This is a genomic window from Streptomyces sp. NPDC093109 (genome assembly GCF_040701725.1).
GTDB lineage: Bacteria > Actinomycetota > Actinomycetes > Streptomycetales > Streptomycetaceae > Streptomyces.
The window spans coordinates 57,672-112,897 of the sequence record NZ_JBFBEZ010000019.1 but is presented as its reverse complement, the minus strand read 5'-3'; the positions used below and the strand labels follow the sequence as shown (position 1 = coordinate 112,897).

At 72.0% G+C, this 55,226-nt stretch carries 54 protein-coding genes and 4 pseudogenes (2 of these 58 cut by a window edge); 26 read left to right on the top strand and 32 right to left on the bottom strand.

The features are described 5' to 3' along the window. On the bottom strand, positions 1-330 hold the start of the coding sequence (locus AB0389_RS20000; RefSeq protein WP_366396754.1) for a sensor histidine kinase. Its footprint begins 870 nt before the window's first position; 330 of the gene's 1,200 nt are visible here — the first part of the coding sequence; it begins with the start codon at positions 328-330; the stop codon falls past the left edge of the window. Positions 331-523: 193 nt separating this feature from the next. Between AB0389_RS20000 and AB0389_RS19995 the strand changes: the two genes are divergently transcribed. Together AB0389_RS19995 and AB0389_RS19990 are read left to right on the top strand one after the other, a co-directional pair. Continuing rightward, positions 524-1,609: an SAM-dependent methyltransferase gene (locus AB0389_RS19995; RefSeq protein ID WP_366396753.1), complete on the top strand. Its 1,086-nt coding sequence runs from the start codon at positions 524-526 to the stop codon at positions 1,607-1,609. Beyond that, entirely contained in the window at positions 1,606-2,763 is a 1,158-nt protein-coding gene (locus AB0389_RS19990; protein ID WP_366396752.1) for an NADH-quinone oxidoreductase subunit D, read from the top strand. Before AB0389_RS19995 ends, AB0389_RS19990 begins: the two co-directional genes overlap by 4 nt. Before the next feature lie 24 nt (positions 2,764-2,787). Here AB0389_RS19990 and AB0389_RS19985 read toward each other — a convergent pair whose 3' ends face one another. From AB0389_RS19985 to AB0389_RS19970, 4 genes are all read right to left on the bottom strand, one after another. Then, the gene (locus AB0389_RS19985; protein WP_366396751.1) at positions 2,788-3,894 is read right to left on the bottom strand and encodes a hypothetical protein; all 1,107 of its coding nucleotides are present in this window, start codon (positions 3,892-3,894) and stop codon (positions 2,788-2,790) included. Positions 3,895-4,058: 164 nt separating this feature from the next. Then, on the bottom strand, positions 4,059-5,054 hold the full coding sequence (locus tag AB0389_RS19980) for an ABC transporter substrate-binding protein (RefSeq protein WP_366396750.1): 996 nt from the start codon (positions 5,052-5,054) through the stop codon (positions 4,059-4,061). A 37-nt stretch (positions 5,055-5,091) separates the two neighbouring features. Then, positions 5,092-5,820 (bottom strand): ABC transporter permease, encoded by a 729-nt coding sequence (locus AB0389_RS19975; RefSeq protein WP_366396749.1) that lies wholly within the window; start codon positions 5,818-5,820, stop codon positions 5,092-5,094. 2 nt (positions 5,821-5,822) lie between these two features. Next, positions 5,823-6,569: an ABC transporter permease gene (locus tag AB0389_RS19970; RefSeq protein WP_366396748.1), complete on the bottom strand. Its 747-nt coding sequence runs from the start codon at positions 6,567-6,569 to the stop codon at positions 5,823-5,825. A gap of 132 nt (positions 6,570-6,701) precedes the next feature. Between AB0389_RS19970 and AB0389_RS19965 the strand changes: the two genes are divergently transcribed. Continuing rightward, positions 6,702-7,868 (top strand): betaine/proline/choline family ABC transporter ATP-binding protein, encoded by a 1,167-nt coding sequence (locus AB0389_RS19965; protein WP_366396747.1) that lies wholly within the window; start codon positions 6,702-6,704, stop codon positions 7,866-7,868. Here the strand turns inward: AB0389_RS19965 and AB0389_RS19960 are convergent, their stop codons facing one another. Next, positions 7,869-8,984, bottom strand: a complete 1,116-nt coding sequence (locus AB0389_RS19960; protein ID WP_366396746.1) for an alpha/beta hydrolase-fold protein — start codon at positions 8,982-8,984, stop codon at positions 7,869-7,871. A gap of 146 nt (positions 8,985-9,130) precedes the next feature. Here AB0389_RS19960 and AB0389_RS19955 point away from each other — a divergent pair, with 146 nt between their 5' ends. The 6 genes from AB0389_RS19955 (at position 9,131) to AB0389_RS19930 (ending at position 14,266) form a co-directional block, all read left to right on the top strand. Next, positions 9,131-11,038 carry a phosphatidylglycerol lysyltransferase domain-containing protein gene (locus tag AB0389_RS19955; protein ID WP_366396745.1) on the top strand — a complete coding sequence of 636 codons (1,908 nt, stop codon included), beginning with the start codon at positions 9,131-9,133 and terminating at the stop codon, positions 11,036-11,038. 92 nt (positions 11,039-11,130) lie between these two features. Further along, complete coding sequence (gene folP / locus AB0389_RS19950; RefSeq protein ID WP_366396744.1) at positions 11,131-12,003, top strand: dihydropteroate synthase; 873 nt, start codon at positions 11,131-11,133, stop codon at positions 12,001-12,003. An 88-nt stretch (positions 12,004-12,091) separates the two neighbouring features. After that, a complete protein-coding gene (locus AB0389_RS19945) occupies positions 12,092-12,550 on the top strand; it encodes a nuclear transport factor 2 family protein (protein ID WP_366396743.1) in 459 nt (152 codons plus the stop codon). Between the two features lie 154 nt (positions 12,551-12,704). Beyond that, entirely contained in the window at positions 12,705-13,064 is a 360-nt protein-coding gene (gene folB, locus AB0389_RS19940) for a dihydroneopterin aldolase (protein WP_366396742.1), read from the top strand. Continuing rightward, positions 13,061-13,711 (top strand): 2-amino-4-hydroxy-6-hydroxymethyldihydropteridine diphosphokinase, encoded by a 651-nt coding sequence (folK, locus tag AB0389_RS19935; protein WP_366396741.1) that lies wholly within the window; start codon positions 13,061-13,063, stop codon positions 13,709-13,711. The genes folB and folK overlap by 4 nt, the downstream gene beginning before the upstream one ends. A gap of 51 nt (positions 13,712-13,762) precedes the next feature. Next, positions 13,763-14,266, top strand: coding sequence for a DUF3180 domain-containing protein (locus AB0389_RS19930; RefSeq protein WP_366396740.1), 504 nt, complete (start codon positions 13,763-13,765; stop codon positions 14,264-14,266). Between the two features lie 15 nt (positions 14,267-14,281). Here AB0389_RS19930 and folE read toward each other — a convergent pair whose 3' ends face one another. The 6 genes from folE to dacB form a co-directional block, all read right to left on the bottom strand. Next, positions 14,282-14,887 (bottom strand): GTP cyclohydrolase I FolE, encoded by a 606-nt coding sequence (gene folE / locus AB0389_RS19925; protein ID WP_329066959.1) that lies wholly within the window; start codon positions 14,885-14,887, stop codon positions 14,282-14,284. A gap of 113 nt (positions 14,888-15,000) precedes the next feature. Continuing rightward, positions 15,001-17,031, bottom strand: coding sequence for an ATP-dependent zinc metalloprotease FtsH (ftsH, locus tag AB0389_RS19920; protein ID WP_366396739.1), 2,031 nt, complete (start codon positions 17,029-17,031; stop codon positions 15,001-15,003). Positions 17,032-17,267: 236 nt separating this feature from the next. Next, complete coding sequence (gene hpt / locus AB0389_RS19915; protein ID WP_366396738.1) at positions 17,268-17,828, bottom strand: hypoxanthine phosphoribosyltransferase; 561 nt, start codon at positions 17,826-17,828, stop codon at positions 17,268-17,270. A gap of 68 nt (positions 17,829-17,896) precedes the next feature. After that, positions 17,897-18,991, bottom strand: coding sequence for a tRNA lysidine(34) synthetase TilS (gene tilS / locus AB0389_RS19910; protein WP_366396737.1), 1,095 nt, complete (start codon positions 18,989-18,991; stop codon positions 17,897-17,899). Between the two features lie 187 nt (positions 18,992-19,178). Further along, the gene (locus tag AB0389_RS19905) at positions 19,179-20,309 is read right to left on the bottom strand and encodes a zinc-dependent metalloprotease (protein WP_366396736.1); all 1,131 of its coding nucleotides are present in this window, start codon (positions 20,307-20,309) and stop codon (positions 19,179-19,181) included. A 281-nt stretch (positions 20,310-20,590) separates the two neighbouring features. Then, positions 20,591-22,081 carry a D-alanyl-D-alanine carboxypeptidase/D-alanyl-D-alanine-endopeptidase gene (dacB, locus tag AB0389_RS19900; RefSeq protein WP_366396735.1) on the bottom strand — a complete coding sequence of 497 codons (1,491 nt, stop codon included), beginning with the start codon at positions 22,079-22,081 and terminating at the stop codon, positions 20,591-20,593. Between the two features lie 108 nt (positions 22,082-22,189). Between dacB and AB0389_RS19895 the strand changes: the two genes are divergently transcribed. After that, positions 22,190-22,684: an inorganic diphosphatase gene (locus AB0389_RS19895; RefSeq protein WP_114659890.1), complete on the top strand. Its 495-nt coding sequence runs from the start codon at positions 22,190-22,192 to the stop codon at positions 22,682-22,684. A 199-nt stretch (positions 22,685-22,883) separates the two neighbouring features. Then, a complete protein-coding gene (locus AB0389_RS19890) occupies positions 22,884-24,608 on the top strand; it encodes a threonine/serine exporter family protein (protein ID WP_366396799.1) in 1,725 nt (574 codons plus the stop codon). A 431-nt stretch (positions 24,609-25,039) separates the two neighbouring features. Here the strand turns inward: AB0389_RS19890 and AB0389_RS19885 are convergent. Together AB0389_RS19885 and AB0389_RS19880 are read right to left on the bottom strand one after the other, a co-directional pair. Continuing rightward, a pseudogene (locus AB0389_RS19885) lies at positions 25,040-25,672 on the bottom strand (VTT domain-containing protein); the annotation flags it as partial. A 444-nt stretch (positions 25,673-26,116) separates the two neighbouring features. Beyond that, positions 26,117-26,503, bottom strand: coding sequence for a hypothetical protein (locus AB0389_RS19880; RefSeq protein WP_366396734.1), 387 nt, complete (start codon positions 26,501-26,503; stop codon positions 26,117-26,119). A 176-nt stretch (positions 26,504-26,679) separates the two neighbouring features. Here AB0389_RS19880 and AB0389_RS19875 point away from each other — a divergent pair, with 176 nt between their 5' ends. Both AB0389_RS19875 and AB0389_RS19870 read left to right on the top strand, forming a co-directional pair. Beyond that, a complete protein-coding gene (locus tag AB0389_RS19875; RefSeq protein ID WP_366396733.1) occupies positions 26,680-27,435 on the top strand; it encodes an XRE family transcriptional regulator in 756 nt (251 codons plus the stop codon). Next, positions 27,428-27,895: an NUDIX domain-containing protein gene (locus AB0389_RS19870; RefSeq protein WP_366396732.1), complete on the top strand. Its 468-nt coding sequence runs from the start codon at positions 27,428-27,430 to the stop codon at positions 27,893-27,895. The genes AB0389_RS19875 and AB0389_RS19870 overlap by 8 nt, the downstream gene beginning before the upstream one ends. 135 nt (positions 27,896-28,030) lie before the next feature. Here AB0389_RS19870 and AB0389_RS19865 read toward each other — a convergent pair. Continuing rightward, a pseudogene (locus AB0389_RS19865) lies at positions 28,031-28,156 on the bottom strand (MerR family DNA-binding transcriptional regulator); the annotation flags it as partial. A gap of 88 nt (positions 28,157-28,244) precedes the next feature. Here AB0389_RS19865 and AB0389_RS19860 point away from each other — a divergent pair. Beyond that, positions 28,245-28,871, top strand: a complete 627-nt coding sequence (locus AB0389_RS19860) for a Uma2 family endonuclease (RefSeq protein ID WP_366396731.1) — start codon at positions 28,245-28,247, stop codon at positions 28,869-28,871. Between the two features lie 90 nt (positions 28,872-28,961). Then, positions 28,962-30,398, top strand: a complete 1,437-nt coding sequence (locus tag AB0389_RS19855; protein WP_366396730.1) for a glutamate decarboxylase — start codon at positions 28,962-28,964, stop codon at positions 30,396-30,398. Between the two features lie 77 nt (positions 30,399-30,475). Here AB0389_RS19855 and AB0389_RS19850 read toward each other — a convergent pair whose 3' ends face one another. The 5 genes from AB0389_RS19850 to AB0389_RS19830 all read right to left on the bottom strand — a co-directional run bounded on the left by AB0389_RS19850 (position 30,476) and on the right by AB0389_RS19830 (position 35,512). Continuing rightward, positions 30,476-31,300: an ABC transporter permease gene (locus tag AB0389_RS19850; protein WP_366396729.1), complete on the bottom strand. Its 825-nt coding sequence runs from the start codon at positions 31,298-31,300 to the stop codon at positions 30,476-30,478. After that, positions 31,297-32,277 (bottom strand): ATP-binding cassette domain-containing protein, encoded by a 981-nt coding sequence (locus AB0389_RS19845; RefSeq protein WP_366396798.1) that lies wholly within the window; start codon positions 32,275-32,277, stop codon positions 31,297-31,299. Before AB0389_RS19845 ends, AB0389_RS19850 begins: the two co-directional genes overlap by 4 nt. A gap of 120 nt (positions 32,278-32,397) precedes the next feature. Continuing rightward, positions 32,398-33,039, bottom strand: coding sequence for a PadR family transcriptional regulator (locus AB0389_RS19840; RefSeq protein WP_366396728.1), 642 nt, complete (start codon positions 33,037-33,039; stop codon positions 32,398-32,400). Positions 33,040-33,100: 61 nt separating this feature from the next. Further along, positions 33,101-34,567: an aldehyde dehydrogenase family protein gene (locus AB0389_RS19835; protein ID WP_366396727.1), complete on the bottom strand. Its 1,467-nt coding sequence runs from the start codon at positions 34,565-34,567 to the stop codon at positions 33,101-33,103. A 63-nt stretch (positions 34,568-34,630) separates the two neighbouring features. Next, complete coding sequence (locus AB0389_RS19830; RefSeq protein WP_366396726.1) at positions 34,631-35,512, bottom strand: helix-turn-helix transcriptional regulator; 882 nt, start codon at positions 35,510-35,512, stop codon at positions 34,631-34,633. Positions 35,513-35,829: 317 nt separating this feature from the next. Here AB0389_RS19830 and AB0389_RS19825 point away from each other — a divergent pair, with 317 nt between their 5' ends. Beyond that, entirely contained in the window at positions 35,830-36,324 is a 495-nt protein-coding gene (locus AB0389_RS19825) for an ATP-binding protein (protein WP_366396725.1), read from the top strand. A gap of 240 nt (positions 36,325-36,564) precedes the next feature. Here AB0389_RS19825 and AB0389_RS19820 read toward each other — a convergent pair whose 3' ends face one another. The 4 genes and pseudogenes from AB0389_RS19820 to rpmG all read right to left on the bottom strand — a co-directional run bounded on the left by AB0389_RS19820 (position 36,565) and on the right by rpmG (position 38,764). After that, on the bottom strand, positions 36,565-36,807 hold the full coding sequence (locus AB0389_RS19820; protein WP_366396724.1) for a DUF397 domain-containing protein: 243 nt from the start codon (positions 36,805-36,807) through the stop codon (positions 36,565-36,567). Positions 36,808-37,047: 240 nt separating this feature from the next. Further along, positions 37,048-38,199, bottom strand: coding sequence for a GTP-binding protein (locus AB0389_RS19815; RefSeq protein WP_366396723.1), 1,152 nt, complete (start codon positions 38,197-38,199; stop codon positions 37,048-37,050). A gap of 77 nt (positions 38,200-38,276) precedes the next feature. Continuing rightward, positions 38,277-38,522: pseudogene (locus AB0389_RS19810) on the bottom strand (type B 50S ribosomal protein L31); the annotation flags it as partial. 77 nt (positions 38,523-38,599) lie between these two features. Beyond that, on the bottom strand, positions 38,600-38,764 hold the full coding sequence (rpmG, locus tag AB0389_RS19805; RefSeq protein ID WP_366396722.1) for a 50S ribosomal protein L33: 165 nt from the start codon (positions 38,762-38,764) through the stop codon (positions 38,600-38,602). A 52-nt stretch (positions 38,765-38,816) separates the two neighbouring features. Between rpmG and rpmB the strand changes: the two genes are divergently transcribed. From rpmB to AB0389_RS19790, 3 genes are read left to right on the top strand one after another with little or no spacing between them, the layout of a single operon-like run. Further along, complete coding sequence (gene rpmB / locus AB0389_RS19800; protein WP_366396797.1) at positions 38,817-39,053, top strand: 50S ribosomal protein L28; 237 nt, start codon at positions 38,817-38,819, stop codon at positions 39,051-39,053. Continuing rightward, entirely contained in the window at positions 39,053-39,358 is a 306-nt protein-coding gene (gene rpsN / locus AB0389_RS19795) for a 30S ribosomal protein S14 (RefSeq protein WP_366396721.1), read from the top strand. Before rpmB ends, rpsN begins: the two co-directional genes overlap by 1 nt. Before the next feature lie 38 nt (positions 39,359-39,396). Continuing rightward, positions 39,397-39,921: a hypothetical protein gene (locus AB0389_RS19790; protein ID WP_366396720.1), complete on the top strand. Its 525-nt coding sequence runs from the start codon at positions 39,397-39,399 to the stop codon at positions 39,919-39,921. A 28-nt stretch (positions 39,922-39,949) separates the two neighbouring features. Here AB0389_RS19790 and AB0389_RS19785 read toward each other — a convergent pair whose 3' ends face one another. Next, entirely contained in the window at positions 39,950-42,187 is a 2,238-nt protein-coding gene (locus AB0389_RS19785) for an FUSC family protein (protein ID WP_366396719.1), read from the bottom strand. An 829-nt stretch (positions 42,188-43,016) separates the two neighbouring features. Further along, a complete protein-coding gene (locus AB0389_RS19780) occupies positions 43,017-44,231 on the bottom strand; it encodes a DUF2786 domain-containing protein (RefSeq protein ID WP_366396718.1) in 1,215 nt (404 codons plus the stop codon). 144 nt (positions 44,232-44,375) lie between these two features. Here AB0389_RS19780 and AB0389_RS19775 point away from each other — a divergent pair, with 144 nt between their 5' ends. Continuing rightward, positions 44,376-44,936 carry a sugar O-acetyltransferase gene (locus AB0389_RS19775; RefSeq protein ID WP_366396717.1) on the top strand — a complete coding sequence of 187 codons (561 nt, stop codon included), beginning with the start codon at positions 44,376-44,378 and terminating at the stop codon, positions 44,934-44,936. A gap of 68 nt (positions 44,937-45,004) precedes the next feature. On the opposite strand, the gene AB0389_RS19770 is transcribed toward AB0389_RS19775, so the two are convergent. Then, the gene (locus AB0389_RS19770; RefSeq protein WP_366396716.1) at positions 45,005-45,496 is read right to left on the bottom strand and encodes an ATP-binding protein; all 492 of its coding nucleotides are present in this window, start codon (positions 45,494-45,496) and stop codon (positions 45,005-45,007) included. A gap of 162 nt (positions 45,497-45,658) precedes the next feature. After that, a complete protein-coding gene (locus AB0389_RS19765) occupies positions 45,659-46,573 on the bottom strand; it encodes an NADP-dependent oxidoreductase (RefSeq protein WP_366396715.1) in 915 nt (304 codons plus the stop codon). 193 nt (positions 46,574-46,766) lie between these two features. On the opposite strand from AB0389_RS19765, the gene AB0389_RS19760 reads away from it, so the two are divergent. Further along, complete coding sequence (locus AB0389_RS19760; protein WP_366396714.1) at positions 46,767-48,437, top strand: bifunctional 3'-5' exonuclease/DNA polymerase; 1,671 nt, start codon at positions 46,767-46,769, stop codon at positions 48,435-48,437. A 58-nt stretch (positions 48,438-48,495) separates the two neighbouring features. Here the strand turns inward: AB0389_RS19760 and AB0389_RS19755 are convergent, their stop codons facing one another. Together AB0389_RS19755 and AB0389_RS19750 are read right to left on the bottom strand one after the other, a co-directional pair. Next, on the bottom strand, positions 48,496-49,761 hold the full coding sequence (locus AB0389_RS19755) for a hypothetical protein (protein WP_366396713.1): 1,266 nt from the start codon (positions 49,759-49,761) through the stop codon (positions 48,496-48,498). A 112-nt stretch (positions 49,762-49,873) separates the two neighbouring features. Further along, on the bottom strand, positions 49,874-50,425 hold the full coding sequence (locus AB0389_RS19750; protein WP_366396712.1) for a SigE family RNA polymerase sigma factor: 552 nt from the start codon (positions 50,423-50,425) through the stop codon (positions 49,874-49,876). A gap of 195 nt (positions 50,426-50,620) precedes the next feature. Here AB0389_RS19750 and AB0389_RS19745 point away from each other — a divergent pair, with 195 nt between their 5' ends. From AB0389_RS19745 to AB0389_RS19730, 4 genes and pseudogenes are all read left to right on the top strand, one after another. Next, positions 50,621-50,881, top strand: a complete 261-nt coding sequence (locus AB0389_RS19745; protein ID WP_366396711.1) for a hypothetical protein — start codon at positions 50,621-50,623, stop codon at positions 50,879-50,881. Positions 50,882-50,913: 32 nt separating this feature from the next. Further along, positions 50,914-51,690: an NAD(P)H-dependent oxidoreductase gene (locus AB0389_RS19740; RefSeq protein ID WP_366396710.1), complete on the top strand. Its 777-nt coding sequence runs from the start codon at positions 50,914-50,916 to the stop codon at positions 51,688-51,690. Further along, positions 51,683-52,174 carry a VOC family protein gene (locus AB0389_RS19735; RefSeq protein WP_366396709.1) on the top strand — a complete coding sequence of 164 codons (492 nt, stop codon included), beginning with the start codon at positions 51,683-51,685 and terminating at the stop codon, positions 52,172-52,174. The genes AB0389_RS19740 and AB0389_RS19735 overlap by 8 nt, the downstream gene beginning before the upstream one ends. 214 nt (positions 52,175-52,388) lie before the next feature. Beyond that, positions 52,389-53,321 (top strand): annotated as a pseudogene (locus AB0389_RS19730) (isocitrate/isopropylmalate family dehydrogenase); the annotation flags it as partial. Here the strand turns inward: AB0389_RS19730 and AB0389_RS19725 are convergent. Continuing rightward, positions 53,318-54,190: a LysR family transcriptional regulator gene (locus AB0389_RS19725; protein WP_366396708.1), complete on the bottom strand. Its 873-nt coding sequence runs from the start codon at positions 54,188-54,190 to the stop codon at positions 53,318-53,320. The pseudogene AB0389_RS19730 and the gene AB0389_RS19725 overlap by 4 nt on opposite strands. Positions 54,191-54,258: 68 nt before the next feature. Here AB0389_RS19725 and AB0389_RS19720 point away from each other — a divergent pair, with 68 nt between their 5' ends. Beyond that, positions 54,259-55,179: an EamA family transporter gene (locus tag AB0389_RS19720; protein ID WP_366396707.1), complete on the top strand. Its 921-nt coding sequence runs from the start codon at positions 54,259-54,261 to the stop codon at positions 55,177-55,179. A 44-nt stretch (positions 55,180-55,223) separates the two neighbouring features. On the opposite strand, the gene pruA is transcribed toward AB0389_RS19720, so the two are convergent. Further along, positions 55,224-55,226, bottom strand: the end of a protein-coding gene (gene pruA / locus AB0389_RS19715) for an L-glutamate gamma-semialdehyde dehydrogenase (RefSeq protein ID WP_366396796.1). It continues 1,599 nt past the right edge of the window; only the last 3 of its 1,602 coding nucleotides appear in the window; its start codon lies beyond the right edge, outside the window; the stop codon is at positions 55,224-55,226.

Here is a 55,226-nt window from a genome sequence, read left to right as displayed (position 1 = left end):
CGCGAGCCGGGAGGCCCAGCGCGGTCCGCCCTGTCCTGCGACGGTGTAGATGATCACCAGCATCGCGAAGTCGGCCGGATTGGCCTCGATGTCGAGCACCAATTGACCGGCGCCGATCGCCACGACGCCCATCAACATCTTCTCGGGCGCGCGGCGGCGCAGTGCCATGGTCAGGCTGAGCAGCAGCACCGTCGCCATGGCGGCCAGCCGCGCCGTCGCGCCGTCGTTCTCCCTGACCACCCACAACAAGGAGAACCCGAAGAGCAGGACAGCCCAGAAGCTGTCGACGCCCGTCGGGTGTCTGCGGAGAAAGTCGTAGAAGCGCTGCACGTAACCCAGCGTAGGGAGGCGGGAACGGGGGACGGGTCAACCGGAGGGTCGATCCGGTCGGCGGAAGCGTACTCCCCAAGGTGGAGACTTGGTGCCGTTGGCGGATGAGGCGACGGACAGGACGGACCGGAACGTGAACCGGAACGCGGGCGGGAACGGGGACAGGAACGGGGACGGGACTGGGTACGGGGGCGTGTCCGCCGATTCGGGGCGCGCGCTTCCCTGGCGTACGGCGGCCGAGGCCGCGCTGTACGGCCCGGGCGGCTTCTATCTGCGCCCCGAGGGCCCCGCGGGTCACTTCCGTACCTCGGTGCACGTCTCCCCGCTCTTCGCCGCCGCCGTCGCCCGGCTGCTGGCCTGGACCGCACGGGAGCTGGACACCGACGAGGTCGCGGTCGTCGACCTCGGCGCGGGACGCGGCGAACTCCTGACCGGAATCCTGGCCGCGCTCCCCCCGGGCCTCACCGTGCGCCCGTACGCCGTCGAACGCGCCGCGCGCCCCCCGGGCCTCGATCCGCGTATCGAGTGGCTGGCCGAGCCGCCGGCCGGGGTCCGCGGGCTGCTGTTCGCGAACGAGTGGCTGGACAACGTCCCGCTGGACATCGCGGAGACGGGTCAGGACGGCGTCGTACGGTACGTCCTGGTCCGGCCGGACGGTTCCGAGGAGCCGGGCGGGCCGGTCCGGGGCGCCGACGCCGCCTGGCTGGACCGCTGGTGGCCGCCGGCAGGACCCGGCAGCCGCGCGGAGATCGGCCGGCCGCGCGACGCGGCGTGGGCGGCGGCCGTCGCGACGCTGGAGCGCGGGCTCGCGGTCGCCGTCGACTACGCGCACGCGCGGGACGCCCGGCCGCTCTTCGGCACCCTGACCGGGTTCCGGGCGGGGCGGGAGGTGCGTCCCGTACCGGACGGTTCGTGCGATCTGACCGCCCATGTGGCGCTGGACTCCTGCGCGGTCGCTCAGGTCACTCAGGTCGCTCAGGTCCCTCAGCCCGGTCCGCCCGGTCCGCCCGGTCCGCCCGGTCCGCCCGGTCCGCCGCTGCCGCCCGCCGAACTCCTCACCCAGCGCGAGGCGCTGCGCCGCCTCGGCGTCAGCGGCGCGCGCCCGCCGCTCTCGCTCGCCGGCACCGATCCCGCCGGGTACGTACGGGCGCTGGCGGCGGCCGGCGAGGCGGCCGAGCTGACGGCGCGCGGCGGCCTGGGGGACTTCGGCTGGCTGGTGCAGCCGGTCGGGACCGCTCCGGGTGGTCCTGGCGGCGCTCTGCGAGACTGTGGCGCATGACGGAGACGACCCCCACCCGGACGACGGTCGGCATCGGCGGCGCGGCGGAGAGCACCGACATGGTGCTCAACATCGGGCCGCAGCACCCTTCCACGCACGGGGTGCTCCGGCTGCGCCTCGTGCTGGACGGCGAGGTGATCCGGGAGGCCGAGCCGGTCATCGGCTATATGCACCGGGGCGCGGAGAAGCTCTTCGAGGCGCGTGACTACCGGCAGATCGTGATGCTCGCCAACCGCCACGACTGGCTGTCGGCGTTCTCCAACGAGCTGGGTGTGGTGATGGCCGTCGAGCGGATGCTCGGCATGGAGGTGCCCGAGCGCGCCGTCTGGACGCGGACGCTGCTCGCCGAGCTGAACCGGGTGCTCAACCATCTGATGTTCCTCGGCTCGTACCCCCTCGAACTGGGCGGTATCACCCCGGTGTTCCACGCCTTCCGGGAGCGCGAGGAGCTCCAGTCCGTGATGGAGGAGATCTCCGGCGGCCGGATGCACTACATGTTCAACCGGGTCGGCGGCCTCAAGGAGGATCTGCCGGCGGGCTGGACCTCCCGGGCCAGGCACGCGGTCGCCGAGGTGCGCTCGCGGATGGACGTGTACGACCGGCTGGTGCTCGGCAACGAGATCTTCCGGGGCCGTACGCGCGGGGTCGGGGTGCTGGCGCGGGAGGCGGTCCACGCGTACGGGGTGTCCGGGCCGATCGCCCGCGCCTCGGGCGTCGACTTCGACCTGCGCCGCGACGAGCCGTATCTCGCGTACGGGGAGCTGCTCGGCACCCTCGACGTGGTGACGCGCGAGGAGGGCGACTGCCTGGCGCGCTTCGAGTGCCTGCTGGGGCAGACGCACAACGCGCTGGCTCTGGCGGACGCCTGCCTGGACCGGATCGCGGAGCTGCCCCCGGGGCCGATCAACCAGCGGCTGCCGAAGGTGCTGAAGGCACCCGAGGGACACACGTACGCGTGGACGGAGAACCCGCTCGGGGTGAACGGCTACTACCTGGTGTCGAAGGGCGAGAAGACGCCGTACCGGCTGAAGCTGCGGTCCGCGTCGTTCAACAACATCCAGGCGCTGGCCGAACTGCTGCCGGGGACGCAGGTCTCGGACATGGTGGCGATTCTGGGGTCGCTGTTCTTCGTCGTGGGCGACATCGACAAGTAGCGCGGCGGGTACGGCGGGCTCCCGTCAGGAGCTGGCCACGCCGCGCAGCTCGCCGAGTTCGAACCGCTCGGTGTCGTCGTGCGCGGTCAGGTCGATGACCTGGCCGACGGCGCGCTCCTCGGTCCTGCGCCGCTCGGCGAGCGCCTCCTCGCCCACCACGTCGGCGAGGTCCTCGCGCTCCAGGGCGGCGGCCGGAACGGCCGGGGTCTCAGGGGCGGCCGGGCTCTCCGGGGCGGATTCGCCGTCGGTCCCCTCACCGGACTCCTCGCCCGCCTCCTCCTTGGGCCGGCCCTCCGCGCCGAAGAAGTCGAAGCCTCCCTCGGGCCGTACCGGACGGCGCAGCGGGGAGTACGGCACGATCGCGGACGCCGTCGCCACCCGGGACGCGGGCAGGGCGGGCGCCGGGCGGCTGTGCTGCTCGGCCGCCGACGCTCCGGACGCCGTCCCTCCGGACGCCGACGTTCCGGACGCCGCGGGCCCGGCCGCCGCGTGCTTCCCCTGCTGGTCCTCCGCCTCGACGGCACGCTCGGCCAGGTCGCGCGCGCGGGCCGCCTCCACGGTGCGCCGCGCCTCCTGGGCGGCGGCGTTGCGCAGCAGCTCGTCCAGGGCGCGGGCGGCCCCGAGGTACGCCGCCGTGGTGGGGGCCTTGCCGGTGGTCAGCGCCCGGGGCTCGGCCGCCGCTTCCAGGGCGAGCCGGCGCCGGCCCTCCAGCGCCGTGGCGCGCTCGGTCTCGGCGGTGGCGTAGCGCCGCAGCAGCGCGGCGTGTTCGCCACGGAGCTTGGCCAGCTCGACGCGCTTGGCCCGGAGTTTGACGTCGAGCTTGAGGCGCAGTTCGCGCGACTCCTCGACGTCGGCCTCCAGTTCGGCCACGCGCTCCTCGGTCTTCCACAGGTCGCTCTCCCGGCCGCGCGCCAGCTCGGCGACGCGGCGGCCGGCGCTGCGGTCCCAGCCGCGCATGACGATGGCGCCGCAGACCGCGACGACCGTCGTCGCGGCGACGAGGCCACGCAGCACCAGGGGATCCGCGAACAGCCAGGAGCCCGCGGCGAAGAGAACCGCGGCTCCGGCGACCGCCGAGGGCGGCAGAAGCTTGTGGAGAGGTGGCGAATGGCGGTGGCGTCCACGTGGCATGGCCCGAAATTTACCGTGCGTGCGGGCCGAATGGGGCACCGGTCGGACAATCTTTCTCTGTCCGTTGCCGGGCCCCCTCGGTCCGTCTTCCGTTTCCGCTGGAGAACTCCTTTATGCCTGGTGCGGGTTACCCCGCGGGTTACCGTGCGTTCGCCCGGCGGGGGCTACTTCCCGACCAGACCTTTGCTCTCCAGATACTCCTTGGCGACATCCTGGGGCTTGGCCCGCTCGGCGTCGACCTTGAGGTTCAACGCGCCGAGATCGTCGGTCGTCAGAGCATCGGTCAGCTTGCCCAGAACGTCGGCTATCTCCTGCGAACCGGCGTCCTTGGCATTGACCACCGGCAGGACGTTGTCCGCGTTCTGGAGGTTCTTGTCGTCCTCAAGCACCACCAGTCCGAAGCTGTCGAGGGTGCCGTCGGTGGTGGAGGAGAGGACCAGTTGGTCGACGCCGTCCTTGACCGCCTGTTTCGACTGCGGGGTGCCGACGCCCTTGGGGTCGATGCCCGCCACGTCGATGCCGTACGTCTTCTTCAGACCGGGCGCGCAGAACGGCCGTACCTCGCACTCGTCACCGGCGGCGATCTTCACTTCGATCTTGGACTTGCCGAGGTCGGAAAGGGTCTTGAGGTTGTTCTTCGCCGCGAATTCCTTGCTGACCGCGAACGCATTCTGGTCGACGGCCTGTCCGGCGGGGAGCACCTTCAGCCCGCGCGGCTCGGCGAGCTTCTTCAGCTCGGCGACGGTCGCGTCGGCGTCGCTGGAGGCGAGCGGCTTCGACTCGGCCGCCTTGGCGCCGTTCACCTTCGCATTGAGGAATTCCGTGATCGTCGCGGCGTATTCCGGTACGACGTCGATCTCGCCCTTCTCCAGGGACGGTTCGTACAGCTCCCGGTTCTTGACCGTCGTGACGGAGGTCGCGTAGCCGGCGTCCGCGAGGATCTGGGCGTACAGCTCGGCCAGCACCTTGGACTCCGTGAAGGCCGCCGCGCCGATGACGAGCGACCCCTTCTTGTCCGACCCGGATCCGGATCCGGAGTCCGATCCGGAACCCGAACCGCCCTTGTCCTTCTTCAGGCTGTCGCCGCCGCACGCGGCGAGCGACGCCGCCAGCGTCACCGCCGCGAGTACCGCACCCGCGGTGCGCGAGGTCTTGCTCATGATGTTCACCATCTCCAAGAAGCCGAAAGGTCGGTCGTCACGCGGTCGTACGGGCGGGGTCCTTACGGGCGGGGGCCACCGGGGCGCCGGCCGCGGGGCCACGGCGCACCGTGGCCGGGGCGATCAGCCGGTCCAGCAGGAGCAGCGCGCCCTCGACCAGCAGCGCGAGCAGCGCGACGAGCAGCGCGCCCGCGACAACCTGCGCGGTGTCGTACGTGTTGAAGCCGGCGGTGATGATCCGGCCGAGCCCGCCCTGTCCGACCATCGCCGCGATCGTCGCCGTCGCCACCACCTGGACGGAGGCGGACCGCAGACCGGTCATGACCATCGGACGGGCGAGGGGCAGCTCCACCCGTACGAAGAGCTGCCACCCGGACATCCCCATCCCCCGGGCCGCCTCCACCACCGCGCGGTCCACCTCCGCCATCCCCACATAGGCGTTGGTCAGCAGCGGCGGTACGGCGAAGAGCACCAGGGCGACGACCGTGGGCACCGAGCCCGAGTTGCGCAGCGGCGAGACCATGAAGAGCGCGAGCACGGCGAAGACGGGCACGGCCCGGCCCACGTTCGAGATGTTGATCGCGACGGCGCCTCCCCTGCCGAGGTGCCCGAGGAAGAACGCCACGGGCAGGGCGATCGCACAGGCGATGAGGAGGGCCGTGCCGCTCACGGTCACATGCTCCTGGAGCCGGTGCCACACCCCGCCGTCCCCGGCCCAGTTGGCGCCCGTCGCCAGCCAGGACCACGCCTCGCCGAGCACACCCACGGTCAGACCACCGCCTTCGCCGACGCGTGCGCCTGCTCAGCCGTACGCGTCTTCTCCGGCGCATGTATCCGGGTCCCTTGCGTACGTATCCGGGTCCATGGCGTCAGCAGCCGCTGCACGCCGAGCAGCAGCAGATCGGCGGCCACCGCGAGCAGCACACAGAGCACCGAGGCGGCCAGCACCTGCGCCTTGAAGAAGTTCTGGAGCGCGTCGTCGATGAGATTGCCGAGCCCGCCGCGGCCGACGATCGAGCCGACCGTCGTCAGGGCGATCGTCGACACCGTCGCTATCCGAAGGCCGGCCATCAGCGCGGGCAGCGCGAGCGGCAACTCGACCTCCCAGAGCAGCCGGCCGGGCCCGTACCCCATCCCGCGGGCCGCTTCCCTGGCCTCTTCCGGGACGGAATCCAGCCCCGCCATGATGTTCCGCACGAGAATGGTGAGCGAATACAGGACCAGCCCCGTGATCACCAGCCCGGCGGAGAGTCCGAACACCGGCAGCAGCAGCGAGAACATCGCAAGTGAAGGAATGGTGTAGAGCAGGGTCGTCAGTCCGAGCACCGGCCCCGCGAATGCCGGTCTGCTCCGCGCCAGCAACGCCAGCGGAAAGGCCACCGCGAGACCGATGGCGACCGAGACCGCCGTGATCCACACATGCTGGACCGTCGCGTCCGTCAGCTCCTGGCCGCGCGAGCGGAGATATTCCCCGCAGATCCAGTCGTTCGCCGCCAGGCATCCACGCGTACTCATCCCACCCCACCTCCCCCGTTTCTTCCCGCGTACGACCCTATCCCCGACCACTGACATTCGCGGAAGGCCGCCACATTCCAGCAACATGGCCTTCACACGACCCGCCGCACACTGCCCGCACAATGGGGAGCCATGATCCGATTCGAGCACGTCACCAAGCGGTACCCGGACGGCACGACCGCGGTCGACGATCTCTCCTTCGAGGTCGCCCGGGGTGAACTGGTCACGCTCGTCGGGCCTTCGGGCTGCGGCAAGACGACGACCATGAAAATGGTCAACCGGCTCATCGAACCGAGCGAGGGACGGATATTCCTCGACGGCGACGACATATCCGCGATCGACCCGGTCCGGCTCCGGCGCCGTATCGGCTATGTCATCCAGCAGGTCGGGCTGTTCCCGCACCGTACGGTTCTGGAGAACACCGCGACCGTTCCCCATCTCCTCGGCTGGAAACGCGCGAAGGGCCGCGCCCGCGCCGCCGAACTCCTCGATCTGGTCGGCCTCGACCCGTCGGTCTACGGCGACCGCTATCCCGAGCAGCTCTCCGGCGGCCAGCGCCAGCGCGTCGGGGTGGCCCGCGCGCTCGCCGCCGACCCGCCCGTCCTGCTGATGGACGAGCCCTTCGGCGCGGTCGACCCGGTGGTGCGCGAGCGCCTCCAGAACGAGTTCCTCCGGCTCCAGGCGGCGGTCGGCAAGACGGTGCTGTTCGTCACGCACGACATCGAGGAGGCCGTCCGGCTCGGCGACCGTATCGCCGTCTACGGCCGCGGCAGGATCGAGCAGTTCGACGCCCCGGCCGCCGTGCTCGGCACCCCGGCGACCCCGTACGTCGCGGACTTCGTCGGGGCCGACCGGGGCCTCAAGCGGCTCTCCGTCACCCCCATCGAGGAGGGCGACCTCGAACAGCCGCCCGTCGTCCACCTCGACGACCCGCTCGCCGGCGCCTCGGCGAAGCTCGCGCGGGCGGGCGCGCGCTGGGCCGTCGTCCTGGACTCCGAGGACCGGCTCCACGGCTGGATCCCGGAGACCGCGCACGCGTCGGGGACGGTACGGGAGCACGCCCGCCGGATGGAGGCGTGGCTGCCCGTCGGCGCCTCCCTCAAACAGGCGTTCGCCACGATGCTCCAGCACGACGCCGGCTGGATCGCCGTCATCGACCGCGAGGAGACCGGCCGCTTCCTCGGCGTCCTCACCCCGGCCCGGCTGCACGAGGCGCTGCGCCGGTCCATCGACGCGGACGGCCGGGCCGTCCCGCGTACCGACGTCGAGCTGGAGACCGTCAGCACCATCAGCACGTGATCAGGCGCCGCTGAGCCGGCCGCTCATCCACACCAGCGCCGGCGGGATCTCGCGGCGCCAGGTGTTGAAGTTGTGCGCGCCGCTCGGCAGGATGATCGACGAGACCTGCGCGGGCGCCTTGACCTTGCTGATGAACGTCTCGGTGTCCTTGAGGTTCCGCTCGCCCTTGCGGGAGCTGGTGACGAGCAGCGACGTGTCGCCCTGCGGCAGATGGTCGAGGCTCCACAGCAGGTTCGCGCGCTTCCTGAGCTCGTCCTTGCCCTGGAAGAGGTCGCCGGTCGTCGGGTCCTCGGCCGCCTTGTAGTACGCGGAGAGCCCGGCGCCCACCGAGAACTGCTCGGGGTGGTGCATGGCGATCTTCAGCGCGCAGTAGCCGCCGGTGGAGTTGCCGATGATGCCCCAGCTGCGCGGCACGTCCTTCACCCGGTACGCCCGGGACACCGCCGTCGGCACGTCCTTGGCGAGGAAGGTCTCGGTCTGCGGACCGCCGGGGATGTCCACGCACTCGGTGTCGCGCGGCGGCGCCACGGTGGGCCGCAGCATCACCAGGATCATCGGCTGCATCTTGTTCGCCTTGGCGAGCTGCCAGGCGGTCGTGGGGTAGTTGAGCCCCTTGATGAGGTTCTCCGCCACGCCCGGGTAGCCGGTGAGCACCTCGGCCGCCGGGAACTTCTGCTTCCGGAACTGCGGCTGGAAGTACTGCGGCGGCAGATACACATACGCGGTGCTGTTGATCCCCGACTTCTCGCCGCTTATGGCGATCTTCTGGATCTGGCCGGCCACCGAGGGCTGCCGGCTGCCGGGAACGGGCGAGTGCTGCGTGTCCATGACCGTGACGTGCTTGCCGTCGGCCGCCGCCTGCCCGACGACCGCCCCGAGCTCCTGCTCCTGGCCGAAGAGGTCGCCCCAGGTCCCGTAGAACAGGAAGTACTGGTTGGCCACCAGGGCGACCGCCGCGAAGATCGTCACCTGGGTGGCGAACAGCATCCCGATGCGGCCGAGGACGGCACGTGGCGTACGGCGGGACAGCCGCGGCCACATCCAGATGGTCGCGGCGAACAGCAGCACGGCCACCAGGACCGCCACGGCCAGGACTTTATGGCTGGTAAGACCCATGTCGACCGATGCTCTTCCGTGAGATTTTCCTGTACGCAGAGGAACCCGCCCCCCGAAAGCAACGTCCTAGAGGTCGCAAAATGTCCGGCCCGCACCATCAGACGCGGACTCGGCCACCACAATCTCTCGCGGAGCCACGGGAAGCGATGTCTGTGACGCTAGATGGGGATAAATCAGGATCGGTTCCGAATCAGGCTGACCGGTCGTCGGGGATACCTCCGAAGGCGAGGACGCGGCAGCTGCCCGACCGGGTGGGACGGATCGTCAGAGGGCCACGGCCCGAGGCCGTCCCCGGCCTGGTCGGCACCGCGTGCACCCTCATCGGCCTGATCGACATCGCCGCCGGGGTCTTCCCCCGCTTCCGCCACAGCCGGATGCACACCCTCGCCGAGGTGCTCCCGGGGGCGCTCGGACCGTTCGCCGCCGCGCTGGCGATGAGCGCCGGCGTACTCCTGCTGCTGCTCGCGCACGGGCTCAAACGGCGCAAGCGCCGGGCGTGGCGCGCCGCCGTGATCCTGCTGCCGCTGGGGACCGTGGCGCAGTTCGGGTACCGGCACTCGATCGCCGGGGCGGTGTTCTCGCTGTTCCTGCTCGGTGTGCTGGTACGGCACCGGGGCGAGTTCGCGGCGCTGCCCGACCCGCGCAGCCGCTGGCGGGCGCTCGCCAACTTCGTGCTGATGGGCGCGGGCTCGATCGGGCTCGGGCTGATCATCGTCAGCGTCCATCCGCACCGTACCGTCGGCAATCCCAGCCTGACCGACCGTCTCGAACACGTGCTGTACGGCCTGTTCGGCTTCGAGGGCCCGGTCGAGTACAGCGGCACCGTCGACTGGACCGTGGGCTACTCGCTCGGCGCGCTCGGCCTGCTCACCGCCCTCACCACCATCTATCTCGCCTTCCGCCCGGAGCATCCGGCCGCGCGGCTGACCGAGGAGGACGAGCGGCGGCTGCGCGAGCTGCTCGCGCGCCACGGCGCCAGGGACTCCCTCGGCCACTTCGCGCTCCGCCGCGACAAGGGCGTCGTCTTCTCCCCCAGCGGCAAGGCGGCCGTCTGCTACCGGGTGGTCTCCGGGGTGATGCTCGCCAGCGGCGACCCCATCGGGGACGTCGAGGCGTGGCCCGGCGCCATCGAACGCTTTATGGACGAGGCCAAGGCGCACTCCTGGACCCCGGCCGTCATGGGGTGCAGCGAGACCGGCGGCGAGGTCTGGACCCGGGAGACCGGGCTCAACGCGCTGGAGCTGGGGGACGAAGCGGTGGTGGACGTGCCGGATTTCTCCCTGCACGGACGCGCCATGCGGAACGTACGCCAGATGGTGAAGCGCATCGAGCGCGCCGGCTACGAAACGCGGGTACGGCGCGTCCGTGACCTCTCCGAAGGAGAGTTGGAGCGGATCCGCCGGGCCGCCGACGACTGGCGCGGCACCGACACCGAGCGCGGCTTCTCCATGGCGCTCGGCCGGATCGGCGACCCCGCCGACGGGGACTCGGTCGTCGCCACCGCGCACAAGCCGGGCGAGGAGACACCGGGCCCGTACGGCGACCTGAAGGCCGTACTCCACTTCGTTCCGTGGGGTACGGACGGGATGTCCCTGGACCTGATGCGCCGCGACCGGTCCGCCGATCCCGGCATGAACGAGCTGCTGATCGTCGCCGCGCTGCAGGCCGCGCCCCAGCTGAAGGTGGTGCGGGTCTCGCTCAACTTCGCGATGTTCCGCTCGGCGCTGGCCCGGGGCGAACGGCTGGGCGCGGGGCCGGTGCTGCGCTGCTGGCGGGGGCTGCTCGTCTTCCTCTCCCGCTGGTTCCAGATCGAGTCGCTGTACAAGTTCAACGCCAAGTTCCAGCCGCGCTGGGAGCCGCGTTACGTGGTCTTCCGAGCCGGTGGCGACCTGCCCAGGATCGGCTTCGCGGCGATGCAGGCGGAGGGGTTCGTGACACTGGCGCTGCCCCGGCCGCTGCGCCGGCTCGGCCGCGGCCACCGGGACCGGGACCGGGACCGGCCGGGTGACCGCTCGGCCCGTACCCCGTCGGACCACGAGGTCAGCCCGGCCTGATCCGCCTCCCGGCCTCCGACGGGGCCGGCCCGGTGCTGTGGCCGGAACGCGTGCCGGTGAACCCTTCCGGTCGCAGCACTAGGGTGGGGCATATGAGTATGTTGCGCGGGCGCGGCACGGTCGAGGGGCTGCCGCGGTGGGACCGCTGTGCGGTCATGGGGGTCGTGAATGTGACGCCCGACTCCTTCTCCGACGGCGGTCGCTGGTTCGACACCACCGCGGCCGTCAAACGCGGCCTCGCGCTGGTCGCCGAGGGCGCCGATCTCGTCGACGTCGGCGGTGAGTCGACCCGTCCCGGCGCGTCCCGTGTCGACGAGGACGAGGAGCTGCGGCGGGTCGTCCCGGTCGTCCGGGGGCTGGCGTCCGAGGGCGTCGCCGTCTCCGTCGACACGATGCGCGCGGCGGTCGCCGGGCAGGCGGTCGAGGCCGGCGCGCTCCTGGTCAACGATGTGAGCGGCGGTCTCGCGGACCCCGCGATGGTGGGGACCGTGGCGGCGGCGGGGGTGCCCTTCGTGGTGATGCACTGGCGCGGGTTCAGCGAGCAGATGAACAGCCGCGCCGTCTACACGGATGTCGTCGCCGAGGTCGCCGCCGAGCTGCGCGCCCGGATGGACGCGGTGATCGCCGGCGGTATCGCCCCCGAGCGGCTGGTGATCGATCCCGGGCTCGGTTTCGCCAAGACCGCGGAACACGATCTGGCGCTCCTCGCGCACCTGCCCGAGCTGCGCGCCCTGGGCCGGCCGCTTCTGGTCGCGGCCTCCCGTAAACGCTTCCTCGGCCAGGTTCTGGCGGACGCCGAGGGCGCCCCGCCGCCCGCGCGCGAGCGCGACGCGGCCACCGCCGCGGTCTCCGCGATCGCCGCCCACGAGGGGGCCTGGGCGGTCCGGGTCCATGAGGTGCGGGCGACGGCGGACGCGGTACGGGTGGCGCGCGCGGTCGAGGGCGCCGCGGGGCTCGTTCCGTGAGCGACGCACGCGAGGCCGCCGGTGCGCGGTCACCCACGATGCCGGCACCTCTGCGCCTCACGGGCGGAGAAGCGAACAGAGGGAGACGATGACGGCGCGTACGGACAGCGAGCAGGTGGAGCTGGCCAACACCGCGTTCTACGAGGTGATGGAGCGCGGCGACTACGACGCGATGTCCGGGCTCTGGCTGGACGAGGAGGACGAGCTGGTCTCCTGCGTCCACCCGGGCTGGCCGGTGCTCAGCGGCCGGGGCGAGGTGCTGCGCTCGTACGCGGTGATCATGGCGAACACCGAGTACATCCAGTTCTTCCTGACCGATGTCGAGGTCTCCGTCCTGTCCGACACGGCCCTGGTGACCTGCACGGAGAACATCCTGAGCGGCGGCCCGGCCGAGGACGGCGCGGAGCTGGGACCGCTCGTGGGGCAGCTGGTCGTGGCGACGAACGTGTTCCGGCGCACCCCGCGCGGGTGGAAGATCTGGGCGCACCACGGCTCGCCCGTACTGGCCGAGACCGAAGCCGAACCGGACGACGAGACTCCCGCCTGACCCCCGCCCGAGTGGGTAGGTGCCCGGGTGCGGGCCGGGTCGTCACCCCCTCGGGGGAGCGCTGTCAGTGCCCGCGGGTAGATTCGGAAGTGGGTACGGAACCGCCCGTGAATGGGTGGGTCCGTGACGATCAACGACAGCAGGAGTGATTCGCGTGGACCGTGTCGCGCTGCGCGGCCTCAGGGCCCGTGGGAACCATGGCGTCTTCCCCCGGGAGCGCGAGGAGGGCCAGACCTTCATCGTGGACCTGGTGCTCGGCCTCGACACCCGGCCCGCCGCCGCCGCCGACGACCTGTCGAAGACCGTGCACTACGGGGTGGTGGCCGAGGAGGTCGTGGAGGTCGTCCAGGGGGAGCCGGTCGATCTGATCGAGACCCTGGCGGAACGCATCGCGCAGCGGTGCCTGAAGCATGACGGGGTCGAGGAGGTCGAAGTGGTCGTGCACAAACCGGACGCGCCGATCACGGTGCCCTTCGACGACGTGACCGTCACGATCACCCGGAGCCGAGTATGAGTCTGTTTTCCGCAAGCGGGCCCCAGAGCGACCCGGCGAGCGACCTGACGAGCGGCCCGGCGAGCGACCCGACCGCCCAGCCGGTGCCCGCCGCGGTGGTCGCGCAGGTGGACGCGGCGGACAGCACGCTGTCCAATCCGCAGTGGGCCGTGGTCTCCCTCGGCTCCAACCTCGGCAACCGGCTGGAGACGCTCCAGGGCGCCATCGACGCCCTGGAGGACACCCCGGGCCTGCGGGTCAAGGCGGTCTCCCCGGTGTACGAGACGGAGCCGTGGGGCGTCGACCCGGGCTCCCAGCCGTCGTACTTCAACGCGGTGGTGGTGATCAGGACGACGCTGCCGCCGGACTCGCTGCTGGAGCGCGGCCACGCCATCGAGGAGGCGTACGACCGGGTCCGCGAGGAGCGCTGGGGGCCGCGCACGATCGACGTGGACATCCTGGCGTACGCGGACGTGGTCTCCGACGACCCGGGGCTCACCCTCCCGCACCCGAGGGCGCACGAGCGCGCCTTCGTCCTCGCCCCCTGGCACGACGTGGACCCCGAGGCGCGGGTGCCGGGCCGCGGCCCGGTCGCGGAGCTGCTGGCGGGGATCGGCCGGGAGGGCGTGCGGCCCCGGGCCGATCTGGAACTCCGCCTGCCCGAGTAGTCGTTAGGCTCAGCGGGTCGGTACAGCAGAGGTTGAAGGGCGGCTTTCTCGGTGAAGCAGTTGCGGATCGGCGTCCTCGCCGGCCTGTTCGTGGTGGCGGGCGTGCTCTCGTGGGCCGCGGCCCGGCTCTGGGACGCGTTCGGCACCCTGCCGAGCGTGCCGCTGGCCGCGCCGATCGTGCTGGCGGCGATCGCGGCCGTACTCCTCGCGACCGCGCTGTCGCTCCGCTCCCGCCTGCGCGCCCAGCGGGAGCGGCGCCCCGACGCGAAGGGCGTGGACCCGCTGATGGCCGCCCGCGCGGTCGTCTTCGGCCAGGCCAGCGCCCTGGTCACGGCCCTGGTCTGCGGGCTGTACGGCGGCGCGGGCGTCTTCCTGCTGGGCTCCCTCGACATCCCCGCCCGCCGCGACCAGGCCATCTACGCGGGCTCCGCGGTGCTGGCGGGCTTCGCGGTGATCGCCGCCGCGTTCTTCCTGGAGCACGTCTGCAAGCTGCCGGACGACTCCGACGACCCCCACCACCCCGGCAACGGAACAGCCCCGGCCGGGCCCGCCTGACAGCCGCGGTGGACCTCAGCGGGCCATGATCAGGCTCATGGCCTCGGCACGCGTCGCGGGCACCCGCATCTGACCCCGGACGGCCGAGGTGATCGTCTTGGCGCCCGGCTTCCGCACTCCGCGCATCGTCATGCACATGTGCTCGCACTCGACGACGACGATCACCCCGCGCGGATCGAGGATCTCCATCAGCGAGTCGGCGATCTGCGTGGTCAGCCGCTCCTGCACCTGCGGCCTGCGCGCGTACACGTCCACCAGCCTGGCCAGCTTCGACAGCCCGGTGATCTTCCCGTCGGCGGACGGGATGTAGCCGACATGGGCGACCCCGGTGAAGGGGACCAGATGATGCTCACATGACGACATCACTTCGATGTCCTTCACGAGGACCATCTCGTCGTGGCCCAGGTCGAACGTCGTGGTCAGCACGTCCTCCGGGTTCTGCCAGAGCCCCGCGAATATTTCCTTGTACGCCCGGGCCACCCGGCCCGGGGTGGCCCGCAGCCCCTCGCGGTCCGGGTCCTCGCCGACCGCGATCAGGAGTTCGCGTACGGCGTCCTCGGCCCGCTTCTCGTCGAACTCGCGGACCGGGCTCGCGCCGTCCAGTGTCACCGGGTCGGTCATCTGTGCCTCGTTCCTGTGCCGTCCATGTTCGCTCGGGCATACGAATGCCGCGCCCCCACAGGCTAGAACCTGGGGAGCGCGGCATCCATTCCGGGCCTGGTGAGCGCCCGGGATCAGCTCTCCGGGCGGTCCTCGGGAACCGCTTCCGCCGGTGCCTCGCCGGTCGTCACCGCGGGGAGCCCGCCGTTCGGACCGGACGCCGCGCCATTGGTCAGCGCCAGCTCCTTGGGCGAGAGTACCGGCGGCCGCGTCGACGGGGTGCGTCGGGAGGAGCCGGTCCACGCCGGGCGGGCCGGACGCTTCACGATGGTCGAGAAGATCTCCGCGATCTGCTCCTTGTTGAGCGTCTCCTTCTCCAGGAGCGCCAGGACCAGATTGTCGAGGACGTCGCGGTTCTCGACGAGAATCTCCCACGCCTCGTTGTGCGCGGTCTCGATGAGCTTCTTGACCTCTTCGTCGACCAGCGCCGCGACCTCTTCCGAGTAGTCGCGCGCATGACCCATCTCACGGCCGACGAACGGTTCGGTGTTGTCGCCGCCGAACTTGATCGCGCCGAGCCGCTCGGTCATGCCGTACTGCGTGACCATGGCGCGGGCCGTGGCCGTGGCCTTCTCGATGTCGTTGGCCGCGCCGGTGGTCGGGTCGTGGAAGACCAGCTCCTCGGCCGCCCGCCCGCCCAGCATGTAGGCGAGCTGGTCGAGCATCTCGTTGCGCGTGGTCGAGTACTTGTCCTCGTCGGGCAGGACCATGGTGTAGCCCAGGGCCCGGCCGCGGGACAGGATCGTGATCTTGTGGACCGGGTCGGAGTTCGGAGACGCCGCGGCGACCAGGGCGTGGCCGCCCTCGTGGTACGCGGTGATCTTCTTTTCCTTCTCGGACATGATCCGGGTCCGCTTCTGCGGGCCCGCCACGACGCGGTCGATCGCCTCGTCCAGGGAGTGGTTGTCGACGAGCTTCTTGTCGCTGCGCGCCGTCAGGAGCGCCGCTTCGTTCAGCACGTTCGCCAGATCCGCGCCGGTGAAGCCGGGCGTACGACGGGCGACCGCGCCCAGGTCGACGTCCGGGGCGACCGGCTTGCCCTTCTGGTGGACCTTGAGGATCTCCAGCCGGCCCTGCATGTCGGGGCGGTCGACGGCGATCTGCCGGTCGAAGCGTCCCGGGCGCAGGAGCGCCGGGTCGAGGATGTCGGGCCGGTTCGTCGCGGCGATCAGGATGACGCCGCCCTTCACGTCGAAGCCGTCCATCTCGACGAGCAGCTGGTTCAGCGTCTGCTCGCGCTCGTCGTGACCGCCGCCGAGGCCCGCGCCGCGGTGCCGGCCGACGGCGTCGATCTCGTCGACGAAGACGATCGCCGGGGCGTTCGCCTTGGCCTGCTCGAAGAGGTCGCGCACCCGGGAGGCGCCGACGCCGACGAACATCTCGACGAAGTCGGAGCCGGAGATCGAGTAGAACGGGACCCCGGCCTCACCCGCGACGGCGCGGGCCAGCAGGGTCTTGCCCGTACCGGGCGGGCCGTAGAGCAGCACACCCTTCGGGATCTTGGCGCCGACGGCCTGGAACTTCGCCGGCTCCTGGAGGAACTCCTTGATCTCGTGGAGCTCCTCGACCGCTTCGTCGGAGCCCGCGACATCGGCGAAGGTCGTCTTCGGGGTGTCCTTGGTGATGAGCTTGGCCTTGGACTTCCCGAACTGCATGACGCGGGAGCCGCCGCCCTGCATCTGGTTCATCAGGAAGAGGAAGACCACCACGATCAGCACGAAGGGCAGCAGCGAGAACAGCACCGAGAGGAACGGGCTCTGCTTCGTCGGCGAGACGGTGTAGCCCTTGGAGATGTCGCCGCTCTGGAACTTGGCCTGGAGGGTCGAGGCCAGCTGGGATCCCTGGCTGCCGATATAGCTCGCCTGGATCTTGTCGCTGCCCTTGACCTTGACCCCGTTCTTGAGGTCGACCTTGATGACGTTGTCATCACCGGTGGTCAGCTTGACCTGCTCTGCCTGGTTCTTGTCGATCGCCTGGACGACCTCGCCGGTGTCGACCGTCTTGTAGCCGCTGCCCGAGCCGACGACATTCATCAGCACGACCACGGCGAGGACGGCCAGCACGATCCACATGACCGGCCCACGGAAGTATCGCTTCACGTCCATCCATACGAGGCGAAGTCGCCCCGTCCCTCCTGCCCGTAGGTAAATGCTGCTGTGAGAAAAGAGTGTTCTTCGGACGGTACCCCAGCATCATGGCCCGCGACCGCACGGGACGGCTGACAAACCCGCCTTCCCATGCTTCAACGGCGCGAAGTGTGCTGGGGTTCCCCCTCGTACCGAGGCCTTTCCGTAACACTTCGCCGTCCCGGTGGGGTCCGGGGCCGCCACCGGGCCCCGGACTAACCGCCGTAGACGTGCGGCGCGAGGGTGCCGACGAAAGGCATGTTGCGGTACTTCTCCGCGTAATCCAGTCCGTATCCGACGACAAACTCATTGGGAATGTCGAAGCCGATCCATTTCACGTCGATCGCGACCTTTGCGGCATCCGGCTTACGGAGCAGAGTGCAGACCTCCAGCGAGGCCGGCTCCCGGGAACCGAGGTTGGACAGCAGCCACGACAGCGTCAGCCCGGAGTCGATGATGTCCTCGACGATCAGGACGTGCTTGCCCTTGATGTCGGTGTCCAGGTCCTTGAGGATCCGGACCACGCCGGAGGACTGGGTGCCCGCCCCGTACGAGGAGACGGCCATCCAGTCCATCGTCACGGGGGTGGAAAGGGCACGCGCCAGGTCCGCCATGACCATCACGGCACCCTTGAGGACCCCCACCAGCAGCAGATCCTTGCCCGCGTACTCCGCGTCGATCTTCGCCGCCAGCTCGGCCAGCTTCGTGTCGATCTCTTCTTTGGTGATGAGCACCGACTGGAGGTCTTCGCCCATGTCCTTGTGGTCCACCCGCATCGCTTTCGTCGTCGGCCAGAGGTCCGGAACCAGCGGCTCCGGAGACACAGCCGTAGTGCGTTGGCGCTTCAGCCCTGCCGGATGACCAGTCTGCCACCCTGCCTCCTGGCCTCCACGCGGCCGGGCAGGTTGATGGCCCCCTGGCCGCGCCAGCCGGTGATCAGGCGGTCGACCTCTTCGATGTGACGGGCGAACAGCGAGCCGGCGGGAGAGCCCGCGGTGATGGCGGCCCGGCGCAGCACCCGGCGGCGTACGGCCGGCGGGAGCGCGTAGAGCTTGGCGCACTCCAGCAGCCCCGCCTCGTCCCGTACGGTCGTCTCGGCGTCGACGGCCCAGGTGTCCAGGGCGTCGGCGTCGTCGCGGGAGAGCTGGGCGGTACGGGCAAGGGCCTCGACGACGCCCTTGCCGAGGGCCTTCTCCAGCGCGGGCAGCCCTTCGTGGCGCAGCCGGGAGCGGGTGTAGGCGGGGTCGGTGTTGTGGGGGTCGTCCCAGACGGGGATCGACTGGACCAGGCAGGCCTTGCGGGCGGTCTGCCGGTCGAGCTGGAGGAAGGGCCGCCGGTAGCGGCCGGTGGCCCCGGAGACGGCGGCCATGCCGGACAGGGAGCGGGTGCCGGAGCCGCGGGCGAGGCCGAGGAGGACTGTCTCGGCCTGGTCGTCGCGGGTGTGGCCGAGGAGGACTGCGGCTGCCCTGTGGCGGTCGGCGACGGCGTCCAGCGCGGCGTAGCGCGCGTCGCGCGCGGCGGCTTCGGGGCCGCCGCCCGTACGGCGCACAGCGCCGCCGGCGCCCGCGGCGCTGTGCGCCACGGGTGTCTCAGCGCCCACGGTGACCGCGACGGATTCGACGGGGTCGAGGCGCATCGCGCCGAGCCGGGCGACGACTTCCGCGGCGCGGAGCGCGGAGCCGTCCTGGAGTCCGTGGTCGACTGTGACGGCGCCCGCGCGGACGGAGAGTTTCGGTGCCTCGAAGGCGAGGGCCGAGGCGAGCGCCATGGAGTCGGCGCCGCCGGAGCAGGCGACGAGCACGAGCGGCGGCGCGCCCGCGGCAGCGGGTGCGCCGCCGACGGCAGTGGGCGAGTCGAGCTCCGCCCGTTCGGTGAGGATGTCGTGGAGTACGCGGCGGACCGCCAGGCGTATCGCCGCGACCGCAGGATGGGGACCCATATCCGGTGCCCTTCGTGAATTTTTTTGGGGGGTGCCTCGGTCGGAGTAAGGACGGAGAGCGTCACTCAGAGTGCGTCGATGGTGACAGAACCGAGCCATTACCCGAGCATTGCACGCCTATCCCTCACCGACGGTCCCTCGGATGGGTGATACCTGAGGCGTCCTTCTGCCAAGAGGGCGTTTTGCCTCAGGAATCTGCCTTACGGTGCACCCGCGCGACCCAATCCGCCGGTTTGGCGATCTCCGCCTTGGTGGGGAGCGTGTTCGGCGAGGTCCACACCCGGTTGAAGCCGTCCATGCCGACCTCCTCGACCACGGCCCGGACGAACCGTTCCCCGTCGCGGTACTGGCGGAGCTTCGCGTCGAGGCCCAGCAGTTTGCGCAGTGCCTGGTCGAGCCGGCCGGCGCCGCTGGCCCTGCGCTGCTGGAACTTCTCGCGGATCTCCGCCACGGAGGGCACGACCTGTGGTCCCACGCCGTCCATCACGTAGTCCGCGTGGCCTTCGAGCAGGGACATCACGGCGGTGAGCCGGCCGAGGATCTCCCGCTGTCCGGGGGTCTGCACCAGCTCGACGATGGAGTGGCCGTCCTCGTCCCGCTCACCCTCGGGCCGGCCGCCCGCCAGCGACTGGGCCGCCTCGCGGAGCCGTTCGACCACGGTCATGGGGTCGACGTCGGTCTGGTCGAGGAACGACTGGATCTCGCCCTGGAGGTGGTCGCGGAGCCAGGGCACGCCGGTGAACTGGGTGCGGTGGGTCTCCTCGTGGAGCGCGACCCAGAGCCGGAAGTCGTGCGGCACCACGTCGAGTTCGCGCTCGACGTGGACGATGTTGGGGGCGACGAGCAGCAGCCGTCCGCTGCCGTCGGCGGCGCCGGGGAGGTCGCGGGTGGCGGGGGCGAACGTCTCGTACTGCCCGAGCACCCGGGAGGACATGAAGGACAGCAGCATGCCGACCTCGACGCCGGTGACCTTGCCGCCGACCGCGCCGAGCACGGCGCCGCCGGGGCCGCCGGGGCGGCGGTCGCTCATCTTCTCGAAGAGGGGCTTCAGCAGCTCGCGGAAGCCGGCGACATTGGCCTTGACCCAGCCGGCCCGGTCGACGACCAGCACGGGGGTGTCCACCGGGGCGCTGCCCTCGGGGATCATCCGGGTGTACGCCCGGACGTGCTCCTCCGCCGCCTTGGCGTGCCGCCGCAGCTCGGCGACGATCTCACGCGCCTCGTCGCGGCTCACTTCCGGTCCCGGCCGCGCGAGGCGGGTCGCGGTCGCCACCGCGAGGTTCCAGTCGACCATCTCTGCACCACCGATGCTCGTCATGCGTCAACCGTACGTGCTCGGCTCGTGGAGCGGGCGAAGCTGTCGTCCCACTCTGCTTCGGACAGGCCGAGGGACCTGGTGCCGTCGGATCCAAGGCGGAGGAGGGAGTGAACGCGGAGCGTTCGTGACCGACGACAACGCCGGAGGCGGCGGTGCCAGGCCCCTCGGGCCCGGAGCAGGGTGGGACGACAGCTTCTCAGGCGTGGCGACCCCGGTTCTTCCCCCACTTTCCTCTCGGGTTCGTCTCCGGGGCGGGTCGAACGCTTTCCCTAGGGCCGGCGCTAGGGCCGGCCCGCCGTCGCCGGGAGCAGGGCCGTCGAGAGCCGGTCCAGGGCCGCCTGGGCGGGATCGGGGGCCGGGGTGTCGCTCGCCAGGAACGCGAAGGCCAGCAGCCTGCCCTCGGCGTCCACCACCGTGCCCGCCAGGGCGTTCACCCCGGTGAGCGTGCCGGTCTTGGCCCGGACGAGGCCGCCGGCGGGCGGCTGGTCCGCGTACCGCGTGCGCAGCGTGCCGCTGAAGCGGGCGATGGGCAGGCCGGTCAGGACCGGGCGCAGCTCCGGCCGGTCCGGGGAGGCGGCGCGCGCCAGCAGGCCGGTGAGCAGGGCGGCGCTGACCCTGTCCTTGCGACTGAGGCCGCTGCCGTCGTCGAACACGGTCCCGGCGACGGGCAGTTGGAGCTTCGCCAGCTGGGCGCGGACGGCTCGTCCGGCGCCCGCGAAGCTCGCGGGCTCACCGGCGGCCAGGGCGGTCTGGCGGGCCAGGGACTCGGCGATGTCGTTGTCGCTGTTGGTCAGCGCGCGTTCCGCCAGGGCGGAGAGCGGGGCGGAGTAGGTCCGCGCGAGCAGTTCCGTCTCCTTGGGCGCTCTGCTCCGTTCGGGTGCGCCGTCGGTACGGACGCCCCGCTCGCGCAGCAGCGTGGCGAAGACGCGGGCGGCGTCGCCCGACGGGTTGCCGCTGCGTGGCGCGGGCCCGCTCGTCGACCGGTCGAGCCGGCCCTGCCCGGACATCAGGGAGTCGACGGGGGCGATGTTGTCGTTGGGGCCGATGGGGTGCTGCCGGGGGCCCGAGTAGAGGGACGTGTCGTACCGCAGCTCCACCTCGGTGACGCCCCGGTCGCGCAGGGCGCGGGCGGTGTCGTCGGCGAGCCGGCCGAGTCCCTTCCGGTCGAGGGTGGCGTCGCCGCCGCCGACCAGGGTGAGCCGTCGTCCGTCGGGGGTGGCCCTGACGGTGGTGGCGATGCGGTGGTCGGGGCCGAGCGCGGAGAGCGCGGCGACCACGGTGGCGATCTTTATCGTGGACGCCGGGGTCATCGCCTTGGCGTCGCCCTTCCCGTACAGCCGCTCGCCCGTGACGGCGTCGACGACGGAGGCGGTACGGTCCGGGCCGAGCGCGTCGTCGTCGAGGAGCGGGCCGAGGGTCTTGGCGAGTCCGGGCGGCAGCGCGGGGGTCTTCCCGGTCGAGCCGGTCCCGCTGGAGTCGGCCCCGCCGGAATCCGTCCCGCCGGAATCCGTCCCGTTGGCCTCGGCGGCGTCGCGGCCCGTCGTCCGCAGCGCGGAGAGCACTCCGGCGGCGCTGGGCGCGGGCGCCGGCTCGCGCGGCGCGGACGCGTCGCGGGCCTCGCCGCCCGTACGGCTCTGGGCGACCGCCCACTCCCGCTCGGCCCTGCGCTGGCCCGATTCCCAGGGGCCGGCCGCGGCCACCACCACGGCGGCGAGCGTCAGTCCGAGGACCACCGAACCCGCCGTGACCTGCCACACTTTCGGCTCAAGCACGGCTGACCAGCCCCTTTCGCGATCACACAGCTGCGTGGGGGACACTTAATCACTGCGCCTTGCCACGCAGCATCACCGACATATGTGTTGATCATGGAGGAGCCACCCGTGGAGTTCGACGTCACCATCGAGATCCCCAAAGGTTCGCGGAACAAGTACGAGGTGGACCACGAGACCGGTCGGATCCGGCTGGACCGTCGACTCTTCACCTCGACCAGCTACCCGGCCGACTACGGCTTCGTCGAGAACACCCTCGGCGAGGACGGCGACCCGCTGGACGCGCTGGTCATCCTGGACGAGCCCACCTTCCCGGGCTGCCTCATCAAGTGCCGCGCGATCGGCATGTTCCGGATGACGGACGAGGCCGGCGGCGACGACAAGCTGCTGTGCGTCCCGGCGTCCGACCCCCGGGTGGAGCACCTGCGCGACATCCACCATGTCTCGGAGTTCGACCGCCTGGAGATCCAGCACTTCTTCGAGGTCTACAAGGACCTGGAGCCCGGCAAGTCCGTCGAGGGCGCCGACTGGGTCGGCCGCGCCGAGGCCGAGGCCGAGATCGAGGCGTCGTACAAGCGGCTCCAGGCGCAGGGCAACGCGCACTGACGCACACGCATCCGCACCCGCACCCGCACCCGCTCAGCACTGAGCGAACGCACAGCGCATGTGCGATGAACGGGCGGCGCACCCTTGCCGGGTGGGCCGCCCGTCCGTGTGTGCCCACCCGGCTGCCCACCCATACTGGGCGGGGAACGTACGGCACGTACGACGGGGACGGTCACGACAGGGAGTGAGGGCGCAGACAGTGGTGGCCGAGCCGGACGGTCCCGAGGACCGCAAGCCCCCGTCGGACGAGGCGCGCAGTGCCTTCACTCCGCCGCACGGTGTGGAGCAGCCGCCACCGCCCGAGGACGACCGGCCGACGTCGGAGTTCGCCCTCCCGGAGGGGCTGAGCGCGGAGCCGCAACCGCCCGAGCCCGAGGGCTCCGCCTTCGATCTGCCGGGCGGTACGCAGCAGGGCGGCGGCCGGACGCCGGGATCGGGTCCAGGACATGGGCCAGGGTCGGGAGCGGGGGCGGGGGCGGGGCTCTCGTACCCGTCCGCGCACGGGCTCCCGCTGGCCCTGCTGCCCAAGGACGCGCCGTGGCAGGACCGGATGCGGACGCTGCTGCGGATGCCGGTCGGGGAGCGTCCCGTACCGGAGACGGTCCAGCGGCACGACGACAACGGGCCCGCCGTACCGCGCGTGCTCGACCTGACGCTGCGCATCGGCGAGCTGCTGCTGGCCGGCGGCGAGGGCGCCGAGGACGTGGAGGCCGCGATGTTCGCGGTCACGCGCGCGTACGGGCTCGACCACTGCGAGCCGACCGTCACCTTCACCCTGCTCTCCATCTCCCATCAGCCGTCGCTCGTGGACGATCCGGTGACGGCCAGCCGGACGGTACGGCGGCGGGGCACCGACTACACGCGGCTGTCCGCCGTGTACACGCTCATCGACGACATCACGAGCGCGGACACGGACATCACGCTGGAGGAGGCGTACCGGCGGCTGGCGGAGATCCGCCGCAACCGGCATCCGTACCCCGGCTGGGCGCTGACGGTGGCGAGCGGGGTGCTGGCGGGGGCCGCCTCGGTGCTGGTGGGCGGTGACGCGGTGGTCTTCGTGGCCGCGGCGCTGGGCGCGATGCTCGGCGACCGGCTGGCGTGGCTGTGCGCGGGGCGCGGGCTGCCGGAGTTCTACCAGTTCGTGGTGGCCGCGATGCCGCCGGCCGCGATGGGGGTGGCGCTGACGCTGCTGACGTCGGCCCTGCACTGGGGTGGCCGGCCCTCGGCGGTGATCACCGGCGGTCTCTTCGCGCTGCTGCCGGGGCGGGCGCTGGTGGCGGGCGTACAGGACGGGCTCACGGGCTACTACATCACCGCGGCGGCCCGGCTGCTTGAGGTCATGTACTTCTTCATCGCGATCGTCATCGGGGTGCTCGTCGTGCTCTATCTGGGGGTGCAGCTGGACGCGCAGCTCAACCCGGAAGCGGCGCTGCACACCGTGAAGCGGCCGTGGGTGCAGATCCTGGCGGCGGTGACGCTGAGCCTGACCTTCGCGATCCTGCTCCAGCAGGAACGTTCCACCGTGCTGCTGGTGTCGCTCAACGGCGGGGTCGCGTGGACGGTGTACGCGGCGATGCACGACACGGCCGAGATCTCGCCGGTGGCCTCGACGGCGGTCGCGGCCGGGCTGGTGGGGCTCTTCGGCCAGCTGTTCTCGCGCTACCGCTTCGCGTCGGCGCTGCCGTACGTGACGGCGGCGATCGGTCCGCTGCTGCCGGGGTCCGCCACGTACTTCGGGCTGCTCGGCTTCGCGCAGAACGAGCTGGACCGGGGGCTGGCGTCGCTCTCCAAGGCGGTGGCCCTGGCGCTGGCGATCGCGGTCGGGGTGAACCTCGGCGGGGAGGTCTCCCGGCTCTTCCTCAAGGTCCCGGGCTCGGGCCGGGCATCGAGCCGCCGCGCGGCCAAGCGGACGCGCGGCTTCTGATTTCTTGACGGGTCCGTACGGTACGGGTCCGTACGGTACGGAGCCGTACGGTACGGAGCCGGTCAGCGCCGGGCGTGCCGGCCGCGCTGGCCGCTGCCCGGACCGTCGTCGGGCCCGCCGGGCGCCTGGTGGGACCCACCGTGGGCGTCGTAGCCGCCAGGGGCGTCATAGCCGCCGGGGGTCCGGGGGTCGGCGGGGATCCGGGGGTCGACGGGAGCACCGTAACCGCCGGGCGCGGGCTGCGCGCCGGGACCCTGCTGACCGTGACCGCCGTGACCGCCGTAGCCGCCCTGGCCGCCGTGACCGCTCGGCCCGCCCTGGCCGCCCCCGACCGCCGGGAACTGCATCGTCGCGCGGTCCACGCCGGGGCCCGGCTCCACCGGGTGGTACCCGATGGCAGCCTCGTCCTCGCCCGCGGTGGCGGCGGCGGTGGCCGCGTCCTTCTTCTTGTGGGAGCGGGCCCGCAGGACCTCGATGATGATCGGCAGCACCGAGATCAGCACGATCGCGATCAGGATCATCTCGATGTGCTCGTGCACGAAGGCGACCTTGCCGAGCGCGGCACCCAGCAGCGTGACGCCGCCGCCCCAGAGCACGCCGCCGATGATGTTGAAGGTGATGAACGAGCGGTAGTTCATCTTGCTCACACCGGCGATGATCGGCGTGAACGTACGGATCACGGGGACGAAGCGGGCCAGCACGAGCGACTTCGGGCCGTGCTTCTCGAAGAACTCGTGCGCCTTCTCGACGTTCTCCTGCTTGAAGAGCTTGGAGTCGGGCCGCCGGAACAGGGCCGGCCCGACCTTCCTGCCGAAGAGATAGCCGACCTGGTCACCCGCGATGGCCGCGAGCACCACCAGGCTCGCCACGATCCACAGCGGGGTGTCGAGGGCGCCGGTCGTCACCAGCAGGCCGGTGGTGAAGAGCAGCGAGTCGCCCGGCAGGAAGAAGCCGATGAGAAGTCCGGACTCCGCGAACACGATGACCAGAACACCGATCAGCCCGAAGGTCCCGATCAGATAGTCCGGGTCCAGCCAGCTGGGTCCGAGCGCAAGGGTGGTCACGGGTTCCGGACTCCTGAGTCGTTGGTCGGTCGATCGTCGTTTCGGCGTGGTCGGCCGCGCACAAGCTATCAACGCCTGTAAGGACCCCCAGGTTCCACCTCCCCCGGTACGACACCCCCGCCCCCGCCCCGGCCCCCGCCCGCGACCCACCCCGTACCCGTATCACCCACCCTGCCCCATACGCGCCCGCGCCCGGCTCGGCGGCGGAGCCGGTCAGTCGCCATTCGGCTCGGCCGCGAACATCTGCACCGTGGCCAATTCGTAGACTCGGTGCCCCGAGACCCCCGCGTGTTTGAGGCACCAGACCTGTACCTCATCCGGGATCGGCGCCGCGGCGGAGGCGTCTCCGCACTCCACGCACCTGCCCGTGAAACCCACCGCGTCCGGGTTGGCTGTCAGCCGCCACTCCATGAACCTGTACCGAGCCTTCACCGTCGCCGGCCCTCACTCATGGCTCTCGGCAGGCGATACGGACAGGTCGCCGTCGTCCTGGCCGCCGCCGGACAGGTCGCCGTCGTCACTGGGTACCGGAAGACGTCCGCCCCTGCTGTCGGCGATGCGTAACACGTCACCCAGCACATGTGTGGTCGCCCTGAGCGCCAGCCGGAGCGAGTGCTCCCCGGCCTTGCGATCGTCCAGTACGGCCTTGGCCCCACTGAGCACGTCGGCACCGTCGTCAAGCTGATCCGCCTCGACATCGTCGGCGAGCCTGGACAGCATGCTCTCGGGGTCGCTCGTACTCAGGAAGCACGGCTTGCCCGTCTCGTTCTCCCAGGGCAGCAGCCGCAGCCCGGGGCCAAGAGCCGGTACGTGACGGCGGTCGTAGCTCATCGGGCGACCACCTGGCCGCGACTCGGGCCGGGAAGCGTCAGCGACCGTGAGGGCATTACGTTCATCATGCGTCCACTTTCGCGACTCGAGAGGTGCGTTCCTACCGCGCTCCCGGACCGTTAGGCATGTAGTCGGGTGAGGTCACTGAAGCGTCCCTAACGTCCCAGGGAGTATCCGTGAACGAAGCGTTGCGCCGCGCGATGGCTCAGGCGCACTTGAGCGACCGGCAGCTGGCCGAACGGTGCCATGTCGACGTCAAGACCGTCGGACGGTGGATTACGGATCCCGGGCGCGTTCCCCACGCCCGGCATCGGTGGGCCGTCTGCGAGGCCCTCGGAGAGGAAGAGGCCGCGTTGTGGCCGGCGGCCGCCAAGAAGGCGATCAAAGTCGGCCCGGACCGCGAAGTGGTCTCGGTCTACCCGTTCCGCTCGGGCTGCCCCTCGTCACTGTGGCACTCACTGATCACCAAAGCCGAAGGAGAACTGACCTTCGCCGGGTACACCAATTACTTCCTCTGGCTCGAACAGGCGCGCTTCGGCAAGGTGTTGCGCCGCAAGGCCACACAGGGCTGCCGCGTGCGGTTCCTGCTCGGTGACCCCGGCAGTCGCCTGACCCGGGCGCGCGAAGAGGACGAAGACGTCGCGCTGCCGCTCTCCACGCGCATCCGGGTAACACTCGCCGAATTGGAGAAGATCAAAAGTCAACCGGGCATTGACGCGCGGTACAGCGGCGGGCACGCCTATTTGTCCGTCTTCCGCTTCGACGACGACATGATCGTCACGCCCTTGCTCACTCACGTTGTCGGGCACGATGCCCCCACTCTGCACCTGCGTCGCCTTCAGAATGACGGCCTGTTCGACCGCTTCGCCTCGCACGTCGAGGAGTTGTGGAACAGAGGTACTCCGGTATGGGAAGGGAAAACCAATGGGTAGGCGTGACTACGAGGACGATCCGAACGCCCCCGCAGCGAACAGCCTGGTCCCCGCCGCCTCGGCCGTCGTCGTCGACAGTGGTGGACGTGTCCTGCTTCAGCGTCGGCGCGACAACGGCATGTGGGCGCTCCCCGGCGGCGCCATGCACATTGGCGAGTCGCTGCCGGACTGTGCCGTACGGGAGACCCGCGAAGAGACCGGGGTGGACATCGAGGTGGTCGGCATCGTCGGCACGTACAGCAACCCCGGTCATGTCTTCGCCTACGACGACGGCGAGGTGCGGCAGGAGTTCTCCATCTGCTTCCTCGCCCGCCCGGTGGCCGGGCAGCTGACGGTGTCCGAGGAATCCACGGACGTCGGCTGGTTCGAGCCGGACGAAATCGACGGGCTTCCCATGATCGCGGGCGTCCGCAGACGCGTGAACGACTGGCGGGCCGGCGCCATGCCCGCCACTCGGTGACTCCGACGCACGCGGATCACCGCGAAGCCGCCCGCAGCCGCATCGGCGGGTTGCCGCGTGTACGTACACGCGCCAACCCGCCGGACCTCGCCCGCGCGACGCGTACAGCTCGCCGAGGCCCCGGTGGGTCTCGCCGCGCCGGTGCCCCGCGTGGCCGCGCCCGCTCGGGGAGAGCAGGCCGATCGCGTCGTAGTGGTGCAGCGTGCGCACCGTGACCCGGTACGCGTCCCAGCCTCGGCCCTCACGCGACGTGAGGTGCAAGCGCGGAAACGATGCCTCCTCACTCGCGCGGGTGGCGCTACCGTCGAATCGGGAACATGACCGGCAGCACCACTCGACGATCTTCTCCATGGGAGCAGTCATGGCCGCAGAGGCGCGTATCGAGCACGACGGGCAGGCCACTCCGGAGAACTGGATGTACCCGCCCGAGGACGGCTGGACGTACGACCAGATCAAGGAGTTGGAACTCCCTTTCGACTGGGAGCTACTGGATGGGAACATCGTGGTACGTGGGGCGGCGAAGTGGTGGCACGACCAGGTCAGGGACGAGCTGTACTACGGCTTACGGCGCGCCAGGCGTGCGCCCTATGCGGTCAACGTCGAGCGCTCAACCATCTTCGACGAACACAACGTGCCGAAGCCCGACATCGTCGTCTTCGACAAGACCGGACTCGACATCCGCACGCTGGAGTGCACGCCGGTGGCGAGTGTCGCCCTCGCCATCGAGGTGGTCTCCCCCGGCTCGCGCACCCAGGACCGGTTCCGCAAGCCCGGCATGTATGCCGAAGCCGGCATCGCCTACTACTGGCGCGTCGAGCGTGGTGAGGACGATCTTCCGGTCGTCCACGAGTTCTGGCGTCACCACGAGACTGGCGTATACGTATCGAGCCCCGAACGGCCCACGCACACCGGAAAGCTCATCACCGAGGTGCCCTTCCCCGTCGAGATCGATCTGCACGGGCTGATCGAAGTCTGAGAGGCGCCGCCCGGCGGGCGGTTCGCCTGGTTCGTCCGTATTCTCTCGGGGAGGGCCGTCGCCGCCGTATCCAGCGCCAGGAGAGCCGTCATGCCACTCCACCGAGGAACGGACCGAGCCGCCCACGTGCCCGCCAAGGAGCGGGCCGAGTTGCGGCGGCTGTCGCTGAACCCGTTCTTCGGGGAGGCCGATCCGACCGGTGACATGAACTCGGCGCCGCCCACGCACCGGCTGCCGGACGGCCCCATCGCGCCGGACACCGCGTATCAGCTGGTGCACGACGAGCTGATGCTCGACGGGAACGCGCGGCTCAATCTCGCCACGTTCGTCACGACCTGGATGGAGCCGCAGGCCGGGGTGCTGCTGGCCGAGTGCCGTGACAAGAACATGATCGACAAGGACGAGTACCCCCGCACGGCCGAGCTGGAGCGGCGCTGTGTGGCGATGCTCGCCGACCTCTGGCACGCCCCCGACCCGCCGTCCGCCGTCGGCTGTTCGACCACCGGGTCCAGCGAGGCGTGCATGCTCGCCGGGATGGCGCTCAAGCGGCGCTGGGCCACGCGCAACGCCGACCGCTATCCGGCGACCGCGCGGCCGAATCTCGTCATGGGCGTCAATGTGCAGGTCTGCTGGGAGAAGTTCTGCTCCTTCTGGGAGGTCGAGGCGCGGCAGGTGCCCATGGAGGGCGACCGCTTCCATCTCGACCCCCAAGCCGCCGCGGATCTCTGCGACGAGAACACCATCGGCGTGGTGGCCGTGCTGGGCTCGACCTTCGACGGTTCGTACGAGCCGGTCGCCGAGCTGTGCACGGCGCTGGACGCGCTCCAGGAGCGTACGGGGCTCGATATCCCCGTCCATGTCGACGGGGCGTCGGGCGGCATGGTCGCGCCGTTCCTGGACGAGGATCTCGTCTGGGACTTCCGGCTGCCGCGCGTCTCGTCGATCAACACCTCGGGGCACAAGTACGGGCTGGTCTACCCGGGCGTCGGCTGGGCGCTGTGGCGCTCGCCCGCCGAGCTTCCGGAGGAGCTGGTCTTCCGCGTGAACTATCTGGGCGGCGACATGCCCACCTTCGCGCTGAACTTCTCCCGGCCCGGCGCGCAGGTCGTCGCGCAGTACTACACGTTCCTGCGGCTGGGCAGGGACGGCTACCGGGCCGTCCAGCAGGCGTCCCGCGACATCGCGACGAAGCTGGCGGACCGGATCGCGGCGCTGGGCGACTTCACGCTGCTCACCCGGGGCGACCAGCTGCCCGTGTTCGCCTTCACCACCGCCCCCGGCGTGACGAACTTCGATGTCTTCGACGTCTCGCGCCGGCTGCGCGAACAGGGCTGGCTGGTGCCCGCGTACACCTTCCCGGCGCACCGCGAGGATCTCTCGGTGCTGCGGATCGTCTGCCGCAACGGCTTCTCGGCGGACATGGCCGCGATGCTGCTCGCCGACCTGGAGCACGTTCTGCCGGAGCTGCGGCGCCAGGAACACCCGCTGGACCGGGACAAGTCCGCCGCCACGGCCTTCCACCACTGAGGAGGGACGGGGGACGGGGGGACGGGGACAGGGGTACGGGGAGGGGCGCGCCCCCGCGCACCCGCACCCCCGCCGCCTCAGCGGCTCAGTCCGCCGAACCTCCTTACCGCCAGTGGGAAGAACACCGCCAGCAGCGCCACCGGCCACACCACCGCCAGCAGTTCCGCGTGCCCGGCCGCCCAGGAGCCTTCCGTGGCGGGCGCGTTGCCGAAGAGACCGCGGACGGCCGTGGCGGTCGCCGACATCGGGTTCCACTCCACGAACGCGCCCAGCCAGCCCGGCATCGACTCCGGCGTCGCGAACGCGTTGGAGAGGAAGCCGACCGGCCACACCAGGATCTGTACGGCCTGCACCATCTCGGGCCGGCCCGCCACCAGCGCCAGCTGGATGCCGATCCAGAGCATCGCGAAGCGGAGCAGGAGCAGCAGCCCGAAGGCGCCGAGGAAGCCGGCGGGCCCGGCGTGCCAGCGCCAGCCGATCGCGTAACCGACGCCGGTCAGTACGGTCAGGCCGACCGCCGACTGGAGCATGTCGGCGGCGCTGCGGCCGACCAGGAACGCCGAGGAGGCCATGGGCAGCGAGCGGAAGCGGTCGACGACGCCCTTGTTGAGGTCCTGGGTGACGGCGAGCATGGTCGATTCGAGGCCGAAGGCCATGGTCAGCGCGAGCATGCCGGGGACGAGGAAGTCGACGTACTCCCCCGCGACGCCCCGGCCACCGCCGATCAGGAATCCGAACATCAGCAGCAGCATCACCGGGAAGACCAGCCCGACGACGACCTGGACCGGCTGCCGTGCCCAGCGGGCGAGTTCGCGCCGGGTCATGGTCCAGCAGTCGGTCAGCGCCCGGCCGACGCCGACGCCGCTGACGCCACCGCCCACGCCTACGGAGTCTGTCGTCATGCCGCCGCCCCCTCCTTCTCCTTCGTCCCGCCCGTCAGGCGCAGGAACACCTCGTCCAGCGTCGGCCGCCGCAGCGCGATGTCCGCCGCCTCGATGCCCGCCTCGTGCAGGGCCCGTACGGTCTCGGTGAGCGCCGCCATCCGGTCGGCGGCCGGGGCGCTCAGCAGCCGCCGGTCAGGGTCCGTGGTGACCGCGTGAGCGCCCGCCACGCCCGCCGCGCCCACCTCATCCGCCACGCCCGCCGCGCGCGCCAGCAGCCGCGCGCCGTCCGCGAGCCGGTCCGCGTCGCGCAGGACGACGTCGATACGGTCCCCGCCGGTCGCCTCCTTGAGCGCGTCCGCCGTGCCCTCCGCGACGACCCGGCCGCCGTCGACCACCGAGATACGGTCGGCAAGCTGGTCGGCCTCCTCCAGGTACTGCGTCGTGAGCAGTACGGTCGTCCCTTCGCCCACCAGCGAGCGCACCGCGCTCCACACCTCCGCCCGGCCGCGCGGGTCGAGCCCGGTCGTCGGCTCGTCCAGGAAGAGCACGCCGGGGCCGGTGATCAGCGAGGCCGCCAGATCGAGCCGGCGCCGCATCCCGCCGCTGTACCGCTGGACCGCCTTGCGGCCGGTGCCGGCCAGGCCGAAGCGCTCCAGCAGTTCGTCCGCGCGGGCGCCGGCGCGGCGGGCGCCGAGGTGGTGGAGCCGGCCGAACATCTCCAGGTTCTGCCGCCCGCTCAGGTCCTCGTCGAGCGCCGCCTGCTGCCCGAGGAGGCCGATCCGCCGCCGTACCTCGCGGCTCCGCGTCCGTACGTCGAGCCCGGCCACCCGGGCCGCCCCCTCGTCGTGCCGCAGCAGGGTGGTCAGCACCCGTACGGCCGTGGTCTTGCCCGCACCGTTCGGCCCGAGGAGGCCGTGCACCGTGCCGGCGCGCACCCGCAGATCCAGTCCGTCCAGGGCCCATTTCGCGCCGTACCGCTTCCGTACGCCCGCCATCACGATCACGTCGCCGTAGTCGCCGTCGCCGTCCAAAGCTCGCCCCTCACCGCTCCAGGTAATCAAATTTGACTACTGGCCCGGAAGGGTAACTCCGTCCCACTCATTGGTCAAACTTGATTAGCGACGGTCCCCGTCATGCTCGGTCCCCGTCGCGTACGGGTTCTCCTCGCCCTCGGCGAGCACCCCCACGAACGGCTCGCCCTCCCCCGCGAAGGTGTACGCGCCCGCCTCGATGCGCCCGATCAGGCCCCGTGTCCACGCCGCGCCCGCGTCCGCCGTGTGCACCCACATGTTCATGATCTCGCCGATGTGCCCGAGGGCCTCCGGGCCGTCCTCGGGCACGTAGTGCACGGTCACCGCCGCACGCCACTCCTCGATCGCGGCCACCCGCCTCCCGAGCAGCTCGACCGCCTCGGCGCGCGGCAGGTCGACGAGGAAGCCGATCGCGGCCGAGAGCACGTCCATCTTCTGGTCGTACGAGGTGAGCGAGGCGCGCAGCAGCCGGAAGTACTCCTCGCGGCCGGCCTCCGTGACCTCGTACTCCGTACGAGGCGGACCGCCCGCCGTGCTCGGCGCGACCTCGTGCGCCAGCAGCAGGCCCTGCTTCGCCATCTGCTTCAGTGCGTGGTAGATCGAGCCCGGCTTGGCGTTGGACCACTCGTGGGCGCCCCAGTACTCCAGGTCGTTGCGGACCTGATAGCCGTGCGCGCGCCCGTGCTGACGGACCGCGCCGAGGACGAGCAACCGGATCGCTGACATCGCCCCAGGTTATGGCCCGCGCGCGAGCGGCCGGACGGCGGTCCGCCCCTTCGGACCACCGTCAGAAGGGGAATTCCGTACGTTCGTGCCGCACCGAGATCCACTTCTGTGTGGTGAACGCCTCCACCGACGAGTCGCCGTTGAGCCGGCCCATCCCGGAGAACTTCTCGCCGCCGTAGGCCACCATCGGCTCGTCCTGCACGGTCGAGTCGTTCACATGCATCATGCCGGTCTCGATCCGCTGCGCGAACGCGATACCGCGCTCCACGCGCGCGGTGTGGACGGCGCCGCTCAGTCCGTACGGCGTGTCGTTGGCGAGCCGTACCGCCTCGTCCTCGCCGTCGAACGGGACCAGCAGCACGACGGGCCCGAAGATCTCCTGCCGCAGCAGCGGCGAGTCCGCCGCCAGCCCCGTCAGCACCGTCGGCTCCACCAGATTGCCGCGCGTACGCCCCCGGACGAGCGCGGTAGCGCCCTCCGCGAGCGCCTGGTCCACCAGCGCGGTCAGCGCGTCCGCGTGGGAGCTGTTGATGACCGGGCCGATCTGGGTCGCGGGGTCGCGCGGGTCACCGGTCCTGAGCGCCTTCACCCGCGCCACGAACTTCTCGGTGAACTCCCGCTCGACCGACCGGTCCACGAGGATCCGGTTGGCGGCCATACAGATCTGCCCCTGGTAGAAGAAGCGGCTGTGCACGGCCGCGTCCACCGCGTGGTCGAGCCCGGCCTCGTCGAGGTCGTCCAGCACCACCAGCGCGCTGTTGCCGCTGAGTTCGAGGACGGTCCGCTTGAAGTGGGCGCCCGCGACGGCGCTGACATGGCGGCCGACCCGGTCGGACCCGGCGAACGAGATCACCTTCGGGACGGGGTGCTCCAGCAGCGCGTCACCGATCTCCGCGATGTCCGTGACCACCACGTTGAGCAGCCCGGCGGGCAGTCCCGCGTCCTCGAAGAGCTTGGCTATGAGTCCGCCGCCGATGACGGGCGCGTTCTGGTTGGGCTTGACGACGACCGCGTTGCCGAGCGCCAGCGCGGGCGCCACCGACTTGAGCGTCACCAGGAACGGGAAGTTGAAGGGGCAGATCACTCCGACGACGCCCACCGGCAGCCGGTAGACGCGGTTCTCCCGGCCGTCCACCGGGGACGGCAGGATCCGGCCCTCGGAGCGCAGCGCCAGCTGTACGGCCTCGCGCAGGAACTCCTGGGCGGCCCGTACCTCGTACAGCGCCTTGCGCCGCGTACCGCCCAGTTCGTCGATGATCGCCTCGACGATGGGTTCGGTGTGCTCCTCGACCAGCCGCAGCACCCGCTCCAGTACGTCCCTGCGGGTGTACGGATTGGTCTCGGCCCAGGCCCGCTGCGCGCGTTCGGCGGCGCGGTACGCCTCGTCGACCTCGAGCGCGGTGGCGACCGTGATGGCGGCGAGCTTCTCCCCGTTGTACGGGTTGAAGTCGATGATGTCCCACGAGCCGCTGCCGGTCCGCCACTCGCCGTCGATGTACTGATGGGCCAGGTCGGTGAAGTAGGACATGCGATCCCTTACTGCGGGTGCTACAGGCGCAAACTCCTGATGTCTGGTCATCGTACTGATGCCTCAGATCAATTGGAGCAATCCGCGGAGGACATCTCGGCTCTCCTCAGGACCCGGACTGTCCTCCTGGAGCCGCGCCATCACCCGCTCGTACTGCCCGACCTCCTCGCGCTTGTCCAGATACAGCGCGCTGGTCAGCTGCTCCAGGAAGACGACGTCGGAGAGGTCCGACTCGGGGAAGCTCAGCATGGTGAACGCGCCGCTCTCGCCCGCGTGCCCGCCGAAGCTGAACGGCATCACCTGGAGCGTGATGTTCGGCTGCTCGGAGATCTCGATCAGATGCTTCAACTGCCCCCGCATGACGGCACGGTCGCCGTACGGGCGGCGCAGCGCCGCCTCGTCGAGGATGGCGTGGAACCGCGGCGCCCGCTCGGAGACGAGCACCTTCTGCCGCTCCAGCCGCAGCGCGACCCGGCGTTCGACCTCGGCACAGGGCGCGTCGGGCTGGCCGCGGGTGACGACGGCGTGCGCGTACGCCTCGGTCTGGAGCAGTCCGTGCACGAACTGCACCTCGTAGATGCGGATCAGCGAGGCGGCGCCCTCCAGACCGATGTACGTCTGGAACCAGCCGGGCAGCACATCGCCGAAGCTGTGCCACCAACCCGCGACGTTCGCCTCCCGGGCCAGCCCGAGAAGGGCCGCGCGCTCGCCCTCGTCGGCCACCCCGTAGAGGGTCAGCAGGTCCTCGATGTCTCTGGCCTTGAAGCTCACCCGTCCCAACTCCATGCGGCTGATCTTGGACTCGGATGCGCGGATCGAGTAGCCGGCGGCTTCACGTGTGATGCCGCGCGTCTCGCGCAGCCGCCTCAGTTGTGAGCCCAGCAAGATGCGCCGCACCACGGAACCGCCCGATTCGGCTGCGGTCACGTCTCCAACCCTCCCCATCGCATGTGGTTCCCCTCGGAGCACCCCCGGACTCCAAGAGCCGGATTCTGCCATCAAAACGCTTCAGCCCGTACTCATTCGATTACGGAAATAAGAAGGCTTTGCGGAGAGAGCAAAACTGGTCACGGGAAGAAATGACCAAGAACCACCACGGGAGGGGTGAAGTCCGGCGCGTGCACGTGCATCTGCCCTTGCATCTGCCGTGCGCATTCGGAACCATGGGCCTCGCGCACCTGCGTGTTCGTTTCGTGATTGACGTGTTGTGACGCTGGACCACCGCAGTATCGCTACGGCCGCGAATCCCGGGAGTGCCTCGCATGGGGATGAATGGATCGACCATGCTGGAGCCGTTAAGGCGGGGACTGCCCCCCATCGACCCGGCGGCTGCGGCAGGCGCTGTCTCGTGCGCCCTGCCCCCCCGCTACGAAGCGGTGCGCGGGGCACGGCAGTTCACCAGGACCACGCTGTCCCAGTGGGAGCTGTCCGAGCGCTTCGACGATGTCGCGCTGGTCGTCTCCGAGCTGGTCACCAACGCGCTGCGGCACGCCCTGCCGGCCGACACCCCGCGTGACCCGCACGAGGCTCCGGTACGGCTGCATCTGATGCGCTGGTCGTCCCGGCTGATCTGCGCGGTACGGGACCCCAGCCACACGAGTCCGGCGACGCGGGAGGCCGACGAGGACTGCGCGGCGGAGTCCGGGCGCGGGCTGTTCCTGGTCGAGTCGTTCAGTGACACCTGGGGCTGGCACCCACTGGCGGGATCACTGCACGGCAAGGTGGTCTGGGCGCTGTTCCGGATCCAGCAGGACTGAGACAGGACAGACAGAACCGGAAAAAGTACCGGCCGGTCCGCGTGGACCGGCCGGTACTTTTCGTTGGCCCAGACCTTTTCGGCCATGAGTACACGGAAGATTGACCGAAAACACCCCACCGAAAGGTCAACTCGGGGCGGTGCCAGGTGGTCGACGTCAGGCGATCGGCGCCGGACGGTCGACGTCGGGCAGTCGGCGCCGGACGGTCAGCGCCGGATGGTCAGCGCCGGATGGTCAGCGTCAGGTGGTCGACGCCAGGTGGTCGAACTCCCCGGCCTTGGCGCCGATCAGCATCGACTCGATCTCGGCACGGGTGTAGACGAGTGCGGGACCCTCGGGGTGGCGTGAGTTGCGTACCGCCACCTCTCCGCCGGGCAGCTTGGCGAACTCCACGCAGGAACCCTGGGAGTTGCTGTGCCTGCTCTTCTGCCAGACGACTCCGTGAAGCTCTGTGGCCGCTATGCCGTTGTACACGTGGTGCACAGGACGCTCCCCGAGTTGCAAGGTGCAGGTGTCAACTGTCTCGGATCATAGCTGTGTTTCATGTGCGGATGCATGAGCAAATGCACGTGCACGCGGGGTGTTCCCTTGGTTACAGACGCACCCGCGCAAACCCTCTCTTATAGAAGAGACGCGTTCGGCGGCCATCTGGATGCGTCCGGCGTCCGGTATTCGGGTTCCGGGGTCTCGGGTCCGGGGCCGGGGCCAGGGCCGGATGGGGGGTCAGACCTCCAGGAGGGCGTCGAAGGCGGGCGGCAGACGCTTCCAGGCGGTGCGGCCAGCGGTGTACTCGGCATCGGTGAGCAGGCAGGAGTCGAGGAGCCGCCCGATCTCCTCACGGTCGAGGCCGGGCGAGGTGAAGACCAGGTGCTGGCACCGGTCGCCGTGCTGGGGGTCCCAGTCGAGCGCGGCGGCGGCCCGGCGCACCGGCGGGACCGTCTCCCACGCCGCGTCCGGCAGCGACGCGAGCCAGGGGCCGAAGCTCTCCACGCAGAGGGCGCCGCCGGCCGCGTCCCAGTGGAGCAGGGTGTCGGGGCGGTCGGCGAGCCAGAAGCGGCCCCGGCTGCGGGCCGCGGCGCAGGTCAGATCCTCCAGCGCCTGATAGAGCCGCTCGGGGTGGAAGGGCCGGGCGCGGTGCCATACGTACGTACCGACCCCGCACTCGTCGGCGTCCTGCGGCAGCAGCGCGCAGGCGGGGTGCTGCCGGGCGGCTGCGGCCTCGACGTCGAACCCGGCGAAGGCGGCGACGGCCAGCTCCTCACCCGCTATCTCCATCTGCCGTGCGGTGGGGTGCAGTTGGGCGAGGAGCGCGCGGTCCTCGTCGTCCGCGAGCGGGCTGTCGGCGAGGGCGAGCACCGGCGCGTACTCCAGCTGCCGGGCCCAGGTGTCGGCGACCGTACGCCGGTCGGTGGCCGCGGCGGCCAGTCCGGCGTCGGCGAGGTCGTCGCCGTTGCCGAGGTACGGGAGGAGCAGCGCCGGGTCGACGGCGGTCACGACCGCGCTGACGGCCAGCCGTTCGCCGTGCGCGGCGACGACCTCGGCCATCGCCCGGGGCTCGACGGAGTCCCACAGTTCGACGATGGCGAGCCGCGTCGTACCGTCGTCCGCGAGCCGGCTCAGCTCGGGTACGAGGTCCTCGCGCAGCGCGCAGCAGGCACAGTCGTTGACGAGCGGCGCCTCTCCTTCGGAGAGGCGTCCTGTGGCGTCGCGGACGGTACGGACGACGGTGCCGCGTGCGGCGGTCGACAGGTCGTGGTGGAGGGCGACGCTGCCCGGCACGGTGGCGAGCAGCCGCCGTACGGCCGCCTCGCGGGCGTCGGAGTGCAGGCCGCAGACGATCGCGACGGGCAGTCTGCCGCCGAACCGCCCGCTCACGGCCGGGCCTCGCCGGGACCGGCCTCGGGCGTACGGGCCTCGGACGTACGGGCCTCGGGTGCGCGGGCCTCGGGTGCGCGGCGGCCGTAGCGGCGTTCGAAGCGCTCGACGCGGCCGGCGGTGTCGAGGACGCGCGCCGTGCCCGTGTAGAACGGGTGGCTCGCCGAGGAGATCTCGACGTCGATGACGGGGTAGGTGGCGCCGTCCGCCGCCCAGACGACCGTCTTCTCGCTGGTGGCGGTCGACCGGGTGAGGAAGGCGAAGCCGGCCGCCTTGTCGCGGAAGACGACGGGCCGGTACGCGGGGTGGATTGCGGGCTTCATCTGCTGCTGGTTCCTTCGGTTCGTTCTCTCGGCCGGTTCGTTCTCTCGGCGCTTCGTTCTGTCAGCGCTTCGTTCTGTCAACGCTCTTCGCGGAAGTCGACATGGCGGCGGACGACCGGGTCGTACTTGCGCAGCGTCATCCGGTCGGGGTCGTTGCGGCGGTTCTTGCGGGTGACGTAGGTGAAGCCGGTGCCGGCGGTGGAGCGGAGCTTGACGATCGGGCGTAGTTCGTTGCGGGCCATGTGGTTAGTATATGGAAATGGTTTCCATTTCCAAAGAGAGGGGTGTGTGACCTTGTCCGCCCACTGCCAACTGACCGGGGCCGAGCCCGGATTCGGCAACAAGATCTCCCACTCGCACCGGCGCACCTCCCGCCGCTTCGACCCGAACATCCAGCGCAAGCGCTACTGGCTGCCGAGCGAGGGCAGGCATGTGCGCCTGACCCTCAGCGCCAGGGCGATCAAGACGATCGACGCGATCGGCATCGAGGCCGCCGTCGCCCGGATCCGGGAGCGCGGGGTGAAGGTCTGATGGCGAAGAAGAGCAAGATCGTCCGCAATGAGCGGCGCAAGGAGATCGTCGAGCGGTACGCGGCGCGCCGCGCCGAGCTGAAGGAGATACTGCGGCTCCCCGGCACCCCCGAGGCGGAACGGATCGCGGCGGAACGGGAGTTGCGGCGCCAGCCGCGCGACGCGAGCGCGACCCGGGTCAGGAACCGCGACAGCGTGGACGGGCGTCCTCGTGGACATCTCAGGAAATTCGGCCTCTCCAGGGTCCGGTTGCGCGAGCAGGCGCACGCCGGTTTCCTCCCGGGGGTGCGGAAATCGTCCTGGTAGTTTGACCGCGTTCGGTGACTGACAAGGGGGACTTGATCGTGCGGAAGCTGGTACGGACGGGCGGGGCCGCGGCCGGGGCCGTCGCACTCGCGCTCGCGCTCGCCGCGTGCGGTGGGAGCGGCGACGACAGCGGCGACTCGGGCAAGGACAAGGCCGGGGCGAGCGCGTCCGGCGGGACGGGCGGCTCGGGTTCCGGTTCGAGTTCCGGTTCTGGTTCCGGTTCGGACGCCGCGAGCGTGGACGGCTCCTGGGCGGCCATCACCGACGGCAAGCCCGTCGCCATGTCGGTCAAGGACGCACAGATCACGCTGGCGGTCGAGGGCCATGCCTGTACGGGCGCGGTGAAGGAGATGAGCGGCACCTCTATGCTCTCCCTCGTCTGCGCCGACGGCTACAAGGACCGCACGATGGGCACGATCGAGTCGAACGACGGCACGAACCTGGTGGTCGCCTGGAGCGGCGGCCCCAAGGACACCTTCATGAACGCCGACAAGGGCGCGCTTCCTTCGGGTCTGCCGACGGAGCTGCCGGAGGGCTTCCCGACGGCGCTGCCGGGGTCCTGAGGCGTCGCGGACCGCCGCAGCCGGCCCGTCAGCGGCGGTCCGGCCCTCGTTCCGCTTCCGCTTCCGCTTCCGGTTGTGGTTCTGATTCCGGTTCCGGTTCCGGTTCCAGCGCGCGCGACAGCTGCTCCAGCGCGTCGAGCAGCAGGCCGGCGCCGCTCCGTACCAGCGTCGGATGCGGTGAACTCGCGGACGGGGCGGGGTCGTCCCAGCGGTCCAGCGCGTCCCGTACCGCGTCCCAGCGCGGGACGCGGCCGTCCCGTACCGCCTTCGCCCCGCGCTCCGTGGCGTGCCGCAGCGCCTCGGCCAGCCCGGCCGCCGCCGGTACGGGCGCGGCGCCGCGCTCGGGGAGGTGCGCCTCCAGCAGCATCGCGACGCGGGCGAGCTGGGCGAGCGCGTCGTCCGCGGCGTCGGCGGCCTCGGGCGACAGCCCCCGGTGCCGTACCGGTTCGTGCGTGGCGCGCGCCTCGGCCGCGTGCCAGGCGATACGGGCCTCGCGGCTCGCCAGCAGGGTCTCGCGTACGTCGGGGCCCGCCCGGCCTGCGGAGGGCCCGGTGGGTCGGGCGTAGTGCGCGACGACCGCCGCGGCGTAACGCCCGTCCGTGACCAGCCAGTCGGCGAGGCGGGCGCGCAGCCGCGGGGTCTCCCAGGCCGGGTAGACGGCGTACGCGGCCATGGCGAGCAGCCCGCCGAGGAGGGTGAGCAGCACCCGGTCCCTCACGGTCTGGGTCACGCCCTCGCCCGCCGTGTCGAGCAGGAACACCACGTACGCCGAGACGAAGACCTGGCTGATGGCGTAACCGGTGCGCAGCAGCAGGTACATCAGCCCCGCGCTGAGCACGGCGAGGGCGACGGAGACGGCGGAGCCCGGGTGGGTGGCGTGCACGATGCCGGTGGCCAGGACGACGCCGACGAGGGTGCCGCCGAAGCGCGCCACGGAGCGCCCGTAGGTCTGGGAGAAGTCGGGGCGCATCACCATGACGACCGTCATCGGCGCCCAGTAGCCGTGGCCGAGGGGCAGCGCGGCGCCCAGGACATAGCCGACGGAGGTGACGGCGCAGACCCGTACGGCGTGGCGCAGGATCGGTGACTCGTGGTGCAGCTCGGCGCGTGCGGAGCGCAGGGCTAGCGGCAGGAGCCGCCAGAGGCCGGGGCGGGCGCGGTGGGCGACGGCGGGCGCGGTGGCCGCGGTGGCCGCGTGCTCTCGGCTCTCGCGGGCGGCCGGGTGGTCGCGGGCGGCCGGGTGCTCGCGGGCGGGCGAGTGCTCGCGGGCGGCAGGGTGTTCCGCCGCGTCGACGACCGCGTCGAGCAGCGGGGCGAGCCGGTTCGCCGCGCGGCGGGCCGGGCCGGTGAGAACGGTCTCCGTGTCGGGGGTCCGGAGCGCGGCGATCGCGGCCGGGGCGAGATGGACGGGCGCGCCGCCCCTGACGGCCCGGGCGGTGGAGTCGAGTACGGAACCGGCGGCGGCGAGGAGCTCCCGTACCCGGTCGCGTTCGGGCCCCTCGGCGGCGGCCCCGAACGCCGGATCGGCGAGCGAGGCGAGTACGGGCCTGATCCGCTCGGCGAGCCCGCGCGCGCCGTGCAGTTCGGCGGGGCGGCGGCGGGCCTCCCGCGGGGTGACGGCGGCGGCGCTGCGGGCCGCCATCAGCGGCTCGGGGTCGAACGGCGCGGTCGGGTCGTGGCGCAGCCGCCGGGCGTAGTCGCCCATGGCGGCGAGGGCGTCGGCGAGCGCGTCGCGCTGGAGGCCCCAGGGCCGTACGGGGAACAGCACGATCATCGCGGCCTGGACGAGACCGCCCGCCGCGATCACGGCGGCGTGGCCGGCGGCGGCCATGACGGAGGTGGGCAGCGTGACGGTCACCAGCATGATCGCGACGTTCGACGACGCGATCACGCCGACGGCGGGACCGGCGGTCCAGGCGAGCCCGGAGAGAAACGTCCAGACCGCAAGGAGCAGCAGGAACAGCCCGGAGTGCGCGCCGGTGAGATAGCCGAGGAACGTACTGACGGCCAGGCTGGCCCCCGAGGCGAGCGCGAGCACGGGCCGGGGCCGCCAGCTCCGCTGGAGCGTGGCGATCCCCGCCTGGAACGCGCCGAACGCCCCGCTGACCGCGACGGCGGGCCCGAACAGCGCGAACGCCACCCCCACCACCACCGCCAGCCCGGCGGCCCCCCGCACCGCGACCCACGGCTCAAGCCGCCGCCGCTCGACCTTGAGCCCAGAACGCGCGGTCTCCTTCAACGCCCGGAGCCAGCCAGCAGAGCTCATGGGGTGAGCGTAGCGAGACAAACGGGACGGAACGCCGAGACCTGCCCGGTGCGGGTGGGCGGCGCGGCGCGGCGCGGGCGCGGCGCCGCGGAAGCCGACGGGCGCGGCGTTGGCCGCGGCGCGGAGGCCGGGCGAGCGCGGGCCGCAGGCGCGGCGCGGGGCGCGACCGCACCGTGGCCGAGAGGCACGTGCCAACGCGGCGCGGACACAAGAGGCGCGCAGGCGCGGCGCAGGGCGCAGGCGCGCACCGGCCGCCTCGCGGCTCGTGGCCGAGAGGCACGTGCCAACGCGGCGTGGGCACAGGCGGCGCGTTGGCGCGGCGTGCTGCGGGGCGCGGAGCGCGAGCGCGCCCCGGCCGCCGCGCGGAGCCGCGCGGCTCGCGGCCCTGACGCACGCGCCAACACGGCGCGGCGTGGTGCGGGGGCCGCACCCGGTCAGTTCGGCGGGGCGCCGTGCGGGCCCACGCGGGGCAACCGACGCGGAGCGCGGTCGGCGGCACGGGCCGACGGGCACGGCGCAGAGACCGCGCGCACGCCTGCGGCGCCGACAGGCGCGGCTCGCGACCGCACCGGGCGGGGACGTTGGCCCGATATGACGGCCGCCGGCGCGGCGCGGCAGTGCAGGCGCGCCCGCATCGGCAGCCGGAGCACAGGTCGACGGGCACGGCGCCGCGACCGCGCGCGGGCCTGCGGCACCGACGGGCGCGGCTCGCGACCACGCCCGGCCGGGCCGCAGGCACTGCGGGCCAAGCACCGTGGACACGACACGACACGGCGCCCGTCCGGCGCGGCGCGACCGTACCGGGCCGTGCGGCGTGCGGCGTGCGCCGTCAGGGGCGTGGGCGGAGGCGGCCTCGGGTCGGCTTGCCCGTCGTGTTGTCCGGGGTTACCCGGGCCGCGTCCGCCGCCGAGGTGCCGTGGGTCCAGCCGTCGAGGTCGGTGGCCGCGCGGACGCGGGTGGCGACGGTCTTCGGGAACATCCGGTCCGTACGGCCGGCCACGGCCGTTTCGCGGGCGGCCAGTACGGGCAGCAGGCCGGGGTGGTCCGCGGTCGCGTCGTGCGACTGCTCGCGCGTGGCCAGCGCCAGCCGTTCGCCCAGGCGGTGGGCGTAGGCCAGCAGGAACGACTGGCGGAAGGTCTTGGTCCGCCGGCGCCCGGCCGCGCGCTGCTCCGCCTCCGCACGGGTCATCGCGGACATGCCCTGGACCAGCAGCGACGTGAACAGCAGCTCCGTACCCGCCAGGTCGGGACCGAAGCCGACGACCACCGAGAAGCCGTACGCGTCGTGCCACACCGCGCGGCAGCGGTTCGCCGAGGCGACGGCGTCGAGCAGGATCGCCTTGGCCGTCTCGTACGGCGCGTCCACGCCGATCCGGCACGCGCCGGGCACATCGCCCCGCTGGGTACGGTCGGCGAGCACCGCCTCGTCGATGCTGTGCCGCGCCATCAGCTCCTGCGCCTTCGCGGTGAGCGCCTCCGCCTCCGGCGGGTAGGCCGTCGCCTCCGCCTTCGCCAGCAGCGCCCGGATCCGGGTGAGCATGCGCGGCTCGCCGTCCTCGGGGAGCGGCAGCAGCTCCGTGCCGGGGACGGGGCCGACCGGTTCGATCGCGGGCAGCCGGGCGAGCAGCAGGTACAGCTCCAGCACGGCGGTCGCGTACGAGAAGCGGTCGGCCCGGTACGGCTTCCCCCCGGCGCCCCCGCCCGCACCCCCACCCGCGCCGCCGCCTGCGACCGGGTCCGCGACCGCGTCCGCCAGCTCCGCCAGCTGCGCCGACCACCGCGGCGGCAGCCGCTCGTACCGCCGCGTCTCCCCGGCTATCAGCCCCGCCAGCAGCCGTACGTGCGGATCGCGCAGGTCCCGGCGGACGAGCCGGACCACATCGGCGGGCTGCCAGCCGCGCTCCCAGGCCAGCCGCACGAACCGCTCGCCGTGCCGCCGCAGTTCGTCGTCGGCGGACGGGTCGGCGGCGAGGAGGGAGGCGCCGGTGTCGGTGGACTCGCCGGCGAGCACGGAGGCGAGCGCCCGCTCCACGGTGCCGCTCATGCGGCAGCCTGCCCACGTACACGTACACGTTCGCGCTTCATGTCTCCGATGATCTCAGGTGCGGGCCGACCCCCATCCACTTGTCCACAGGCTGTGGATTACCGTGGCCGTTCGCGACGACCCGAACCGTGACGAGGGGGCCCCATGGGCGAGAACAAGCAGCGGATGCTGGCCGGCGAGTGGTACCTCCCGGACGACGAGGAACTCACCGCGGACTCCGAGCGCCGCTTCGCGCTCTGCGCCGCGTACAACGCGAACGGCGGCGCCGCGCGCGCCGACCGGGCCGCGATCCTCGCGGAGCTGCTGGGTTCGGTGGACGAGAGCGTCAGCATCCGGCCGCCGTTCCAGTGCGACTACGGCACCTACATCAGCATCGGCGCCCGTACGTTCGTCAACTTCAACGCGGTCTTCCTCGACGCCGCGCCGATCACCATCGGCTCCGACGTCCAGATCGGGCCGAACGTCCAGCTCCTCACCCCCACCCACGAACTCGGCACGGAGCGCCGCCGCGCGGGGTGGGAGCGGGCCTCGCCGGTGACGATCGGCGACAACGTCTGGCTGGGCGGCGGCGTGATCGTCTGCCCGGGCGTCACCATCGGCGCGAACACGGTGGTCGGCGCGGGGTCGGTGGTGACGAAGGACCTGCCGCCGGGTGTCCTGGCGGTGGGAAACCCGGCGCGGGTGATTCGGCGGCTGGAGGGTTGACGGTCGCCCTCCAGCCGCGGGCAGCCGGCAGCCGGCGGGTTGACGGCGATCCGTTTGACGGCGATCCGTCAGACGTCGGACCGGCAGGGCACGAACTCGCACCACACCACCTTCCCCCGGCGCCGCCCCGCGTGATCGCCCCAGTCCGCGGCCAGGGCCGTGACCAGCAGCAGGCCACGCCCCTCCTCCGCCTCGGCGGCGGTCTCCGCGTCGACCGCCTCGATGCCCGTGGGCCACCTCGGCGGCGTACGGGAGGGGTCGGCGACCTCGACCCGCAGCCGGTCACCCGCCCGCAGGAGGGTGAGGGAGACCGGGCCGCGGATACAGCCGCAGAGGCAGACCCCGTGCCGCACCGCGTTGGTGACGAGTTCGCTGACGGCCAGTTCGACGGCCGCCGCCAGCTCGCCGTCCACGCGGCGGAGCGCGAGGACCTCGCGGGTGTGGTGGCGGGCCCTGGGGGCAGCCTCCGGCCGGTGCGGCAGCGGGATCCTGGTGAGGGGCAGCCAGGACCCCCGACCGGGGTCGTAGACGTCGTGCGCAAGTCCACTGTCAGTGAGCATCGTTACTCTCGGACATCAATAGGTCACCGAAAGCAACCCATGGTGCCCGAGAGGAGCGTCGTCATGCCACATCCCCGGTCCCGGGCCCTGTCGGATCGGCCGGATCCGAGCGATCCGCCACGCCGGGCGGCCGGTCGCGCGGTCCGCGCCGAATCCGCCGATTCAGGGCGTGATCACCAGTTTTCCGTTTCCGTGTCCCTCCTCGCTCGTCTCCTGGGCCGCCGCCGCCTCCGCGAGCGGGAACGTCCGTGCGATCTGTACCCGGAGCGTTCCGGCCGCCGCCAGCCGGGCGTTCTCGGCGAGATCCGCGCGCATCTTCTCCGGCGGCGTACCGCCCGAGGAGAACGTCACACCCAGCTCCTGGGCGGCCATGTCGGCGATGGTGACGATGCGGTCCGTGGTGCCGCCGCGCAGCTCGATCGAGTCGGGCAGCGCGCCCTTGCCCGCCGCGTCGAAGACGGCGTCCACGCCCTGGGGCGCGACGGCCCGCACCCGCGCGACGAGCCCGTCGCCGTACGCCACCGGGACGGCGCCGAGGGAGCGCACGTACTCGTGGTTGCCGGGCGACGCCGTGCCGATCACGGTCGCGCCGCGCGCCACCGCGAGCTGGGCGGCCATCGCGCCGACGGCACCCGCGGCGCCGTGCAGCAGCAGGGTCTCGCCGTCCCGGACGCCGAGGGCGTCGAGCACCCGTACGGCGGTCTCCCCGGCGACCGGCAGCGCCGCGGCCTCGGCCCAGCCAAGACCGGCCGGCTTGGCGGTGACGTTCTTGGCGAGGGCGTACTGCGCGTAGGAGCCGGTGGCGGACCAACCGAGCACCTCGTCCCCGACGGTGAGGTCGGTGACGCCCTCACCGACCTCGTCCACGACCCCGGCGAACTCGGAGCCCGGCACGGCGGGCAGCGGGGTCGGGAAGGCCTGCTCCATCCACCCCCGGCGGATCTTCCAGTCGATCGGGTTGACGCCCGCCGCCCGCACGGCCACCCGGACCTGGCCGGGCCCCGGGTGCGGCTCGGCGGTCTCCTCGGGCCGCAGGACCTCGGGTCCGCCGAACTTGTCGAAAACGATCGCGCGCATAGCAGCCTCCATGGCTGTCCGTCGGTGCGTTTCGTGGTGCGCCGGGCGTACACGCTCCCGGCTCCGGAGCCGATCTTCCCGGTGGCCGGCCCCGCCCGCCTCCCGGACAACTCCACCTGTCCGAAAGATCTTCCCGCCGGCCGGCGGCCCGCGTCGGCGGTCACTGTCGGACCCCGCTGCGAGACTCGGGTACATGACCGAACGATGGGCGGTGGCCCCGGTGGAGGGAGACGGGGCGCTGCTGGCTCCGCTGGGCGCGGACGGGGCGCCGACCGGGCCCGTGGTGCGGGCGGGCGATCTCGTCGCGGCGGTCCGGGAGCGGGCGCCGGAGGTCGGGCGGTGGGTGTGGCGGTCGACGTCGGAGGTGTATCCGAGGCTGCTGGCGGCGGGGGTGCGGATCGAGCGGTGTTACGACATCGAGGCGAGCGAGCTGCTGCTGCTCGGCCACGAGGGACGCCTCGGGGAGCCGCGCTCGGCCGCCGCGGCCTGGGCCCGCCTGCGGAACGCGCCGGTGCCGCCCGACCCGCCGCCGAGGGTGGCGGTGCCCGGCTCGCAGTCCTCGCTCTTCGAGCCGCACGCGGGGGCGGGACTGCCGTTCGAGGCGCTGCTGGAGGTGTACGCGGAGCAGGAGCGCCGCCACGACGCCGCCGAACACCCCGGCCGGATGCGGCTGCTCACCGCGTCCGAGTCGGCGGGGATGCTGGTGGCCGCCGAGATGCACAGGGCGGGGCTGCCGTGGCGGGCGGACATCCACCGGGAGGTGCTGCGCGAGCTGCTCGGCGAGCGGTACGCGGGCGGGGGCGAGCCGCGCCGGCTGGCCGAGCTTGCGGACGAGGTGTCGGCGGCGTTCGGGCGCCGGGTGCGGCCGGATCTGCCGGCGGACGTGATCAAGGCGTTCGCCGGGGCCGGCATCAAGGTGAGGTCGACGCGGCGCTGGGAGCTGGCGGAGATCGACCACCCGGCGGTGGAACCGCTGATCGCGTACAAGAAGCTGTACCGGATCTGGACGGCGAACGGCTGGAGCTGGCTCCAGGACTGGGTGCGGGCGGGCCGCTTCCGCCCCGAGTATCTGCCGGGCGGTACGGTCTCCGGCCGCTGGACGACCAACGGCGGCGGGGCCCTCCAGATCCCCCGGGTGATCCGGCGCGCGGTCGTCGCCGACGAGGGCTGGCGGCTGGTGGTGGCCGACGCCGACCAGCTGGAGCCGCGCGTGCTGGCCGCGATCTCCCGCGACCCCGGGCTGATGGAGGTCGCGGGGCACGAGGGCGATCTGTACACGGCGCTCTCCGACCGCGCCTTCTCCGGCGACCGCGACCACGCGAAGCTCGCGCTCCTCGGCGCGATCTACGGACAGACGTCCGGCGACGGCCTGAAGAACCTGGCGGCGCTGCGCCGGAGGTTCCCTTCGGCCATCGCGTACGTGGACGACGCTGCGCGGGCGGGCGAGGAGGGCAGGCTCGTACGGACCTGGCTGGGCCGTACGAGCCCGCGCGCGGCGGGCGCGGAGGACGCCGACGAGGCGGGCATCCCCCAGGAGCCGGGGGCCGGACCGGGCGCGGGGCCCGAGTCGGGCGACCGGGCCCGCGGCCGGTTCACCCGTAACTTCGTCGTCCAGGGCAGCGCGGCCGACTGGGCGCTGCTGATGCTGGCCGCGCTGCGGCGCGCCACCGCCGGGCTCCGGGCCGAGCTGGTCTTCTTCCAGCACGACGAGGTGATCGTGCACTGCCCGGCGGAGGAGGCCGAGGAGGTGGCGCGGGCGATCGCGGCGGCCGGGGAGCTGGCCGGCCGGATCGCCTTCGGGGAGACGCCGGTGCGGTTCCCGTTCACGACGGCGACGGTGGAGCGGTACTCCGACGCGAAGTGAGTACGGCGGGCGAGGCCCGGCCCCGCGCCGCCCTCCCCTGCCGCCCTACGCCGCCGTCCTACCCCGCCGTCCACTTGTCGCTGGTCGCGATCGCGGCGAGCTGCTTCATGGTGAGCGCGGGCTCGGCGCGGCTGGGCGCGCTCTGCTGGTCACCGGAGTTGAAGGCGGAGACGACGACCCGGAGCCCGTCGGTCCTGAGCGTGTCCACGGTCCACATCACCGCGCCCGCCACGTCCTTGTCGCCGCCCGAAACCTCCTCACGGAGCAGCGTTCCGTCCGGCAGCGTGGTGGGATCGCCGCCGAAGAGCGCGCCCCGCAGATGCTCGCTCCGGGGCTGCACATTGATCTGGACGAGGCTGCGGCCCCTGCCGTCGTCGACCACGAGATACCCGTACTCGCCCCCGCCGTCCTGGCCGTCCTGTCCGACCACCTTCAGCCCGGCGGGCAGCAGTGAGCGCATGACCTTGGCCACGTCCACCGTGCTCTCCGGAACGTCGGGACCGGGGTCGGAACCGTCGCCGCCCGGCGACGGCGCGGGCAGGGTGTCCAGATGCCCGCGCCACGCGTCCGACGTGACCAGCGCCCGCAGCCGCGCCGGATCCAGCGGCGGTTCGGCGCGGGACACGGCGGCGCCCTTCTCGGCCGGGGCGTTGTACTCGTTCGCCTCGATCACGTGGCCGTCCGCCGTCCGCAGCACGGCCCGCCACACCTTGGTCTTCTCGCGCAGGTCCGCGTACACGTTCCCCTGGAAGATCATGAGCCGGCCGCCGTCGGACAGCTCCGTGCTGGTGCAGGCGGCGTTCGGCACGTGGAGCCGGTCGGGGCAGCCCGCCGGGTCTTCCGTACGGAAGGAGCCGGACGTGCCGAGCGCGACGGAGACTTCAGCGGCGCCGTCCCCGTCGTCGAAGACACCCCGCACGTTCAGTCCCTGGCTCTCGCTCACCTCGATCCCGGTCAGCGTCCCGTCCGGCAGCAGCGTGGCCAGGGTCGCCGCCAGGTCGTCGCCGGCCACCGCCTTCGGTCCTGTGATCAGATCCGCGCCCTCGTCCGCCCCCAACGACACGGTGTGCGTCGTACCGCCCGGCGGTCCGCCGCCGTATCCGCCGGCCAGCCCCGCGGCGGCCAGGGCGAACACACCCCCCGCCGCGACGGCCGTACGCCGTCGGGCGCGTCGGCGGCGACCGCGCGCGACTCCGGCGTCGACCAGCGCGGAACGGTCCGCCGGGGCGAAGGTGTCGCCGGCGCGGCGGAGCGCCTTGCCGAGTTCGTGCTCGAACGGGTCGAACCGGTCGGGCGGGTCTTCAAGAGTCTGGTTCGAGGGCATGGTCGACCCCGCTTCCTGCTTGTCTACCGGGAAGAACCGGAAAGAATCGGATGCTGAAGGGGAGGAGAGAGGGAGAGGGAGAGGCAGAGCGAGGAGCACGCCGGGAGGGGCGTCAGCGGTCGGCCAGCTCCACGAATCTGCCGCCCAGTTCCTCGCGCAGCTTCGCGAGCGCCCGCACCGATCGGGTGCGTACGGCGGCGGAGCTGGAGTTCATCGCGTCGGCGGTCTCCTCGACGCTGCGGTCCTCCCAGTACCGCAGCACCACCACCGCGCGGTCCTTGGCCGCGAGCCGGCCGAGCGCGGTGAGGAGCGCGACCCGCAGCGCGGGATCGTCGGCCGCCTCCCCGACGGTGTCGGGGAGCACGCCCAGGGGCCGTTCGGTGGCCGAGCGGCGGCGCTGGTGGGTGAGGAAGGCGCGGACGAGGACGGTCTGCGCGTATCCGGCCGGGTTGTCGATCCGGACGACCCGGCCCCACCGCGCGTACATCCGGCCGAGTGTCTCCTGCACCAGGTCCTCGGCGAGATGGGTGTCGCCGCCGGTCAGCAGGCAGGCGGAGCGGAAGAGGTGGTGCGTACGGCCGGCCGCGAACTCCTTGAAATCATCCTCGCGGGACGATCTCTCCCCCGTCCGGCCCGTACGCACCGACCACCCCGAGCGCCGCATCGTTCCCCCGATCCCCCGTCGGCGCCCGGCTGTTGCCCCCGCCCTTCACCTCATTGACGCGATGACCCGGCGGAAATGTTTCAGAGCCGTGTGAGAAACCGCGGAGCTGTCCGAGATGGACGACCCACGCCTACGCCGCCCCGCCGCGCGGCGCTGATCACCGCTCCGGCCGCGCGCGGCATCCCCGCCCACGGGGTGAGCGGCCTGAACGTCCGGGTGCCCGTACGCGACAAGTCGGCCGCCGTCAACGGGCTGCGCTCGCACGGCTGGTGGGTCGCCGCGGGCGCCCGTTTCCGTATCGCTTCCGCACCCGGCGTACGCATCACGACGGCCACCCCCCCGACCCCGCCCGACGCGGCCCGGCCGGCGGCGGACCTCGCCTCCGTACGGGGGGAGTCGGAGCTACGTACGGCGGATGAGCCACCCCCACGCCCCACCCAATGGCCTAACCATTGACGACCGAGGGGGCGGAGCGGCACACTTTGCGCGTGAACGTGCTGATCGTATTCGCCCACCCGGAACCCCACTCGTTCAACGGCGCGCTGAAGGACAGAGCCGTGCGGGTACTCGAAGAGGCCGGGCACGAGGTGGTGGTGAGCGACCTGTACCGGCTCGGCTGGAAGGCCGCCCTCGACGCCGACGACCTTCCGGGCACCCGGCTCGACCCCGGCTTCCTCGATGTCTCCAAGGAGCAGGAACGCGTCTCGGCGGCCGGGCTCACACCGGCCGACATCCGGGCGGAGCAGGAGAAGGTCACCTGGTCGGACCTGGTCATCTTCCAGTTCCCGATGTGGTGGTTCGGGATGCCGGCCGTCCTCAAGGGATGGGTCGACCGGACCATGGCCCGCGGGTTCGCCTACGGCGCCGGGCGGAAGTACGACACCGGGATGCTCAGGGGCCGCCGCGCGATGGTGTGCGCGACCACCGGCACGGCGTCGAGTCTGTACGAGCCCGACGGCATCGACGGCGACATCAACCACATCCTGTGGCCCGTCCACAACGGGATCTTCCGCTACCTCGGCTTCGACGTCCTGCCGCCGTTCGTCGCCTGGATGCCGGGCCGGGTGTCCCCCGAGGAGCGGGAGGCGTACCTGGAGGCGTACGGCAAGCGCCTGCTGACCCTGGAGGACACCGAGCCCCTGTTCTTCCACCCCGCCGAGGACTACGGCCCCGACGAACGGCTCAGGCCCGGGGTCGCGGCCCGCAGCGGCTTCCAGTGGAACCCGGCGGGCGCGCGGGGCAAGGAGGCGCCGGTCCATGAGTGACACCCCGCTGTTCCAGACGCTGCACCACGTCTGCGTCGTCGTACGCGACATCGAGAAGTCCGTCGCGTACTACGAGTCCAAGGGGGTCGGCCCCTGGCACGACTTCCCGTCCCTGGCAGCCTTCAAGGACGACCTCCAGGTGCCCGACCAGGACGCGTTCCTCGACCTCACGTACAAGTACGCCGACCTCGGCAACGTCCAGCTCCAGCTCTGCCGGCCCGGGAAGGGCCGCAGCCCCCAGCGGGACTTCCTGGAGACGCGCGGCGAGGGGGTCTTCCACCTCGGCTTCACCGTGCCCGCCTGCGACGCCGCCGAGGACCGGGCGGCGGATCTCGGGCTGGACGTCCTGCTGCGCGGGCGGCGGCCGGACGGCAGCGGGTTCACCTACTTCGACACCGCGGGCGACGGCAACGGCGCCGGCGACGACGCGGACTCAGGCGCGGGCGTGGTCCTCCAGATCCGCTCCGCCAACCCGGCCCGGTAGCCCGGCCCGGTAGCCCGGCCCGGTAGCCCGCCCACCTCCTCCCCAACGAGATCCAGACGTACAACGGCCCGCTCCCGCACACCGGGAGCGGGCCGGCCGCGTTGTCGCGTCGCCGTGCCACCGAACCGGCGGGTTTCGACTCCCGTAGCACCCCGGAGGCCCTGTTCCCGTCTCCGCTCCGAAGCGCCGCGCCGGCGCCCGGTCCCCGGAGACCGTCCGGGCCTGCCGCGAGGCCGACGTCGTGCTCTCCGGCGCCGTCGGCGCGCACCCGGGCGTCGCCTCCGACCGGTGCCCCAACCCCGAGGCCGCGCTGATCGAGCTGCGGCACCTCTTCGACCTGCGCGTCAGCATCCGTACGGTGTGGGTGCCCGGCGGCGACGACGTCGTCATCGTCCGCAACATCACCGGCGGCGCCTACGCGGGCCCCGACCAGCGGCAGGAGAGCGACGGCGTCCGTACGGCCGAGGATCTCGTCGCGCTCCGTCCCGACCGGGTGCGCGAGATGTTCGCCATCGCCGCCGGTCACGCGGCCAGGCAGCCGGGCCGGCGCGCGATCAGTGTGGACAAGGCGAGCGTCTTCGCCACCTCCCGGCTGTGGCGCCGGATCGCCCACGAGAGCGCCACCGCCTTCGACGACGTCAACGTCGACCGCGCCGCCTACGAACTGGTCAAGTACCCCGAGCTGCCGGGCGTGATCGTCACCGAGGGCATCTTCGGGGACATCCTCTCCGACATCGTGTGCGCCCGCGCCGGCTCACCCGCCCTGTGCGGCTCGGCGACCGTCAACCCCGACCGCGCCTTCGGCAACGGCGTCACGGCGCTCTTCGAGCCCGCCCACGGCACCGCCCCGCACCGTACGGGCAGCCGCCGCTCCAACCCACCGGCGCCTGGCTGGCGCTGGCCGACCTGCTCGACTGGTGCCCGGACCTGCGGCCCCTCGGCCTCGCCGGCGGGATACGGGCCGCCCTGGAGACCGCGGTCGCCGACGGACCGCCCACCTACGACCTCGCCCCGGCCCGTGCCGCCGGTTCGGCCGGTTCCGCCGGTTCCGCCGGTTCCGCCGGTCTGTCGACCATGGACCAGTTCAACAAGCGCGTCCTGGGGGCCCTCGCATAACGTGGAGCGCGCCTCACCGCCCCGGGGCTAGCCGCCGGCCCGGGGCGTGTTGCCGTAGAGCGCGGTGAGCAGTTCGAGCGCCGCCCCGGTGGCGGGGTGCCGGTCGCTCCGCCACCAGGCCAGGCGTACGGCGACGGGTTCGACGTCGCGCACCGGCCGGTAGACGATGCCGGGCCTGGGGTACTGGTGGGCGGTGGACTCCGCCGTCATGCCGACGCACCGGCCGCTGGAGATCACGGTGAGCCAGTCGTCGACGTCGGACGTCTCCTCGGTCACCGGGCGGGCGTCGGGCGACCACAGCTCCGCGGTCGTGGTGCCGGTGCGCCGGTCGATCAGCAGGGTGCGCCCGCCGAGATCCGCGAGCCGGACCGAGCGGCGCCCGGCCAGGGGGTCGTCGGCGGCCAGGGCGCACATGCGGCGCTCCAGGCCGACGACGGCGGAGTCGAACCGCCGGCCGTCCTCCAGCGGCCGTCGCACGACCGCGAGATCGCAGGCGCCTTCGGCCAGTCCGGCGGTGGCGGAGTTGACGCGGACCAGGCGCAGTTCCGTGCCGGGGTACGCCTCGGCCCAGCGGCGCTGGAAGGCCGGCGTGTGCCGGCCGAGCGCCGACCAGGCGTAGCCGATCCGCAGGCGGGTGTGGCCCGAGGTGGCCTCCCGGACCAGATCGGCCACCTCGCCGAGCACCCGCCGGGCGTGCGCCACCACGCGCAGCCCCGCCGCGGTCGGCGCCGTCTCGCGCGAGGTACGGCGCAGCAGCCGTACGCCCAGGGCGCGTTCGAGCGAGGCCAGGGTCCGTGACACGGCCGCCTGGGAGACGCCGAGCGCGATGGCCGCGTCGGTGAAGCTGCCCTCGTCGACGATCGCGACGAGACACCGCAACTGCCGTAGCTCCACATCCATACCTCAAGCGTATAGACGGGCCGCCCGGCGCATTGTGCGCGCGAGCCGCCCTGTCCCACCATCGGGACATGCGAGCCGCACCCGGACCTGTCACCGCCCCCGCCCCCGCCCCCGTACGCCCCACAGCCTCCCCCCGCCCCGACCGTCCGGCCGGACGGTCGGGGCGCCTCGCCGGGGTGGCCGTGATGATGGGCAGCGGTCTGTCCAACCAGACCGGCGCCGCGATCGGGTCCCTCGCCTTCCCCGTGCTCGGGCCGGTCGGGGTCGTCGCGGTCCGGCAGTACGTGGCCGCTGCCGTCCTGCTGGCCGTCGCCAGGCCGCGGCTGCGGTCGTTCACCGGGGCGCAGTGGCGGCCGGTGCTGCTGCTGGCCCTGGTGTTCGGGACGATGAACCTGTCCCTGTACAGCGCCATCGACCGGATCGGCCTGGGCCTGGCGGTGACCCTGGAGTTCCTGGGGCCGCTCGCCATCGCCCTGGCCGCCGCGCGCCGCCGCGTGGACATCCTCGCCGCGGTCGTCGCCACCGCGGGCGTGGTGACGCTGATGCGCCCGCGGCCCTCGACCGACTACACCGGCATGGCCCTGGGCCTGCTCGCCGCCGTCTGCTGGGCGTCGTACATCCTCCTCAACCGCACGGTGGGCCGGCGTATACCCGGCGCGCAGGGTTCGGCAGCCGCGTCGGGGCTCTCCGCGCTGATGTTCCTGCCGGTCGGCATCGTCCTGGTCCTGCGGCAGCCGCCGACCGCCGAGGCCGTCGGCTACGCCGTCGTGGCGGGGGTGCTCTCCTCGGCGGTGCCGTACCTCGCGGACATGTTCTCCCTGCGCCGCGTTCCGGCCCAGGCCTTCGGGCTGTTCATGAGCGTCAACCCGGTCCTCGCCGCCGTCGTCGGGTGGGTCGGCCTCGGCCAGCACCTGGGGTGGACGGAGTGGGCGGGCATCGGGGCGATCGTCGCCGCGAACTCGCTCAGCATCGTCACGCGGCGGGGCTGACGGGCAGAGCCGGCCGGCGCGCGGGCCGCCGCGCCCGGCGTCTCTCA

Excerpts from the sequence above, each read along its gene's own strand:
- AB0389_RS19990 (WP_366396752.1), top strand. The coding sequence starts at position 1,606 with ATGACGGAGACGACCCCCACCCGGACGACGGTCGGCATCGGCGGCGCG.
- AB0389_RS19985 (WP_366396751.1), bottom strand. The coding sequence starts at position 3,894 with ATGCCACGTGGACGCCACCGCCATTCGCCACCTCTCCACAAGCTTCTG.
- AB0389_RS19980 (WP_366396750.1), bottom strand. The coding sequence starts at position 5,054 with ATGAGCAAGACCTCGCGCACCGCGGGTGCGGTACTCGCGGCGGTGACG.
- AB0389_RS19970 (WP_366396748.1), bottom strand. The coding sequence starts at position 6,569 with ATGAGTACGCGTGGATGCCTGGCGGCGAACGACTGGATCTGCGGGGAA.
- AB0389_RS19965 (WP_366396747.1), top strand. The coding sequence starts at position 6,702 with ATGATCCGATTCGAGCACGTCACCAAGCGGTACCCGGACGGCACGACC.
- AB0389_RS19960 (WP_366396746.1), bottom strand. The coding sequence starts at position 8,984 with ATGGGTCTTACCAGCCATAAAGTCCTGGCCGTGGCGGTCCTGGTGGCC.
- AB0389_RS19955 (WP_366396745.1), top strand. The coding sequence starts at position 9,131 with ATGTCTGTGACGCTAGATGGGGATAAATCAGGATCGGTTCCGAATCAG.
- folP (WP_366396744.1), top strand. The coding sequence starts at position 11,131 with ATGAGTATGTTGCGCGGGCGCGGCACGGTCGAGGGGCTGCCGCGGTGG.
- AB0389_RS19945 (WP_366396743.1), top strand. The coding sequence starts at position 12,092 with ATGACGGCGCGTACGGACAGCGAGCAGGTGGAGCTGGCCAACACCGCG.
- folK (WP_366396741.1), top strand. The coding sequence starts at position 13,061 with ATGAGTCTGTTTTCCGCAAGCGGGCCCCAGAGCGACCCGGCGAGCGAC.
- folE (WP_329066959.1), bottom strand. The coding sequence starts at position 14,887 with ATGACCGACCCGGTGACACTGGACGGCGCGAGCCCGGTCCGCGAGTTC.
- ftsH (WP_366396739.1), bottom strand. The coding sequence starts at position 17,031 with ATGGACGTGAAGCGATACTTCCGTGGGCCGGTCATGTGGATCGTGCTG.
- hpt (WP_366396738.1), bottom strand. The coding sequence starts at position 17,828 with ATGCGGGTGGACCACAAGGACATGGGCGAAGACCTCCAGTCGGTGCTC.
- tilS (WP_366396737.1), bottom strand. The coding sequence starts at position 18,991 with ATGGGTCCCCATCCTGCGGTCGCGGCGATACGCCTGGCGGTCCGCCGC.
- AB0389_RS19905 (WP_366396736.1), bottom strand. The coding sequence starts at position 20,309 with ATGACGAGCATCGGTGGTGCAGAGATGGTCGACTGGAACCTCGCGGTG.
- AB0389_RS19880 (WP_366396734.1), bottom strand. The coding sequence starts at position 26,503 with ATGAGCTACGACCGCCGTCACGTACCGGCTCTTGGCCCCGGGCTGCGG.
- AB0389_RS19870 (WP_366396732.1), top strand. The coding sequence starts at position 27,428 with ATGGGTAGGCGTGACTACGAGGACGATCCGAACGCCCCCGCAGCGAAC.
- AB0389_RS19860 (WP_366396731.1), top strand. The coding sequence starts at position 28,245 with ATGGGAGCAGTCATGGCCGCAGAGGCGCGTATCGAGCACGACGGGCAG.
- AB0389_RS19855 (WP_366396730.1), top strand. The coding sequence starts at position 28,962 with ATGCCACTCCACCGAGGAACGGACCGAGCCGCCCACGTGCCCGCCAAG.
- AB0389_RS19850 (WP_366396729.1), bottom strand. The coding sequence starts at position 31,300 with ATGACGACAGACTCCGTAGGCGTGGGCGGTGGCGTCAGCGGCGTCGGC.
- AB0389_RS19845 (WP_366396798.1), bottom strand. The coding sequence starts at position 32,277 with ATGGCGGGCGTACGGAAGCGGTACGGCGCGAAATGGGCCCTGGACGGA.
- AB0389_RS19840 (WP_366396728.1), bottom strand. The coding sequence starts at position 33,039 with ATGTCAGCGATCCGGTTGCTCGTCCTCGGCGCGGTCCGTCAGCACGGG.
- AB0389_RS19835 (WP_366396727.1), bottom strand. The coding sequence starts at position 34,567 with ATGTCCTACTTCACCGACCTGGCCCATCAGTACATCGACGGCGAGTGG.
- AB0389_RS19830 (WP_366396726.1), bottom strand. The coding sequence starts at position 35,512 with ATGGGGAGGGTTGGAGACGTGACCGCAGCCGAATCGGGCGGTTCCGTG.
- AB0389_RS19825 (WP_366396725.1), top strand. The coding sequence starts at position 35,830 with ATGGGGATGAATGGATCGACCATGCTGGAGCCGTTAAGGCGGGGACTG.
- rpmG (WP_366396722.1), bottom strand. The coding sequence starts at position 38,764 with ATGGCCCGCAACGAACTACGCCCGATCGTCAAGCTCCGCTCCACCGCC.
- rpsN (WP_366396721.1), top strand. The coding sequence starts at position 39,053 with ATGGCGAAGAAGAGCAAGATCGTCCGCAATGAGCGGCGCAAGGAGATC.
- AB0389_RS19785 (WP_366396719.1), bottom strand. The coding sequence starts at position 42,187 with ATGAGCTCTGCTGGCTGGCTCCGGGCGTTGAAGGAGACCGCGCGTTCT.
- AB0389_RS19780 (WP_366396718.1), bottom strand. The coding sequence starts at position 44,231 with ATGAGCGGCACCGTGGAGCGGGCGCTCGCCTCCGTGCTCGCCGGCGAG.
- AB0389_RS19775 (WP_366396717.1), top strand. The coding sequence starts at position 44,376 with ATGGGCGAGAACAAGCAGCGGATGCTGGCCGGCGAGTGGTACCTCCCG.
- AB0389_RS19770 (WP_366396716.1), bottom strand. The coding sequence starts at position 45,496 with ATGCTCACTGACAGTGGACTTGCGCACGACGTCTACGACCCCGGTCGG.
- AB0389_RS19765 (WP_366396715.1), bottom strand. The coding sequence starts at position 46,573 with ATGCGCGCGATCGTTTTCGACAAGTTCGGCGGACCCGAGGTCCTGCGG.
- AB0389_RS19760 (WP_366396714.1), top strand. The coding sequence starts at position 46,767 with ATGACCGAACGATGGGCGGTGGCCCCGGTGGAGGGAGACGGGGCGCTG.
- AB0389_RS19755 (WP_366396713.1), bottom strand. The coding sequence starts at position 49,761 with ATGCCCTCGAACCAGACTCTTGAAGACCCGCCCGACCGGTTCGACCCG.
- AB0389_RS19750 (WP_366396712.1), bottom strand. The coding sequence starts at position 50,425 with ATGCGGCGCTCGGGGTGGTCGGTGCGTACGGGCCGGACGGGGGAGAGA.
- AB0389_RS19735 (WP_366396709.1), top strand. The coding sequence starts at position 51,683 with ATGAGTGACACCCCGCTGTTCCAGACGCTGCACCACGTCTGCGTCGTC.
- AB0389_RS19725 (WP_366396708.1), bottom strand. The coding sequence starts at position 54,190 with ATGGATGTGGAGCTACGGCAGTTGCGGTGTCTCGTCGCGATCGTCGAC.
- AB0389_RS19720 (WP_366396707.1), top strand. The coding sequence starts at position 54,259 with ATGCGAGCCGCACCCGGACCTGTCACCGCCCCCGCCCCCGCCCCCGTA.